At 64.3% G+C, this 56728-nt stretch carries 55 protein-coding genes and 1 pseudogene (1 of these 56 cut by a window edge); 39 read left to right on the top strand and 17 right to left on the bottom strand.

The window, feature by feature from the left end; genetic code table 11:
* From B3E91_RS04995 to B3E91_RS04970, 7 genes and pseudogenes are all read left to right on the top strand, one after another.
* Positions 1 to 372 (top strand): annotated as a pseudogene (locus tag B3E91_RS04995) (UxaA family hydrolase); it begins 1184 nt to the left of the window's first position.
* A 59-nt stretch (positions 373 to 431) separates the two neighbouring features.
* Positions 432 to 1709 (top strand): alpha-hydroxy acid oxidase, encoded by a 1278-nt coding sequence (locus B3E91_RS04990; RefSeq protein ID WP_287028588.1) that lies wholly within the window; start codon positions 432 to 434, stop codon positions 1707 to 1709.
* 184 nt (positions 1710 to 1893) lie between these two features.
* On the top strand, positions 1894 to 3474 hold the full coding sequence (locus B3E91_RS04985) for an aldehyde dehydrogenase (NADP(+)) (protein WP_287028587.1): 1581 nt from the start codon (positions 1894 to 1896) through the stop codon (positions 3472 to 3474).
* 172 nt (positions 3475 to 3646) lie between these two features.
* Positions 3647 to 3952: a hypothetical protein gene (locus B3E91_RS22115; RefSeq protein WP_349681591.1), complete on the top strand. Its 306-nt coding sequence runs from the start codon at positions 3647 to 3649 to the stop codon at positions 3950 to 3952.
* Between the two features lie 18 nt (positions 3953 to 3970).
* Positions 3971 to 4975: an MFS transporter gene (locus B3E91_RS04980; RefSeq protein WP_349681590.1), complete on the top strand. Its 1005-nt coding sequence runs from the start codon at positions 3971 to 3973 to the stop codon at positions 4973 to 4975.
* 44 nt (positions 4976 to 5019) lie between these two features.
* Positions 5020 to 5985, top strand: a complete 966-nt coding sequence (locus B3E91_RS04975; RefSeq protein ID WP_287028586.1) for a 2-hydroxyacid dehydrogenase — start codon at positions 5020 to 5022, stop codon at positions 5983 to 5985.
* A 108-nt stretch (positions 5986 to 6093) separates the two neighbouring features.
* Positions 6094 to 6615, top strand: a complete 522-nt coding sequence (locus B3E91_RS04970; RefSeq protein WP_287028585.1) for a hypothetical protein — start codon at positions 6094 to 6096, stop codon at positions 6613 to 6615.
* A 42-nt stretch (positions 6616 to 6657) separates the two neighbouring features.
* On the opposite strand, the gene B3E91_RS04965 is transcribed toward B3E91_RS04970, so the two are convergent.
* The 5 genes from B3E91_RS04965 to B3E91_RS04945 all read right to left on the bottom strand — a co-directional run bounded on the left by B3E91_RS04965 (position 6658) and on the right by B3E91_RS04945 (position 10715).
* Complete coding sequence (locus B3E91_RS04965) at positions 6658 to 7536, bottom strand: DMT family transporter (RefSeq protein ID WP_273233808.1); 879 nt, start codon at positions 7534 to 7536, stop codon at positions 6658 to 6660.
* Positions 7533 to 7868 (bottom strand): tRNA-binding protein, encoded by a 336-nt coding sequence (locus B3E91_RS04960; RefSeq protein ID WP_287028584.1) that lies wholly within the window; start codon positions 7866 to 7868, stop codon positions 7533 to 7535. Before B3E91_RS04960 ends, B3E91_RS04965 begins: the two co-directional genes overlap by 4 nt.
* Before the next feature lie 85 nt (positions 7869 to 7953).
* Positions 7954 to 8721 carry a helix-turn-helix domain-containing protein gene (locus tag B3E91_RS04955; protein ID WP_287028583.1) on the bottom strand — a complete coding sequence of 256 codons (768 nt, stop codon included), beginning with the start codon at positions 8719 to 8721 and terminating at the stop codon, positions 7954 to 7956.
* A gap of 68 nt (positions 8722 to 8789) precedes the next feature.
* The gene (locus B3E91_RS04950; RefSeq protein WP_287028582.1) at positions 8790 to 10178 is read right to left on the bottom strand and encodes an adenylate/guanylate cyclase domain-containing protein; all 1389 of its coding nucleotides are present in this window, start codon (positions 10176 to 10178) and stop codon (positions 8790 to 8792) included.
* A 219-nt stretch (positions 10179 to 10397) separates the two neighbouring features.
* Entirely contained in the window at positions 10398 to 10715 is a 318-nt protein-coding gene (locus tag B3E91_RS04945; RefSeq protein WP_287028581.1) for an Mpo1-like protein, read from the bottom strand.
* 129 nt (positions 10716 to 10844) lie between these two features.
* Here B3E91_RS04945 and B3E91_RS04940 point away from each other — a divergent pair, with 129 nt between their 5' ends.
* Complete coding sequence (locus B3E91_RS04940) at positions 10845 to 11858, top strand: AraC family transcriptional regulator (protein WP_090231757.1); 1014 nt, start codon at positions 10845 to 10847, stop codon at positions 11856 to 11858.
* A gap of 15 nt (positions 11859 to 11873) precedes the next feature.
* On the opposite strand, the gene B3E91_RS04935 is transcribed toward B3E91_RS04940, so the two are convergent.
* Entirely contained in the window at positions 11874 to 13328 is a 1455-nt protein-coding gene (locus B3E91_RS04935) for a TrkH family potassium uptake protein (protein ID WP_273233813.1), read from the bottom strand.
* A gap of 190 nt (positions 13329 to 13518) precedes the next feature.
* Here B3E91_RS04935 and B3E91_RS04930 point away from each other — a divergent pair, with 190 nt between their 5' ends.
* Complete coding sequence (locus B3E91_RS04930; RefSeq protein WP_273233814.1) at positions 13519 to 14091, top strand: nitroreductase family protein; 573 nt, start codon at positions 13519 to 13521, stop codon at positions 14089 to 14091.
* Positions 14092 to 14098: 7 nt separating this feature from the next.
* On the opposite strand, the gene B3E91_RS04925 is transcribed toward B3E91_RS04930, so the two are convergent.
* The 6 genes from B3E91_RS04925 to B3E91_RS04900 form a co-directional block, all read right to left on the bottom strand.
* Positions 14099 to 15439 (bottom strand): sensor histidine kinase, encoded by a 1341-nt coding sequence (locus tag B3E91_RS04925; RefSeq protein ID WP_287028580.1) that lies wholly within the window; start codon positions 15437 to 15439, stop codon positions 14099 to 14101.
* Positions 15440 to 15513: 74 nt separating this feature from the next.
* The gene (locus tag B3E91_RS04920; RefSeq protein ID WP_273233816.1) at positions 15514 to 15978 is read right to left on the bottom strand and encodes a Spy/CpxP family protein refolding chaperone; all 465 of its coding nucleotides are present in this window, start codon (positions 15976 to 15978) and stop codon (positions 15514 to 15516) included.
* Positions 15979 to 16095: 117 nt separating this feature from the next.
* A complete protein-coding gene (locus B3E91_RS04915; protein ID WP_287028579.1) occupies positions 16096 to 16773 on the bottom strand; it encodes a response regulator transcription factor in 678 nt (225 codons plus the stop codon).
* Between the two features lie 6 nt (positions 16774 to 16779).
* Complete coding sequence (locus B3E91_RS04910; RefSeq protein WP_273233818.1) at positions 16780 to 17157, bottom strand: translation initiation factor 2; 378 nt, start codon at positions 17155 to 17157, stop codon at positions 16780 to 16782.
* A 38-nt stretch (positions 17158 to 17195) separates the two neighbouring features.
* Positions 17196 to 17495, bottom strand: coding sequence for a YciI family protein (locus tag B3E91_RS04905; protein WP_090231750.1), 300 nt, complete (start codon positions 17493 to 17495; stop codon positions 17196 to 17198).
* 1 nt (position 17496) lies between these two features.
* Positions 17497 to 18087 carry a septation protein A gene (locus B3E91_RS04900; protein WP_282341084.1) on the bottom strand — a complete coding sequence of 197 codons (591 nt, stop codon included), beginning with the start codon at positions 18085 to 18087 and terminating at the stop codon, positions 17497 to 17499.
* Positions 18088 to 18165: 78 nt separating this feature from the next.
* On the opposite strand from B3E91_RS04900, the gene B3E91_RS04895 reads away from it, so the two are divergent.
* The 11 genes from B3E91_RS04895 to rluB all read left to right on the top strand — a co-directional run bounded on the left by B3E91_RS04895 (position 18166) and on the right by rluB (position 28763).
* Positions 18166 to 19041 carry a PHP domain-containing protein gene (locus B3E91_RS04895; RefSeq protein ID WP_287028578.1) on the top strand — a complete coding sequence of 292 codons (876 nt, stop codon included), beginning with the start codon at positions 18166 to 18168 and terminating at the stop codon, positions 19039 to 19041.
* A 13-nt stretch (positions 19042 to 19054) separates the two neighbouring features.
* A complete protein-coding gene (locus tag B3E91_RS04890; protein ID WP_090231747.1) occupies positions 19055 to 19684 on the top strand; it encodes an L-threonylcarbamoyladenylate synthase in 630 nt (209 codons plus the stop codon).
* Positions 19685 to 19826: 142 nt separating this feature from the next.
* Positions 19827 to 20549, top strand: a complete 723-nt coding sequence (locus tag B3E91_RS04885; protein ID WP_287028644.1) for a segregation and condensation protein A — start codon at positions 19827 to 19829, stop codon at positions 20547 to 20549.
* Positions 20546 to 21319: an SMC-Scp complex subunit ScpB gene (gene scpB / locus B3E91_RS04880; protein ID WP_287028577.1), complete on the top strand. Its 774-nt coding sequence runs from the start codon at positions 20546 to 20548 to the stop codon at positions 21317 to 21319. The genes B3E91_RS04885 and scpB overlap by 4 nt, the downstream gene beginning before the upstream one ends.
* 44 nt (positions 21320 to 21363) lie before the next feature.
* Positions 21364 to 21549 carry a DUF1289 domain-containing protein gene (locus B3E91_RS04875; RefSeq protein WP_282341091.1) on the top strand — a complete coding sequence of 62 codons (186 nt, stop codon included), beginning with the start codon at positions 21364 to 21366 and terminating at the stop codon, positions 21547 to 21549.
* A gap of 165 nt (positions 21550 to 21714) precedes the next feature.
* Positions 21715 to 23541, top strand: a complete 1827-nt coding sequence (gene edd, locus B3E91_RS04870) for a phosphogluconate dehydratase (RefSeq protein ID WP_287028576.1) — start codon at positions 21715 to 21717, stop codon at positions 23539 to 23541.
* A complete protein-coding gene (locus tag B3E91_RS04865; protein ID WP_287028575.1) occupies positions 23538 to 24533 on the top strand; it encodes a glucokinase in 996 nt (331 codons plus the stop codon). The genes edd and B3E91_RS04865 overlap by 4 nt, the downstream gene beginning before the upstream one ends.
* Positions 24534 to 24695: 162 nt before the next feature.
* Positions 24696 to 26159, top strand: coding sequence for a glucose-6-phosphate dehydrogenase (gene zwf / locus B3E91_RS04860; protein ID WP_273233825.1), 1464 nt, complete (start codon positions 24696 to 24698; stop codon positions 26157 to 26159).
* Positions 26146 to 26862, top strand: a complete 717-nt coding sequence (pgl, locus tag B3E91_RS04855; protein WP_273233826.1) for a 6-phosphogluconolactonase — start codon at positions 26146 to 26148, stop codon at positions 26860 to 26862. The genes zwf and pgl overlap by 14 nt, the downstream gene beginning before the upstream one ends.
* Positions 26863 to 26881: 19 nt before the next feature.
* Positions 26882 to 27523 (top strand): bifunctional 4-hydroxy-2-oxoglutarate aldolase/2-dehydro-3-deoxy-phosphogluconate aldolase, encoded by a 642-nt coding sequence (locus tag B3E91_RS04850; RefSeq protein ID WP_287028574.1) that lies wholly within the window; start codon positions 26882 to 26884, stop codon positions 27521 to 27523.
* Between the two features lie 100 nt (positions 27524 to 27623).
* Positions 27624 to 28763 carry a 23S rRNA pseudouridine(2605) synthase RluB gene (gene rluB, locus B3E91_RS04845; RefSeq protein WP_287028573.1) on the top strand — a complete coding sequence of 380 codons (1140 nt, stop codon included), beginning with the start codon at positions 27624 to 27626 and terminating at the stop codon, positions 28761 to 28763.
* A gap of 60 nt (positions 28764 to 28823) precedes the next feature.
* Here rluB and B3E91_RS04840 read toward each other — a convergent pair whose 3' ends face one another.
* The 5 genes from B3E91_RS04840 to B3E91_RS04820 form a co-directional block, all read right to left on the bottom strand.
* The gene (locus B3E91_RS04840; RefSeq protein ID WP_287028572.1) at positions 28824 to 29750 is read right to left on the bottom strand and encodes a GGDEF domain-containing protein; all 927 of its coding nucleotides are present in this window, start codon (positions 29748 to 29750) and stop codon (positions 28824 to 28826) included.
* A 219-nt stretch (positions 29751 to 29969) separates the two neighbouring features.
* Positions 29970 to 30710, bottom strand: a complete 741-nt coding sequence (locus B3E91_RS04835; RefSeq protein WP_273233830.1) for a YciK family oxidoreductase — start codon at positions 30708 to 30710, stop codon at positions 29970 to 29972.
* A gap of 73 nt (positions 30711 to 30783) precedes the next feature.
* A complete protein-coding gene (mupP, locus tag B3E91_RS04830; protein ID WP_287028571.1) occupies positions 30784 to 31455 on the bottom strand; it encodes an N-acetylmuramic acid 6-phosphate phosphatase MupP in 672 nt (223 codons plus the stop codon).
* Between the two features lie 5 nt (positions 31456 to 31460).
* Positions 31461 to 32159 carry a bifunctional 2-polyprenyl-6-hydroxyphenol methylase/3-demethylubiquinol 3-O-methyltransferase UbiG gene (gene ubiG / locus B3E91_RS04825; protein WP_287028570.1) on the bottom strand — a complete coding sequence of 233 codons (699 nt, stop codon included), beginning with the start codon at positions 32157 to 32159 and terminating at the stop codon, positions 31461 to 31463.
* 121 nt (positions 32160 to 32280) lie between these two features.
* Positions 32281 to 33600 carry a TRZ/ATZ family hydrolase gene (locus B3E91_RS04820; protein ID WP_287028569.1) on the bottom strand — a complete coding sequence of 440 codons (1320 nt, stop codon included), beginning with the start codon at positions 33598 to 33600 and terminating at the stop codon, positions 32281 to 32283.
* Between the two features lie 162 nt (positions 33601 to 33762).
* Between B3E91_RS04820 and mtnA the strand changes: the two genes are divergently transcribed.
* The 19 genes from mtnA to gmd all read left to right on the top strand — a co-directional run bounded on the left by mtnA (position 33763) and on the right by gmd (position 56688).
* On the top strand, positions 33763 to 34839 hold the full coding sequence (gene mtnA, locus B3E91_RS04815) for an S-methyl-5-thioribose-1-phosphate isomerase (RefSeq protein ID WP_287028568.1): 1077 nt from the start codon (positions 33763 to 33765) through the stop codon (positions 34837 to 34839).
* 114 nt (positions 34840 to 34953) lie between these two features.
* Positions 34954 to 37770 (top strand): DNA gyrase subunit A, encoded by a 2817-nt coding sequence (gene gyrA, locus B3E91_RS04810; RefSeq protein WP_287028567.1) that lies wholly within the window; start codon positions 34954 to 34956, stop codon positions 37768 to 37770.
* A 117-nt stretch (positions 37771 to 37887) separates the two neighbouring features.
* Entirely contained in the window at positions 37888 to 38973 is a 1086-nt protein-coding gene (serC, locus tag B3E91_RS04805) for a 3-phosphoserine/phosphohydroxythreonine transaminase (protein ID WP_273233835.1), read from the top strand.
* Positions 38973 to 40079 (top strand): prephenate dehydratase, encoded by a 1107-nt coding sequence (gene pheA / locus B3E91_RS04800; RefSeq protein ID WP_090231731.1) that lies wholly within the window; start codon positions 38973 to 38975, stop codon positions 40077 to 40079. The genes serC and pheA overlap by 1 nt, the downstream gene beginning before the upstream one ends.
* 40 nt (positions 40080 to 40119) lie before the next feature.
* The gene (locus B3E91_RS04795) at positions 40120 to 40737 is read left to right on the top strand and encodes a YitT family protein (protein WP_273233836.1); all 618 of its coding nucleotides are present in this window, start codon (positions 40120 to 40122) and stop codon (positions 40735 to 40737) included.
* A gap of 33 nt (positions 40738 to 40770) precedes the next feature.
* A complete protein-coding gene (gene hisC / locus B3E91_RS04790) occupies positions 40771 to 41883 on the top strand; it encodes a histidinol-phosphate transaminase (protein ID WP_287028566.1) in 1113 nt (370 codons plus the stop codon).
* A gap of 1 nt (position 41884) precedes the next feature.
* Positions 41885 to 44122 (top strand): bifunctional prephenate dehydrogenase/3-phosphoshikimate 1-carboxyvinyltransferase, encoded by a 2238-nt coding sequence (locus tag B3E91_RS04785; RefSeq protein ID WP_287028643.1) that lies wholly within the window; start codon positions 41885 to 41887, stop codon positions 44120 to 44122.
* The gene (gene cmk / locus B3E91_RS04780) at positions 44119 to 44808 is read left to right on the top strand and encodes a (d)CMP kinase (protein WP_287028565.1); all 690 of its coding nucleotides are present in this window, start codon (positions 44119 to 44121) and stop codon (positions 44806 to 44808) included. The genes B3E91_RS04785 and cmk overlap by 4 nt, the downstream gene beginning before the upstream one ends.
* 169 nt (positions 44809 to 44977) lie before the next feature.
* Positions 44978 to 46660, top strand: a complete 1683-nt coding sequence (rpsA, locus tag B3E91_RS04775) for a 30S ribosomal protein S1 (RefSeq protein WP_287028564.1) — start codon at positions 44978 to 44980, stop codon at positions 46658 to 46660.
* A gap of 555 nt (positions 46661 to 47215) precedes the next feature.
* On the top strand, positions 47216 to 47500 hold the full coding sequence (ihfB, locus tag B3E91_RS04770) for an integration host factor subunit beta (protein WP_090231724.1): 285 nt from the start codon (positions 47216 to 47218) through the stop codon (positions 47498 to 47500).
* 143 nt (positions 47501 to 47643) lie between these two features.
* Positions 47644 to 48900: a Wzz/FepE/Etk N-terminal domain-containing protein gene (locus tag B3E91_RS04765; RefSeq protein ID WP_287028563.1), complete on the top strand. Its 1257-nt coding sequence runs from the start codon at positions 47644 to 47646 to the stop codon at positions 48898 to 48900.
* 398 nt (positions 48901 to 49298) lie between these two features.
* Positions 49299 to 50579, top strand: coding sequence for a Wzz/FepE/Etk N-terminal domain-containing protein (locus B3E91_RS04760; RefSeq protein WP_287028642.1), 1281 nt, complete (start codon positions 49299 to 49301; stop codon positions 50577 to 50579).
* Positions 50580 to 50709: 130 nt separating this feature from the next.
* Positions 50710 to 50865: a hypothetical protein gene (locus B3E91_RS04755; RefSeq protein WP_287028562.1), complete on the top strand. Its 156-nt coding sequence runs from the start codon at positions 50710 to 50712 to the stop codon at positions 50863 to 50865.
* A gap of 51 nt (positions 50866 to 50916) precedes the next feature.
* On the top strand, positions 50917 to 51180 hold the full coding sequence (locus B3E91_RS22195; protein ID WP_414708196.1) for a GDP-mannose 4,6-dehydratase: 264 nt from the start codon (positions 50917 to 50919) through the stop codon (positions 51178 to 51180).
* Positions 51181 to 51334: 154 nt separating this feature from the next.
* Positions 51335 to 52585 carry an oligosaccharide flippase family protein gene (locus B3E91_RS04750; protein ID WP_287028641.1) on the top strand — a complete coding sequence of 417 codons (1251 nt, stop codon included), beginning with the start codon at positions 51335 to 51337 and terminating at the stop codon, positions 52583 to 52585.
* Positions 52572 to 53411 carry a glycosyltransferase family 2 protein gene (locus B3E91_RS04745; RefSeq protein WP_287028561.1) on the top strand — a complete coding sequence of 280 codons (840 nt, stop codon included), beginning with the start codon at positions 52572 to 52574 and terminating at the stop codon, positions 53409 to 53411. The genes B3E91_RS04750 and B3E91_RS04745 overlap by 14 nt, the downstream gene beginning before the upstream one ends.
* 33 nt (positions 53412 to 53444) lie before the next feature.
* Positions 53445 to 54599 (top strand): hypothetical protein, encoded by a 1155-nt coding sequence (locus B3E91_RS04740; protein ID WP_287028560.1) that lies wholly within the window; start codon positions 53445 to 53447, stop codon positions 54597 to 54599.
* Positions 54596 to 55573: a glycosyltransferase family 4 protein gene (locus B3E91_RS04735; RefSeq protein WP_287028559.1), complete on the top strand. Its 978-nt coding sequence runs from the start codon at positions 54596 to 54598 to the stop codon at positions 55571 to 55573. The genes B3E91_RS04740 and B3E91_RS04735 overlap by 4 nt, the downstream gene beginning before the upstream one ends.
* Positions 55570 to 56688, top strand: a complete 1119-nt coding sequence (gmd, locus tag B3E91_RS04730; protein WP_287028558.1) for a GDP-mannose 4,6-dehydratase — start codon at positions 55570 to 55572, stop codon at positions 56686 to 56688. Before B3E91_RS04735 ends, gmd begins: the two co-directional genes overlap by 4 nt.
* The last annotated feature ends 40 nt before the right edge of the window (positions 56689 to 56728 follow it).

Raw genomic sequence — 56728 nt, 5'->3', positions numbered from 1 at the left:
TACGCCGAGGCGGTCACCGCCCACGGCCTGGTGTTCATGGACACCCCCGGCTACGACCCGATCTCGGCCACCGGCCAGGTCGCCGGCGGCGCCAACCTGATCGCCTTCACCACCGGGCGCGGTTCGGCCTACGGCTGCGCACCGTCGCCGTCGATCAAGCTGGCCACCAACAGCCGGATGTTCGAGCACCAGGAAGAGGACATGGACGTGAACTGCGGCGGCATCGCCGACGGCTCGACCACCATCGAGGAGCGCGGCGCGCACATCTTCGAGCTGATGCTGCGCATCGCCTCCGGGGAGCGCAGCAAGTCCGAGCAGCACGGCTACGGGCAGAACGAGTTCGTGCCCTGGCAGATCGGCGCCATCACCTGACGCAACGGCGCGGGCGTTGCTTCGACGCCCGCGCGCTTTTCCCCGCTTTCGAGAACCCGATGAACAGACGCCTCTATCCCGGACGAGACTATCGCCGTGCGCAGAGCATCGACGAGCTGCGCGAACTGGCGCGTCGGCGGCTGCCGAATTTCTCCTTCGAATACGTCGAAGGCGGCTCCGACGACGAATTCACCCTGTCACGCAACCGCGCGATCTTCCAGAGCATCACCCTGCAGCCGCGCACGCTGCGCAACGTCGGCACGCGCGACCTGCGGCGGGACGTCTTCGGCAAACCGTCGGCGTTGCCGTTCATGGTCGGGCCGACCGGTTTCAACGGGCTGCTCACCGCCGGTGGCGACCTGCGGCTCGCCGAAGCGGCGGCCAGGGCCGGCATTCCTTTCGTGCTGAGCAACGCCTCGACGTCCTCGATCGAGAAGATCGCCGCCATCGACGGCATCCGCGCCTGGATGCAGATCTACCTCTACCGCACCCGCGACCATGTGGCGAAGCTGGTGGAGCGGGTGCGCCGGCTGGAGCTGGAGGCCATCGTCGTCACCGTCGACAGCGCGATCTTCGGCAACCGCGAATGGGACCGGCGCAACTACGTGCGGCCGTTGCAGCTGGACCTGCGCAACAAGCTGGATGTGGCGCTGCATACGGAGTGGGTGTGGGACGTGCTGGTGCCCAACGGCGTGCCGCGCTTCGCCAACCTCGGCGACCTGTTGCCGCCCGGCAAGGATTCGGTGAAGGGCGCTGCCAGCGCCTTGGCCGTCGAGCTCGACCCGAGCCTGAACTGGGACGACATCGCCTGGCTGCGGGATATCTGGAAGGGCAAGCTGATCGTCAAGGGCATGATCCATCCGGCGGATGCCGAGATCGCCCTGGGCTACGGCGTCGACGGCGTGGTGCTGTCCAACCACGGCGGGCGCCAGCTCGATGGCTCGGTTTCGGCGATGGAGACGCTGGCCGAGGTGGCGCGCCTGGCGCGCGGGCGGATGTCGGTCTTTCTCGATGGCGGATTTCGCCGGGGCAGCGACATCGTCAAGGCGCTGCTGCTTGGCGCGGACGCCGTGCTGCTCGGGCGCGCGGCGCTCTACGGCCTGGCGGCGGGGAAGGGGCCGGGGGCCAGCCACGCGATCGAGATCCTGCGCAGCGAAGTGGATCGTACCCTCGGCCTGCTCGGCTGCAGCTCGCTCGACGAGCTGAGCCCCGAGCTGATCCACGCGCCGGCCTGGCGCGCAGCGGCGCAAGCCGTGGCCGGTCATGCGCCGCACGGTGCCGGCGAAGCGGGGTCGAACTTCGACGGGCGAAGGATGCCCATCGAGGCGTTTTCCTAGGACGGCCTGCTTTCGGAGCGCCGGTGAATGATCTCCGGCGCGAGTTTCCCAAGAGCGCTGCGCGGCCGCGCAACGCTTCATCGGTCTGCGGACCACAGCCGCGAGGGCGCCGAGAACCGGCCCCTCGCGCTCCCCGGCCACGGCACGCGCCGCGGCTCCATCACTTCAAGAGCAGGAGGGCGCCATGCCTGACATCCTCGGACAGAACTACATCAACGGCGCGCGCAGCGCCCTGGGCGACGTCGTCGTGCACAGCCTCGACGCCAGCACCGGCGAGAAGCTGCCCTACGACTTCCACCAGGCCACGCTTGGCGAGGTCGATGCCGCCGCCAAGGCGGCTGCCGCTGCCTACCCAACGTACCGCACGCTGTCGGCGGCCAGGCGCGCCGACTTCCTCGACGCCATTGCCGCCGAGATCGATGCCCTGGGCGATGACTTCGTTGCCCTGGTCTGCCAGGAAACCGCACTGCCGGCCGGGCGTATCCAGGGCGAGCGCGGCCGCACCAGCGGGCAGATGCGCCTGTTCGCCCAGGTGCTGCGCCGCGGCGATTTCTACGGCGCACGCATCGACCGCGCGCTGCCGGATCGCCAGCCCATGCCGCGCCCGGACCTGCGCCAGTACCGCATCGGCCTCGGCCCGGTCGCGGTGTTCGGCGCGTCGAACTTCCCGCTGGCGTTTTCCACCGCCGGTGGCGACACCGCCGCCGCGCTGGCCGCCGGTTGCCCGGTGGTGTTCAAGGCCCACAGCGGGCACATGGCCACGGCCGAATTCGTCGCCGACGCCATCGTGCGCGCGGCCGAGAAGACCGGCATGCCCAGGGGCGTGTTCAACATGATCTACGGCGGCGGCGTGGGCGAGGCGCTGGTCAAGCACCCGGCGATCCAGGCGGTCGGCTTCACCGGCTCGCTGCGCGGCGGTCGTGCGCTGTGCGACATGGCGGCGGCGCGTCCGCAGCCGATCCCGGTGTTCGCCGAGATGAGCAGCATCAACCCGATGCTCCTGCTGCCCGAGGCGATCAAGGCCCGTGGCGAGAAAATTGCCGCCGAGCTGACCGGCTCCGTGGTCCTCGGCGCCGGGCAGTTCTGCACCAACCCCGGCCTGGTGATCGGCATCAGGTCGGCGGAGTTTTCCGCCTTCCTCGAACGCTTTGCCGCGCTGATGGGCGACCAGCCGGCGCAGACCATGCTCAACCCGGGCGGCCTGAAGAGCTACTGCCACGGCCTGGACAACCTGCACCGGCACCCCGGCATCACCCACCTGGCCGGCGCGAAACAGGAAGGCAACCAGGCCAAGCCGCAGCTGTTCAAGGCCGATGTCAGCCTGCTGCTCGACGGCGACGAACTGCTCCAGGAAGAGGTCTTCGGCCCCACCACCATCGTCGTCGAAGTGGCCGACAAGGCAGAGCTGATCCAGGCGCTGCACGGCTTGCACGGCCAGCTCACCGCGACCCTGATCGCCGAGCCGGCGGACCTGGACGCCTACGGTGATCTGTTGGCGCTGCTGGAACAGAAGGCCGGGCGCCTGCTGCTCAACGGCTACCCGACCGGCGTGGAAGTCTGCGATTCGATGGTGCACGGCGGGCCGTACCCGGCGACTTCGGACGCCCGCGGCACCTCGGTGGGCACCCTGGCCATCGACCGCTTCCTGCGCCCGGTGTGCTACCAGAACTACCCGGATGCCTTCCTGCCCGAGGCGCTACAAAACGCTAACCCGCTGGGCATCCAGCGCCTGGTGGACGGCACGCCGAGCCGCGAGGCGCTGTAAGCCAATCGACCCAGGGTGGGGCGGGCGGCGCTCCATCCTCGTTCGTCAATACACCGCCGTATCGGTGGGCTGAAGCCCACCCTACGGTTGATTTTCCGCCCTGCGACAGTGAACCAATAGCCTCCGACAGCCTCGCCGTAGGCCATTACAAGAACAACAACGAGGGTCAACCATGAATACCAGCACGCTGGCCGCGGACGCGGCTGCCCAGGAATCCCTGGAAAACCGCATCTACCGCAAGGTGAACTGGCGGATCGTTCCGCTGTTCATTCTCTGTTTCCTCTTCGCCTACCTGGATCGGGTCAACATCAGCTTCGCCAAGTTGCAGATGCAGAGCGACCTCGGCTTCAGCGACACCGTCTACGGTCTGGGCGCGAGCCTGTTCTTCGTCGGCTATTTCCTCTTCGAGGTGCCGAGCAACATGCTCTTGCACCGCATCGGCGTCCGCGTCTGGATCGCCCGGATCATGATCTCCTAGGGCCTGGCCTCGGCGGCGATGATGTTCGTCAGCAACGAGACCTGGTTCTACGTGCTGCGCTTCCTGATCGGCGTGATGGAGGCCGGCTTCGTGCCCGGGGTGCTGTATTTCTTCACCCAGTGGTATCCCGGCAACCGCCGTGCGCGGATCAACTCCTACTTCAAGAGCTCGATCTGCCTGTGCGGCATCATCGGCGGACCGCTGGCGGGGTTCATCCTCGGCCACTTCGACGGTGTCGGCGGCATGGCCGGCTGGAAGTGGCTGTTCCTTCTCGAAGGCCTGCCGTCGGTGCTGCTGGGCCTGGTGGTGCTCTGGCTGGTGGCCGACCGCATCGAGGATGCGCGCTGGCTGAGTCGCGAGGAGAAGGACTTCCTGGCCGGCTGCATGGCCCGTGACGTGCAGCCCGAAGGCTCGCAGTCGCTGCGTTCGATCCTCAAGGAACCGGCGACTCTGGCGCTGTCGGGCATCTACCTGTGCCTGGTGATGGCGCTGACCGGGCTGCTGTTCTGGATGCCGCAGCTGATCCGCAATGCCGGGGTCGACGACACCATGCGCATCGGCCTGCTGACCATGATCCCCTACATCGTCGCGGTGGTCGGCAACCTGCTCATCGGGCGCAGTTCCGACATGCGCGGCGAGCGCCGCTGGCACATGGCGTTCTGCGCGGCGATGACCGCCTGCGGTTACCTGGTCTGCGCGCTGTTCTACGGACAGATCGCCCTGCTGATGCTGGGCATGTGCCTGATCATGACCGGCATCATCGCCTGGATGCCGATCTTCTGGACCATTCCGCCGCGCTATCTCAGCGGTCTCGCCGCTGCGGCCGGCATCGCCCTGATCAACTCGCTGGGGCAACTCGGGGGTATCGTCGGTCCGTTCATGGTTGGTAAGGTCCGGGATCTGTCGGGCAGCTCGTCGCTGGCGTTGTTCATGCTGGCGGGCGCCTGCCTGTTGGCCACCGCGCTGATCATCTGGGCGGTGCCTTCGCGCTTCTATGCCAAGGAAGTACCGGCCGACAGCTGACTGAATCCGGCGGCGTTCGCGCCGCCGTCGAACGAGGAAATTCCGTGAAGAAGAAAGTACTGGTATTCAGCCGCGCCTCATCCGCCGAGGTGATGGCCGACCTGCGCGAGCGTTACGAGCTGAGCGTCTTCCTCGACCCGCTGGGCGCCGACCGGGAGGCGTTCGTCGCCGCCCTGGCCGACGCCGACGGGCTGATCGGCGCCGGCAGCAAGCTCGACGAGTCGGTGCTGCAACACGCGCCGAAGCTGCAGGTGATCTCGACCATTTCCGCCGGTTACGACAACTACGACGTGGCCTACCTGAAACGGCGCGGCATCCGCCTGACCAATACCCCGGACGCGGTGACCGAAACCACCGCCGACACCGGCTTCATGCTGCTGATGATGACCGCGCGACGTGCTGTCGAGCTGGCCACGCTGGTCCGGGAGGGCGAGTGGAAGGCGAGCATCGGCGAAGCGCATTTCGGCGTCGACGTGCACGGCAAGCGCCTCGGCATCATCGGTCTGGGGCGCATCGGTGCCGCCGTCGCGCGGCGCGCGCATTTCGGCTTCGGCATGTCGATCCTCTACAGCGGCCACAGCGACAAGCCGCAGTACGAGGAAGAGTTCGGCGCGCGGCGGCTGCCGATGGACGCGCTGCTCGGCGAGGCCGATTTCGTCTGCGTCTGCGTGCCGCTCTCCGCGGAAACCCATCACCTGATCGGCGAGCGCGAGTTCGGCCTGCTGCGCAAGGACGCGATCTTCATCAACATCGCCCGTGGGCCGGTGGTGGATGAAACCGCGCTGATCGCCGCGCTCAAGGCCGGAAAATTCCGTGGCGCCGGCCTCGACGTGTTCCAGAAGGAGCCGCTGCCGGGCGACTCGCCGCTGTTGGCACTGCCCAACCTGGTGGCGCTGCCGCACATCGGCTCGGCGACCCACGAAGCGCGCGAGCTGATGGCGCGCACCGCGGCGGACAACCTGATCGCCGTACTCGACGGCCGCGAACCGGCCTACCCGGTCGAGCTCTGACCGGCGCGGATTTACCCAGGCCTTACCTGGCACTGACAGCAGCGTACCTGCGCCCGCGAGATAATTCGCCGGCGCAAGGTGCGCTTGCGTTCGTTCAGGAGGTGCCAGATGTCTTCCACTCTGATGCGTGCCGGTCTTGTCGGCCTGCTGTCGTTGGTGCTCGCCGTGCCGGTGTTCGCCGGCCCACCCGGCCCACCGGGGCACGGCGGTCCTGGAGGTCCGGGCGGCCCAGGTGGGCCAGGCGGTGAACGCTATTACCCACCAGGGCCGCGTCACGGTCACGGCCTGCCTGGCGCGGCACGGGAAATCTGGATCGGCAGCACGCTGTACTTCCTCGCCGCCGGTGCCTACTACCTGTGGGATGCCCCGCGCGAGCAGTATGTGGTGGTCAACCCGCCACCGGTGGTCCAGGCGGTGCCGGTGGGCAACTACGAGGTCATCGCCTACCCGGCGCAGGGCCAGAGCGCCGACCAGCAGGCCCGTGATCGCTACGAGTGCCACGGCTGGGCGGTATCGCAGAGCGGTTTCGATCCGGCCGCCGCGCAGTCCGCGCCGCCGCCGGGCATGTCGGACATCTACCGGCGCGCCCTGGGCGCCTGCCTGGCCGGTCGCGGCTACAGCATCAACTGAGGCGGCGCCAGGCCCGCGTTCGGCCGGCCTGGCGTGGGTCTTCTAGAGGGTTTCCACGGCCTTCACGACGGGCGGATCGTTCTTCGCCCGGCTGGAAAGCACGATGGCGGCGATGATCAGCGCTCCGCCCAGCAGCATGCGCAAGGTCGGCTGCTCGCTGAACAGCCACCAGGCGAACGCGATGCCGTAGACCGGCTCGAGGGCGAACACCAGCGCCGCCGAGCGCGCATTCAGCACGTGCAGCGCGGAGACGAACAGGCTGTGCGCGACCCCGGTACAGAACGCCCCGAGCATGAACAGCCACAGCCAGTCCAGCGCGCGTACCTCGAGCAGGTCGCGCCAGGCGAACGGCAGCAGGCAGAGCAGGATCGCGGCGTTCTGGCAGAGCGCCGCCTGCATCGGGTTGAGGCCGCGGACGGTGGCGCGGTTGGCCAGCGTCAACAGGGCGAACAGCAGGCCCGAGGAAACGGCCCAGAGCAGCCCGCTGGTGGAGCCGCTGGCGAGATCGAAGTGCGGCGTGACCAGCACCAGGCCGAGGCTGACCAGGCCAACCAGGGTCCATTCGCGGCGCTGAATGCGCTCGCGAAACAGCAACCCTTCGAGCAGCACGGTGAAGGCCGGGAAGCTGGCGAACCCCAGGGTGGCGATGGCCACGCCGGAAATCTTCACGGCGTAGAAGAACGTCAGCCAGTGCCCGCCGAGCAGCAGTCCGCTGCCGGCGAGCATCGCCAGGCGGCGCCGGTCGATCGGTGATTCGCCGGCACGCAGACGGCTGAACGGAATCAGCGCGGCCACGGCGAACAGCGAGCGGCCGACGACGATGGCCAGCGGGGCGGCCAGCGCCAGCTTGCCGAAGATGCCGCTGAGACCGAAGGCCAGGGCACCGATATGCAGGCCGATGAGGGCGCGACGCGGCGTCATGCGAGGCGTGCGCCGTTGGCCAGCGGCTTGTCGAAGCCGGCCAGGACCACCTTGCCGTCGGCATCGTAGACGCCGGTGACCAGCACCTCGGAGCGCACGCCGGCGATCCGTTTCGCCTCGAAGTTGCACACGCAGAGCACCTGGCGACCCGGCAGGTCTTCGGCGGCGTAATGCGCGGTGATCTGTGCGCTGGAAGTCTTAACGCCCAGCTCGCCGAGGTCGACCTCCAGCACGTAGGCGGGTTTGTTGGCTTTTTCGTTGAGACGGGCGGAAAGCAGGGTGCCGACGCGCAGTTCCACGCGTTGGAAATCCTCCCAGGTGATGCTGGACATGCTGATCCTCGGGGGCATTCGGGGCCGGCTCGATTGGCCGGGGAGACTCGATTCTACGGGGCGGCTGGCGCGGCCGTCTGTCGCGCTACTCGCCGGTTTTGTCGCGCAGCTCGCGGCGCAGCGCCCGCGGCGAGTGGCCGAACTCGCGCACCATGGCGGCGGTGAAGGCGCTCTGCGAGGCATAGCCGACGCAGGTGGCGATCTCGCCGATGGCGCGGGCGCTGTTCAGCAGCAGCTCGCGGCCCAGGCTCAGGCGACGCTGGCGAACGAAATCCATCGGCGTCTGCCCGGTCTCTTCGAGAAAGCGCAGATGGAAGCGCGCCGCGGAAAGCCCCGCCAGGCGCGCCAGGTCGGCGACCTGCAGTGGCCGCGCGGCGTTACGCTCGACGTAGGCGCGCAGGGCGTCCAGCGGCAGGTGCTGGGCGCGTGCGTCGGCGGGAGCGGCGCTGGCGAGGCTGGCGAGCAGCAGCGCAGCGCCCTGTTCGGCGATCACCGCATCGTTGATCGGACTCGCCGCCAGCCAGCCGACCAGCTGGCTCTGCGGTGCATTCAGTTGCAGCGCGCCGGGGCGTTCGAGAATCCGCTCGCAGGTGTCGGCATGCGCGCCCAGCCGGCTGCGCAGCCAGTCGCGAGGCGGCACGTCGAGCACCAGGCAACGGCTGCCGTACGGGCTGCCGCAGGCGTGGTGTTCGTCCTCGGGTACCACCGCGAGGGTCTGCTGGATCACCTGGCTGCCGCGCCCGGCAACCTCGAAATCCAGGCGCCCGGACAGGCCGAACACCAGCTGTGCGTGGGCATGGCTGTGGGCGACCAGTTCGTGGCTGTAGTGGCGCAGGGTCAGGATCGACGGCATCGCGGTTTCCTCGGCGGATCGCCGCAGTCTACCCAGAACGGCCGTCGAGATGGAAAAGGAAAGGAGGGTTAGAGAATCACCTTGTCCTTGAGCTTCTCGGCCGCCTGTTGCAGCGCCTCCACCACGCGATCCTTGTCGAAGTTCTGGATGCCGTTGGTGTCGAGGTACATGGAGAAGCCGGGCAATTCGTGCTCGACGTAGCTGGAGCTGGCGCCGAGGTCGCGGCGGAAATCCACCACCTGGTAGATCTGCACGGGACGGCTGAAACCCTTCACGGTGATCTGGCCCTTGTCGCGGCACATGATCACGTCCTTCACCAGCGAATAGGTCTCGTGGGAAATCAGGATCTCGCCGGCTTCGCTGGCGCTTTCCAGGCGGCTGGCGAGGTTCACTTCGCGGCCGATGATGGTGTAGTCCATGCGCGTGTCGGCGCCGAAGTTGCCCACCGTGCAGTAGCCGGTGTTCAGGCCCATGCGGATTTCCAGCGGCTTGGTGATGCCCTGGGCGCGCCACTGCTGGCGCAGCACCTTCATGTGCTTGCGCATGGCGATGGCCATCGACACGGCGGCCAGCGCATCCTTTTTCGCGCCCTGGGTCGCCGGGTCGCCGAAGAACACCATCACGCTGTCGCCGACGAACTTGTCGATGGTGCCGCCGTGTTTCAGGGCGATCTTCGACATCTCGTTGAGGTAGGTGTTGAGCAGGTCGGTCAGCGACTCGGCCTCCAGCTCCTCGGACAGCTCGGTGAAGCCCTTGATGTCGGAGAAGAACACCGAGAGGCGCTTGCGCTGGGTTTCCAGGCGCACGCTCTTCTTGCCCTTGAAGATCGACTCCCAGACTTGCGGGGACAGGTACTTGGCCAGCCCGTGGGCCAGGCGCGCGGCTTTTTCCTGCTCGCGGCGGATCTCGTTGCGCACCTGGGCCAGGCGCAGGCCCTGCTGGTGGGCGAAGTAGGCGCTGATGCAGATGAACAGCGAGCTGAAGAGGATGCTCACCAGGGCCACCAGCGGCGGCGTGGCGAAGGCCAGCCGCGGGCCTACCAGGGCGCTGCAGAGCAGCACGCCGCCGAGCGCCATCAGCAGGCCGAGGCCCAGGTAGAGCAGGCCGCCGACCACCAGCGCGCTGAAGCCGATCATCAGCAGGTTCATCAGGCTCGGCACCACCGAGAAGCTCATCAGCGCGACCGCCACGCCCGCATGCAGGGCATCGATGGCGAGCAGCGCAAGGTCGACGCTCCGCGCGTGACCGGTCTTGAAGCGCCGTCCGATCTGGTAGGCCAGGTGCGGATAGAGCAGGGCATAGGGCACCAGCCAGAGGATGTGGTGGCCGAAGTGGTTGACGTAGGTGCCCGCCGCAATGGCCGCGGCGGTGGCGATGTACGCCAGCACGCGCAGGTAGTAGTCGCGGATCGGCGGCGTCGGCAGCCCGTCTAGCGGGGTCGCGGGGAAAGACTTCATCTGATTGGAACGATCCCTGGTGAGGCGAGGGGCACCGTGGCCACGTACGTCTGTTCAGTCCATGAGGCCGACCAGCGCCCCGACGGCGGGATCATAGCGAAGCACCGTCCGGCAGCCAATCACGGCCGCCGGATGACGCGGGAATCAGGCAGAAAGCGGGTGGGATGTACGGCTCGTCGACGTTCCGCCGTCGTTGCGGCGGAAAACGTCAGGAAACCGTTAGAAGGGAATGCGTCCGGTGAAGGCGTCCCTGAGCATCACCCAGTCGCCCATGAAGCTGTAGAGCGGATACTGGAAGGTCGCCGGGCGGTTCTTCTCGAAGATGAAATGGCCTACCCAGGCGAACCCGTAGCCCGCCACCGGCAGCGCCAGCAGCCAGATCCACTGCTGGCTGACCAGTGCGTAGGCCAGGATGCCGAGCACCAGCAGGCTGCCGGCGTAATGCAGCCGGCGGCACACCGGATTGCTGTGTTCCGCCAGGTAATAGGGGTAGAAATCGGCGAAGCGGCTGAAGCGTTCGGCGGTTTGCGTACTCATCTCGCACCTCCTGTCATTGTGTTCCCAAAGTCTAGATCGGACGGCCGCGCAGGCCAGTGACAATGGGGGCCAGTCTAGTATCCTTGCGACACGGCGCCGCAGGCCCTGATCCGACAACAAGAAGACGCCATGAGCGAACCACGGACAACTTCATCGAGCTGGGCGCAGAGCATCGTCCAGGGCCTGGAAATGGGCGGCGTCGACTGTCGCGCGCTGTTCCTCGAGCTGGGCATGGACTACGCCGCGCTGGGCGATGCCGAGGCGCGCTTCCCGCAGGACGGCATGACCCGGCTCTGGCACCGCGCCGTGGAGCTGTCCGGCAACCCGGCGATCGGCCTGAACATGGCCCGCGTGGTGCGGCCCGCGTCGCTGCACGTGGTTGGTTACGCGCTGATGTCCAGCCGCACCCTGCGGGAGGGCCTGACCCGTCTGGTGCGTTACCAGCGAATCATCGCCGAGGGCGCTGACCTGAACCTGCGCATGCTGCCCGAGGGCGGCGCGCTGACGCTGGCGATCCATGGCGACCGTCTGCCGCCCGCCCGGCAGAGCGCCGAAGCCTCCCTGGCGTGCACCCTGGCCTTCTGCCGCTGGATCAGCGGAACGCCGCTCAAACCCTTGCAAGTGTGGCTGCAGGGCCCGCCGCCGGCCGATCCGGAGCCTTACCGCCAGGTGTTCCAGGCGCCGCTGCAGTTCGATGCCGAACACTACGGGCTGCTGTTCGAACTCGCCGATCTCGAGGCGCCGCTGCCGTCGGCCAACGAGTCGCTGGCGCAGTTGCACGACCGCTTCGCCGGCGAGTACCTGGCGCGTTTCTCCGGCAGCCGGGTCGCCCACCAGGCCCGCCAGGTGCTCTGCCGCCTGCTGCCGCAGGGCGAGCCGCGTCGCGATACGGTGGCGCAGGCGCTGCACCTGTCCGAGCGCACCCTGCAGCGGCGCCTGCAGGACGAACGCACCAGCTTCCAGCAACTGCTCGACGACACCCGTCGAGAACTCGCTGAGCAGTACCTGGCGCAACCCAATCTGACCCTGCTGGAAATCGCCTACCTGCTGGGCTTCGCCGACCCGAGCAACTTCTTCCGCGCCTTCCGCCGCTGGTTCGGCAGCACGCCGGGCGAGTACCGCGCCGCGCTGGACAGCCGCTGATCGGGCCGGGCGCGGTCAGTGCCGCCAGAACGCCGGGGTCAGCAGCACCAGCACGGTGATGATCTCCAGGCGGCCGAGCAGCATGCCGAAGGAGAGCATCCATTTCGCCGCGTCCGGCAGGCTGGAGAAGTTGCCGGCCGGGCCGATGATGTGGCCCATTCCCGGCCCCACGCCGCAGACGGTGCTGGCGGCGCCGGTCAGCGCGGTGATCCAGTCCAGCCCGGTGAGGGTCAGGCCGAGGGCGATCACCGCGATGGTGATGGTGAAGAAGAACGAGAAGGTGATGATCGAACGGACGATCTCGTCGTCCAGGTTGTGCCCGTTGTACTGCTGGCGGATCACCGCGCGCGGGTGCACCAGTTGCTGCAGGTTGGCGCGCAGCAGCACCCAGGCGACCTGGAAGCGGAAGATCTTCAGCCCGCCGGCGGTGGAGCCGGAGCAGCCGCCGATGAAGCCGAGGTAGAAGAACAGCATGATCGAGAAGCTGCCCCACAGCGTGTAGTCGCCGAGGGCGAAGCCGGTGGTGGTGACCACCGAGGTGACGTTCAGCGCGACGATGCGGAAGGTGTCCATCCAGCCCAGCCCGGAGCGCATCTGGTACCAGAGGCTGAAGCCGATCCAGGTGAACACCAGCAGGCCGATCAGCCCGCGCACCTGATGGTCTTTCCACAATGCCCGGCGGTTGCCGCGCAGGGTCGACACGTAGAGCGTGAAGGGCAGGCTGCCGAGGATCATCAGCACCACCGCGACCCAGTGCACGGCCGGTTGCTGCCATTTCGCCAGGGACAGATCGGAGGTCGAGAAGCCGCCGGTGGAGATCGCCGACATGGCGTGGTTCACCGCATCGAACAGGCTCATTCCGGCCAGCCAGAACGCCAGGCTGCCGACCAGGGTGAAGCCCAGGTAGATCACCAGGATGTACTTGGCGACCATGTGCGAGCGCGGCATGACCTTCTCCGACCAGTCCGAGGACTCGGTCTGGAACAGCCGCATGCCGCCGACGCGCAGCAGCGGGAGGATCGCCACCGCCATGCCGATGAAGCCGATGCCGCCCAGCCAGTGCAGCAGCGAACGCCAGATCAGGATGCCCGGCGACATGCTGTCCAGCCCGCTGAGCACCGTGGAGCCGGTGGCGGTGACGCCGGACATGCTCTCGAAGAAGGCGTCGGTGTAGCTGATGTGCTGGATGAAGAACAGCGGCAGGGCGGCGAAGCAGCACACCGTCAGCCAGCTGCAGGTGGTCAGGAAATACATGTCCCGCGGGCGCAGCTGGACGTTCTCCGGACGCCCCGGCAACACCAGCATCAGGCCGGTGGCGAAGGTGATCAGGCTGGCCCAGAGGAACGAATGCAGGTCGTCGCTACGGTCGTAGACCAGCAGCGTGAGCATCGGTACGACCATGCCGATCGCCAGGGTGACGAGAAAGATGCCGAGAATGAAACCGATCATGCGCAAGGTCGGCAGGGCCATGGAAACAACTCGGATCTGGGAGGCAAGGGGCGCCATTCTACCCGCGCCCCCGGCGCTGTAAACCGCCGTCGGGAGGCGCCGGCGGGGCGATTGTGGAGCGGTTCTGAGCGCGCCCTGGCGAGGCATTTCCCCGCGGCCGGCCGCTGCCCTCTAGAATGGCCGCTCATTTCAGTATTCAGGAGGTGGGCCGATGGAGGCTCTGGACGCTCTGCTCAAGCGTGTTTCGGTGACCCGGCTGGAAGAACCCGCGCCGGACGCGGCGCAGCGCGAGGCGATTTTCCGTGCGGCCCTGCGCGCGCCGGATCACGGCCAGCTGCGCCCGTGGCGTTTCCTCACCGTGGAAGGCGAAGCGCGCGAGGCGCTTGGCGAGCTGTTCGCCCGCGCGGTCGCCGAGAAACAGGCGGACGCCGAGCCGGCGGTGCTGGACAAGGCGCTGGCCAAGGCCCGCGCGATGCCGTTGCGCGCGCCGCTGCTGGTGGTGGTGATCGCCTGCGTGCAGGCGCATCCGAAGGTCCCGGCGCAGGAGCAGCGGCTGGCGGCCGGCTGTGCGGCGCACGGCATGCTGCTGGCCGCCCACGCGCAGGGCGTCGGCGCGGTCTGGCGCAGCGGCGAGCTGTCCTACGATGCCCGCGTCGAGGCTGGCCTGGGCCTGGCGGAAAACGAGGAAATCGTCGGTTTCCTCTATATGGGCACGCCCAGCGGAGAGCTGCGCACACCGCCGGCGCTCGATCCCGCGGACTTCGTGAGCGCCTGGCAGGGCTAGGTCCCGCTCAACGCTTGAGCGGGAACTCCAGGCTGGCGACGAAGCCACCTTGCGGATGGTTGGCCAGCTGCAGGGTGCCGCCGTGGCGCTCGGCGGCGCGTCGCGCGATGGCGAGGCCGAGGCCATGTCCTGCCGCCGCCTGGCCCGGCGCGCGGAAGAATGGCTCGCCCAACTGGTTCAGGTGTTGCGCCTCCACGCCGGGACCGTGATCGCGCACGCTGATCAGCAGCGTCTCGCCCTGGCGCGCTGCGCGAATCTCGATCGGCTGATCGGCCGGGTTGAAGCGCAGCGCGTTGCGCAGCAGGTTGTCCAGCGCGCGGTCGATCATGTCCGGCCAGCCGAACAGGGCGATGCTCGGCTCGATGTCGATCTCGATGCGCTGCTCGGGGTTGCCGACGCTGGCGTTCTCGCGGATGCCCTCGAGGAGGGCGGCGAGGTCGACCTGCTGCACCGGGCCCGGATCGGCATCCAGCCGCGCCAGTGCGAGGATCTCGGCGATCAGCGCTTCGAGGCGGTCGCAGTCCTTGGCCAGCCGCGGCCACAGCGCCTCGCGCTCCTCCGGCGTCGCCCGTTCGGCCAGCGCCAGGGCGATGCGCAGGCGCGCCAGCGGCGAGCGCAGCTCGTGGGAGACGTCGCGCAGCAACTGCCGCTGGCTGCCGATCATGCCCTGCAGGCGCGAGCCCATGCGGTTGAAGTCGCTCGCCAGCACGCCGAGCTCGTCGCGCCGCGCGGCCAGTTGCGCGAGGCTGTTCTGCTGGTAGGCGGTCTGCCCGAGGTCGTGCACGGCGCCGCGCAGGCGCGTCAGCGGACGGGTGATCGAGAGGGTCAGCAGCAGGCTGAACAGGGTCAGCACCACCAGCGCGATGCCCAGTGCGCTGAGCGGCCAGAGCAGGCTGTCGCGGTGCCAGGCATCCAGCTCGGGGCGCGGGATGCGGTAGATGAACAGGTAGGTTTCGTCGCTGGTCGGGCTGGTGTAGTCGGTGGTCAGACGCCGCCAGGGCAGGCCGCGATCATCGCCGCGCGGGTCGCCGGCGCCGTGCTGGCGGGCCTCGAAGGCCGCAGCCCGCGGCGGGAAGGTGCCCTTGATGACGGCCAGGCCGTTGTCGCCGAGCACCTGCACATCGATGTGATAGCGCTGGCGATGACGCTCCAGAAAGCTCTGCGCGGCTTCTTCCCCGTCCGTTTCGTAGACCTGCGTCCAGCGTTCGGCGAGATCCTTGACCCCCGGATGCCGGTTGAGAATCCAGGAGTCCTGGTTCAGTGCATGGCCCAGCAACAGGGAAAGGCCCGCCACCAGGGCAATGGCCAGCCAGAAGCTGGCGAGGATGCGCCAGAACAGTGAACGCACGGCAATTCCTTGATCATCAATGGCAAAAAAGCCCGCCAGGTCCAGCCTGACGGGCGCGTGCTACGCAGTTTTGCTCAGTTCTTGGCCTTCGCCGCCTTCTCGGCTTTCCAGGCTTCGAACTCGGCGTGTTCGGCGCGGCGTTCTTCCATCTCTTTCTGCTTCTCGTCGAAGCGCTTCTGCTGCTCCGGGGTCAGCAGGGCGCGGATCGCGCTGTCGTTCTTCGCACGGGCGGCCTCGAGTTCGTCTTCCATGGCCTTCTTGTCGGCGGCCGGAAGCTTGTCGAGGTACTTGCGGGTGAGTTCGCGACGGTTCTCCATCTGATCGCCCATCAGCCTGCCGACCTGCTGGCGCTGTTCCCTGGTCAGGTCCAGGTCGCCGAACGGCCCGTGTTCGCCACGCGGTCCGTCCTTGGGGCCGCAACCGTGTTCGCCCTGCATGTGCGGCGGCGGTACGTCGGGGCCGCCTTTTTCCGGCGCGGCGAACACCGCGGTGGCGGGCAGGGCAGCGGCGAGCGTGAGAGCGATGAGTGTCTTGCGCATGTGTTTTCTCCTTGTCTGAACCGGCCGATTGCCGATGTGCCCAGTCTAAGGACGGCAAGGTCAAGGGCGGTCAGGCGAGGGTAAAGGCTTGGTAAACGCTGTGTATCGTCGCCGCAGTCAGGTGCTGTAGTAATAGCCGCGGCTGCGCAGCGCGAGAATGCGCGGGCGTCCGTCGGGGTGCGGGCCGATCTTCTTGCGCAGGTTGCTGACGTGCATGTCCAGGCTGCGGTCGTAGAGGGTCAGCTTGCGGCCGAGGGCCAGTTGCGCCAGTTCCTGCTTGTCCAGCGGTTCACCCGGCTGGCGCAGCAGCGCTTCGAGCAGGCGGCTTTCGGAAACGGTCAGGCTGATCTCGTGGTCGCCGATGCTGACCACGCCACGCGCCGGACTGAAGCTCAGGTCGTCCAGTTGCAGGTGGCTGCCGCCGCTGACCGGCTGGCTGCGGCGCAGCACGGCGCGCAGGCGTGCGGTGAGTTCGCGTGGGTCGCAGGGCTTGGCCAGGTAGTCGTCGGCGCCCAGTTCCAGGCCGAGGATGCGGTCCAGCGGTTCGCCGCGGGCGGAGAGCATCAGTACCGGCAGGTCCGGGTGGTTGCCACGCAACTGGCGCAGCAGTTCCAGGCCGCTGCCGTCGGGCAGCATCACATCCAGCACCACCGCCGAGGGTGCTTGCTGGGCGAGCGCCGCGCGGGCGCTGTTGCCGTCGTGGCAGGCGCGCACCTGGAAGCCTTCCTGGCTCAGCCAACTGACCAGCAACTCGCAGAGTTCCTCGTCGTCGTCGATCAGCAGCAGTTCACTCATGGCGCTTCAGTTGGTCCATTGCCGACGCGCGCTGCGGTTGCCGCGCAGCAGCGAGCCGAAGAAGAACGCGATCAGGGCAACCCCGCCACCGATGACGAACCACAGCTGCTGCTCGCTGAGCAGCGGCTGGGGCTTGGCGCTGCGGGCCTGTTCCAGATCCTGCAGCAGGCGGCGGTTTTCCTCGCGCAGCCGTTGCATCTGGCGCCCGGCTTCGGGTTGCGTGGCGCGCTGCAATTGCTCGGTCAGCTCGCTGCGCTGTGCCTCGCTCACCGCCAGACGTTGTTCCAGCTCATCGAGCCGCGCCGCCGCTTCGTCGTTCTGCTGGGCGTGCACCGGAAGGGCGACGAGCGCCGCGGCGAAGAACAGGTAGGTGAGTGGGCGCATCGGATTTCCTTTTCCAGGCAGGCGGGCGACGGAGCGGATCAGGGCAGGACGCGTTTGAACGGCTTGACGATCACCCCGCCGTAAACGCCGGCGGCGCGGTACGGATCGGCCTCGGCCCAGCTCAGCGCGGCTTCGAGGGAGTCGAACTCGGCGACGATCAGGCTGCCGCTGAAACCGGCCGGGCCTGGATCGTTGCTGTCGACGGCCGGGTGCGGGCCGGCGAGGACCAGGCGTCCTTCGGTTTTCAGCTGCTCCAGGCGGGCGATGTGCTCCGGGCGGGCGGCCAGGCGTTTTTCCAGGGAGTCGGCGACGTCTGTGGCGATGATGGCGTAGAGCATGTCAGTCCTTGGTTTTTTCAGGGGAGGTGTCGTGCAGGTGGCGCGCCAGATAGAGACCCTGGCCGATCAGGAAAAGTACCGTCATGGCGAGGCTGCCGAATACCTTGAAGTCGACCCAGATGCTCTGGAAGGTGAAGGCGACGAACAGGTTGGCGCAGCCGCAGAACAGGAAGAACACCACCCAGGCGACGTTCAGGCGGTTCCAGATCGTCTGCGGCAGCTCCATGGCATGCCCCATGACGCGCTGGATCAGCGGCTTGTCGCCGATGAAGTGGCTACCGGCGAAGGCCACGGCGAACAGCCAGTTGACCACCGGGGCTTTCCACTTGAGGAAGGTTTCGCTGTGGAAGGCCAGGGTCAGACTGCCGAACACCAGGCAGGCGATCAGGGTCAGCCACTGGCCCTTTTCCAGCTTGCGCTGCAGCGCGAAGAGCGTCCCATAGACCACGACCGAGGCGACGATCAGCACCGCGGTGGCGCTGAAGATTCCACCGACGCTGAGGCTGTGTCCGGCCAGTTCGACTACGCGGGGTTCCATTTTGTAGACGATGAAGAACAGCAGCAGCGGGATGAAGTCGATGAATTGTTTCACGGGCGCAGCCAGAGAGCGGGATGTGGCGGCATAATAGCAAACATCAATGACGGCGAAACTTCGCCCAGAGCCTTAAATATGAAGGTCGACCTGCACTGCCACAGCACCGCATCGGATGGCGTCCTGGCGCCCTCCGTGGTGGTCGAGCGCGCCCACGCGCGCGGTATCGGCATGCTCGCGCTGACCGACCACGACACCCTCGAAGGGCTGCCGGAGGCGCGCCTGGCGGCGGCCGGGCTGGGCATCCAGCTGATCAACGGCATCGAGCTGTCCTGCACCTGGAGCGGCGCGACCATCCATGTCCTGGGCTACGCCTTCGCCGCCGACGCGCCGCAGTTGCAGCAGGCCATCGCCGAGCTGCATGCCGGGCGCTGGCTGCGCGCCGAGGAAATCGGCCGGCGCCTCGAGGCCAAGGGCATGCCCGGCGTGTTCGAGGGCGCGCGGGCGATCCAGCAGGAGCTGGGGGACAGCGGCAACGCGCCGGCGCGGCCGCACTTCGCCGAATTCCTCACCCGCGGCAAGTACGTTCGCGACCATGCCGAGGCCTTCCGCAAGTGGCTTGGCTCCGGCAAGCTCGGCGACGTCAAGCAGCATTGGCCGACCCTGGAACAGACGGTGGCGACGCTGCGCTCGGCCGGCGCCTGGATCAGCCTGGCGCACCCGATGCAATACAGCCTGACGCGCAGCAAGCGGCGTCGGCTGATCATCGATTTCGTCCAGGCTGGCGGGCACGGCCTGGAAGTGGTCAACGGCATGCAGCCGGCCGAGCAGGTCGGTTCGCTGGCGATCCTGGTCCGCGAGTTCGGGCTGATGGCCAGCATCGGCAGCGATTTCCACGCGCCGGGCGACTGGTCCGAACTGGGCATGTACCGCCCGTTGCCGGACGACCTGTCGCCCTTGTGGGCGCGATTCCAGCAAGCGCCAGCGAGCACGCCCCATGTCGTCGCTCAATGAGCAGGGAGCAATCATGAGTCAGTTCTTCCAGATCCATCCGGAAAATCCGCAGCCGCGCCTGATCAAGCAGGCGGTGGAGATCGTCCGCGGCGGTGGGGTGATCGTCTATCCGACCGACTCCTCCTACGCGCTGGGTTGCCACATCGGCGACAAGAACGCGGTGGAGCGCATCCGCCGCCTGCGCCAGCTGGACGACAAGCACAACTTCACCCTGGTCTGCCGCGATCTCTCGCAGCTCGGCCTGTTCGCCAAGGTCGATACCGGCGCCTTCCGCCTGCTGAAGATGCATACGCCAGGGCCTTACACCTTCATCCTCAGCGCCACCCGCGAGGTGCCGCGCATGCTGCTGCATCCCAAGCGGCGCACCATCGGCCTGCGCGTGCCCAGCCACCCGATCGCCCAGGCGCTGCTCGAGGAACTCGGCGAGCCGCTGATGAGCGTGAGCCTGATCCTGCCCGGGCAGAGCGAGGCGATGGAGGACCCGTACGAGATGCGCCAGGCCCTGGAGCATCACGTCGACCTGATCATCGACGGGGGCTACGGCGGCACAGCGGTGTCCACCGTGGTCAACCTCTCCGAGGGCGAACCGCAGGTGATCCGCGTCGGTTGCGGCGACCCCGCGCCGTTCATGGACGGCCAGTGAGGCGTACCCGGCGGAGATGAGCATGCAGGACGAACCCGTGCTCGAGGCCAGCGCACTGGAGCTCGAGCAGCTTCGCCTGGCGCTGGTCTACGGCGAGGCCGTCACCGAGCTGCCGCAGGACCTGTACATCCCGCCGGACGCGCTGGAGGTCTTCCTCGAAGCCTTCGAGGGACCGCTCGACCTGCTGCTCTACCTGATCCGCAAGCAGAACATCGACATCCTCGACATTCCCGTGGCCGAAATCACCCGCCAGTACATGGGCTACGTCGAGTTGATGAAGAGCGTGCGCTTGGAGTTGGCCGCGGAATATCTGGTGATGGCCGCGATGCTCGCCGAGATCAAGTCGCGCATGCTGTTGCCGCGTTCGGCGATCGCCGAGGACGAGGAAGACGATCCGCGCGCCGAGCTGATCCGCCGCCTGCAGGAATACGAGCGCTTCAAGGCCGCGGCGGAAAACGTCGACCGCCTGCCGCGCCTGGGGCGCGATATCAGCGTGCCGCGCCTGGACGCCCCGGAGGCCAGGGCGCGCAAGCTGCTGCCCGAGGTCTCGCTGGAGGAGCTGCTGCTGTCGATGGCCGAGGTGCTGCGCCGCGCCGACATGTTCGAGAGCCACCAGGTGACCCGTGAGGCGCTGTCCACCCGCGAGCGCATGAGCGAGGTGCTGGAGCGCCTGAAGGGCGGCGGCTTCGTGGCCTTCATCGCGCTGTTCAGCGCCGAGGAGGGCCGTCTCGGCGTGGTGGTGACCTTCATGGCGGTGCTCGAGCTGATCAAGGAATCGCTGGTCGAGCTGGTGCAGAACGAGCCTTTCGCGCCCATCCACGTACGCCTGCGCGGCGAAGAACCGACCCAGGTGGTCCTGCAGTGAACTTCTCCGATCCGAAAGACCTCGCTTCGCTGCTCGAAGCCTACCTGCTCGCCTCGGGCAAGCCGCTGTCGCTGGAGCGCCTCGGCGAGCTCTTCGAGGAAATCGAGCGGCCCACGCCCGCGCAGCTCAAGGCCGCGCTCAAGGTGCTGGAGAAGTCCTGCAGCGGCCGCGCCTTCGAGCTGAAGGAAGTCGCTAGCGGCTATCGCCTACAGGTGCGCGAACGCTTCGCGCCCTGGGTCGGGCGGCTCTGGGAAGAGCGCCCGCAGCGCTATTCGCGGGCGCTGCTGGAGACCCTGGCGCTGATCGCCTATCGCCAGCCCATCACCCGTGGCGAGATCGAGGACATCCGGGGCGTCGCCGTCAACAGCCAGATCGTCAAGACCCTGCTGGAGCGCGAATGGGTGAGGGTGGTCGGCCATCGCGACGTACCCGGTCGGCCGGCGATGTTCGCCACCACGCGCGGCTTCCTCGACCATTTCAACCTGAAGAGCCTCGACGAACTGCCGCCGCTGGCCGTGCTGCGCGAGCTGGAGCCCGCGCCTCTGGTGGATGAGGAAGACGCGCCGGTGCCCGACGGCCTGCAGGCGCGCGCCGACGCCAGCGAGCTCGGCGAGGACGCGCCGGCCCGCGAGGAAACCAGTTTCCGCAGCCTGCTGGCGGAACTCGACACCCTGGAACAGGGCCTGAAAACAGACTTCGACGATCTGCCGCTCGCCGAAGAGGCCGATGACGTCGATGACGTCGGGGCCGATCCGAATACCCGGCACTGACGCCGCGCGCCGCGAAACCGGCCGTCGCCGTCGAGGACGCGTGCATGAAGAATCCCTGCATCAAGGTCTGCGAGTTCGACGCCGACGTCTGCCGTGGTTGCGGTCGCACGCGCGACGAGATCAAGGCCTGGAAGCGCCTGGACAAGCCCGAGCAGCGCAGCGTGCTGGCGCTCTCCGAGATGCGTCTGCTGGCACTGGCGGCGACGGGCCGGCGCAAGCAGAAGCGCTGACCCCGCGCCGGCGGGCGAGGCGTCTACCGTCGAGGTTCGCCCGCTGCGGCGGCCATTCCACGCCCGTCGCGGCGCATTGAACATCCCGTCACGACACCCGGTCTGTACGAAGAGGCCTCGCGTGGCATAAGTTCGCAGGAACCGTTGATAAGCCAGGAGCCAGACATGCATCCCCGAGTCCAAGCGGTAACCGATCGGCTGATCGAGCGCAGCCGTCCCACCCGCGAGCGTTACCTGGCACAGATGGGCGCCGCCGCCAGTCAGGGCCCGCAGCGCGGCCAGCTGCAGTGCGCCAACTTCGCCCACGGCGTGGCCGGCTGCGGCAGCGATGACAAGCAGAGCCTGCGCCTGATGAACGCGGCCAACGTCGCCATCGTTTCCGCTTACAACGACATGCTCTCGGCGCATCAGCCCTACGAGCACTTCCCGGCGATCATCAAGCAGGCGCTGCGCGAGATCGGCTCGGTGGGCCAGTTCGCCGGCGGCGTGCCGGCGATGTGCGACGGCGTCACCCAGGGCGAGGCGGGGATGGAGCTGAGCCTGGCCAGCCGCGAGGTGATCGCCATGTCCACCGCGGTGGCGCTGTCGCACAACATGTTCGACGCGGCGCTGTGCCTGGGCATCTGCGACAAGATCATTCCGGGGCTGATGATCGGCGCGCTGCGCTTCGGCTACCTGCCGTTCGTCTTCGTGCCGGGTGGGCCGATGCCGTCGGGGATTTCCAACAAGGAAAAAGCCGAGGTCCGCCAGCTGTTCGCCGAAGGCAAGGCGACCCGCGAGCAGCTGCTGGAATCGGAGATGAAGTCCTACCACAGCCCCGGCACCTGCACCTTCTACGGCACCGCCAACACCAACCAGGTGGTGATGGAGGTGATGGGCCTGCAACTGCCCGGTTCCTCGTTCGTCAACCCGTACACGCCGCTGCGCGACGAGCTGACCCGCGAGGCGGCGCGCCAGGTCACCCGGATGACCCGCCAGGGCGGACAGTTCATGCCGCTGTGCGAGATCGTCGACGAGAAGTCCATCGTCAACTCGGTGGTCGCGCTGAACGCCACCGGCGGCTCGACCAACCACACCCTGCACATCCCGGCCTTCGCCCGCGCCGCCGGCATCCTGCTGACCTGGCAGGACATGGCCGAGCTGTCCGAGGTGGTGCCGACGCTGGCCCACGTCTATCCCAACGGCAAGGCCGACGTGAACCACTTCCACGCCGCCGGCGGGGTCAATTTCATCGTCCGCAGCCTGCTCGATGCCGGCCTGCTGCACGAGGACGTCAACACCGTAGTCGGCCACGGTCTGCGCCGTTACCTGCAGGAACCCTTCCTCGACGGCGAGCGCCTTTCCTGGCGCGAGGGCCCACAGCAGAGCCTGGACGAGAACATCCTGCGCCCGGTCGAACGCCCCTTCGATGCCGAAGGCGGCCTGCGCCTGATGGAAGGCAACCTCGGCCGCGGGGTGATGAAGGTCTCAGCGGTGGCGCCCGAACATCAGGTGATCGAGGCGCCGGCGCTGGTGTTCGCCGATCAGCTGGAACTGGCCGCCGCCTTCAAGGCCGGCGAGCTGGAGCGCGATTTCGTCGCCGTGGTGCGTTTCCAGGGGCCGAAGGCCAACGGCATGCCCGAGTTGCACAAGCTCACGCCGTTCCTCGGCGTGCTGCAGGATCGCGGCTTCAAGGTGGCGCTGGTCACCGACGGGCGCATGTCCGGCGCGTCGGGCAAGGTGCCGGCGGCGATCCACGTCTGCCCCGAGGCGAAGGACGGCGGGCCGCTGGCCTACGTGCTCAACGGTGACGTGATCCGGGTCGACGGAACGCGCGGCGAGCTGCTGGTGCGCGTCGATGCCGCCGAGCTGGAAGCCCGTGAGCGCGCCGAGCAGCCGGCGGATACCGGCGTCGGCTGCGGTCGCGAGCTGTTCGGCTTCATGCGCGCCGCCTTCAGCCCGGCGGAACAGGGCGCCAGCGCCTTCACCGCCGAACTGGAAGCGCTCCGGTGAGTGTGTCGCTGGTCGGCGACATCGGCGGCACCAATGCCCGGCTAGCGCTGTGGCGCGACGGGCGACTCGATCATGTGCGGGTGCTCTCCACCGCCGCGTTCGCCGGCCCGGAACAGGCCATCCGCAGCTACCTGGATACCCTCGGCCGGCACGCCGACGAGCTGGACCGCGTCTGCCTGGCCTGCGCCGGGCCGGTCAGCGGCGACGAGTTCCGTTTCACCAACAACCACTGGGTGATCAGCCGCACCGCGTTCTGCCGCGACCTCGGGCTGAGCGACCTGCTGCTGATCAACGACTTCAGCGCCATGGCGCTGGGCGTCACCTGCCTGCGCAAGGACGAATTGCTCGATGTGCGCCCCGGCGTGGTGGTGGCGGACTGTCCGCGGCTGGTGCTCGGGCCCGGCACCGGCCTAGGCGTCGGCACGCTGCTGCCGGACACGCGCGGCGGCTGGCATGCGCTCGCGGGCGAGGGCGGGCATGTCGACCTGCCGATCGGCAGCGAGCGCGAGGCCGACCTGTGGAGTTATCTGCACCGCCAGCACGGCCACGTCAGCGCGGAAAACCTGCTCAGTGGCTCCGGGCTGGTCAGCCTGTACCGCGCCAGTTGCGCGCTGGACGGCAAGACCCTGCGCTTCGACAGCGCCGCCGAGGTGACCCGGGCGGCGCTGGAGGGCGACGCCCAGGCGATCGCCGTGCTGGAGCAGTTCTGCACCTGGCTGGGGCGCGTCGCCGGTAATGCGGCGCTGACCCTCGGCGCGCGCGGTGGTGTCTACTTGGCCGGAGGCATGCTGCCGCGCTTCGCCGACTTCCTCGTCGCCAGCGGATTTCTCGCCGCCTTCCAGGCAAAGGGCGAGATGAGCGGCTACCTGATGCACATCCCGGTGTGGCTGGTTACCGCCGAACAGCCGGGCCTGCTGGGCGCCGGACTGGCCCTGCAGCGCAGCCTCGCGGGTGAGTCGCCGATGATCAGCGGGCTCGCCGACGATGTCTGAGGCCGGCATGAATTCCTTGCTCGTGGCGGGTTTCTCGCTTGGCGCAAAGGCGGCTGGCTGGCCTATCCTGCCGTTAACCGTGGAAATCGCCGGCGGACGGTCCGCTCTGTGCATTGGCCGTGTGGCATTTTCCAACCGTTTCGCTGACTGAAGAATCGACCCATGCCCGGAATCAACGTCACTCCCTGCACGTTCGCATTGTTCGGTGCGCTCGGCGACCTTGCCCTGCGCAAGCTCTTCCCCGCGCTTTATCACCTGGATCACGCCGGCCTGCTGCATGAGGACACGGTGATCTTCGCCCTGGCCCGCGAGCCGCGCGATCCGCAGGAACACCTGGATTTCATCGAGCAGACGCTGCGCCGCTACGTGGGCGAGTCGGGCATCGAGGAAGACTGCATGCGCCGCTTCATGGCGCGCATGAGCTACTTGACGATGGACTTCAAGAAAACCGACGACTACGCCGCGCTCGGCGCCCGGGCCAGCACCCGGCAGCCCGTGGTGGCCTATTTCGCCACGCCGGCCTCGGTGTACGGCGCGATCTGCGAGAACCTCGCCGCCCACGGCCTCGCCGAGCGCACCCGCGTGGTGCTGGAAAAACCCATCGGCCACGACCTGGCGTCCTCGCGGCTGGTCAACGATGCGGTGGCCCGGTATTTCCCGGAAACCAGCATCTACCGGATCGATCACTACCTGGGCAAGGAGACGGTGCAGAACCTCATCGCCCTGCGCTTCGCCAACAGCCTGTTCGAGACCCAGTGGGACCACAACCACATCTCCCACGTCGAGATCACCGTGGCCGAAACGGTCGGCATCGAGGGCCGCTGGGGCTACTTCGACCAGGCTGGCCAGCTGCGCGACATGATCCAGAACCACCTGCTGCAACTGCTCTGCCTGATCGCCATGGACCCGCCGGCGGACCTCTCCGCCGACAGCATCCGCGACGAGAAGGTCAAGGTACTCAAGGCCCTGGCGCCGTTCAGCGTCGACGAGCTGAGCCGTCATCTGGTGCGCGGCCAGTACAGCGCCGGCAACATCAACGGCAAGACGGTGCCCGGCTACCTGGACGAGGAGGGCGCCAATGTCGAGAGCAACACCGAGACCTTCGTCGCCCTGCGCGCGGACATCCGCAACTGGCGCTGGTCCGGCGTGCCGTTCTACCTGCGAACCGGCAAGCGAATGGCGCAGAAGATGTCGCAGATCGTCATTCACTTCAAAGAGCCGCCGTTCTACATCTTCGCCCCGGAGCAGCGCTCGCAGGTCAGCAACCGGCTGATCCTGCGCCTGCAACCGGATGAGGGCATCTCGCTGCAGGTGATGACCAAGGAACCAGGGCTGGGCATGCACCTGCGCAGCGGCCCGTTGCAGCTGAATTTCTCCGATGCCTACAAGAACGCCCGCGTCCCCGATGCGTACGAGCGCCTGCTCCTGGAGGTCATGCAGGGCAATCAGTCGCTGTTCGTGCGCAAGGACGAGGTGGAGGCGGCCTGGCTCTGGTGCGACCGGCTGATGGCCGGCTGGAACGCCCTGGGCGAAACGCCGAAGCGCTACTCGGCGGGCTCCTGGGGACCGGCCGCCTCGATTGCACTGATAACCCGCGACGGGAGGTCCTGGTATGGCGATCTATGAACTGGAACTGCCGGTCGGGCTGATGGCGCACAGTTGCACCGACGCCGAACGCCAGGCCGACGCGCTGGCCCAGGCGGTGTCCGGCGCGCTGCGTTCGGCGCTGGAAACCTATGGCAAGGCCAGCCTGGTGGTGTCGGGCGGGCGCAGCCCGATCGCCTTCTTCGAGCGGCTCTCCCGTGAGCCGCTGGACTGGGCGAATATCCAGATCGGCCTGGCCGACGAGCGCTGGGTATCCGTCGAACACGCCGCCAGCAACGAAGGCCTGGTGCGCCGGCACCTGCTGCAGGGCCCGGCCGCCGCGGCGAGCTTCCTTGGCCTCTATCACCCGGCGCCGACCCTCGAGGACGCGGCGTTGCTCGCCGACCGCGCGCTGGCCGAGCTGCACCAGCCGATCGACGTGCTGGTGCTGGGCATGGGCGACGATGGCCACACCGCCTCGCTGTTCCCCGCCAGCCCGCGCCTGAGCGATGCGCTGGAGGCGGACGGCCATCGCCGCTGCCTGCCGATGCAGGCCCCGGTCGAACCCCACGAACGCCTGACCCTGACCCTGCCGGTGCTGGCTTCGGCGCGCCTGCCGCTGCTGGCGATCCAGGGCGAGGCGAAGCTGGAAACCCTGCGCCTGGCCCTGGCCGGAGAGAACGTCGCGGCGATGCCGATCCGCGCGTTCCTGCATTCCCCCCTGGAAATCTATTGGTGCCCCTGAGGCCGAGGACGAGTTGCCCATGAACATGGCCGCGAAGATCGAGCTGATCGACGATATCTGCCGCAAGGCGCGCATCCTCCCGGTGATCACCATCGCCCGCGAAGAGGACATCCTGCCGATGGCCGACGCGCTGGCCGCTGGTGGCCTATGCACGCTGGAAATCACCCTGCGCTCGGTCCACGGGCTGACCGCGATCCGCCAGTTGCGCCGCGAACGCCCCGAGCTGTGCGTCGGCGCCGGGACCATCCTCGACAAGGCGATGCTGGCCGAGGCGATCGATGCCGGCGCGCAGTTCATCGTTACCCCGGGCTGCACCGCCGAGCTGCTGGAGGCCGGTTGCGACCTCGACGTGCCGCTGCTGCCGGGCACCTCCTGCGCCTCCGACATCATGCTCGGCTATGCCCTGGGCTACCGTCGCTTCAAGCTGTTCCCGGCGGAGGTCGCCGGTGGCGTGGCGGCGCTCAAGGCGTTCGCCGGCCCGTTCGGCAACGTGCGCTTCTGCCCGACCGGCGGCGTCAGCCCGGACAACCTGAAGAGCTACCTGGCGCTGCCCAACGTGATGTGCGTCGGCGGCACCTGGATGCTCGACAGCGCCTGGATCAGGTCCGGCGACTGGGCGGCGGTGGAGCAGGCGAGCCGCGAGGCGATGGCGCTGACCTAGGCCCTGGCCGATACTTTCATCGGCCGCGCATATCGCCGCGGTCGTCCAGCGCGTATGATTCGCGCCCCATTCGGAACAGCCCACACCGGGAGGTGCACAGATGACCGAACATGAGCAACCCGCCGAGCACGTCGCTCACGGCGAAAAACTGCAGAAAGTCCTCGCGCGCATGGGCCTCGGCTCGCGTCGCGACATCGAGACCTGGATCAGCCAGGGACGGGTCAAGGTGAACGCCAGCGTGGCGACCCTCGGCCAGCGCGTCGACCTGCACGACGCCATCGCCCTCGACGGCCGCCTGATCAAGCGCGAAGAGGCCGTCGAAGCGGTCCGCCGCGTGCTCATCTACAACAAGCCGGACGGCGAAGTCTGCACCCGCGACGACCCGGAAGGCCGTCCGACCGTGTTCGCCCGCCTGCCGCGCCTGCAGGCCGGGCGCTGGATCAACATCGGTCGCCTGGACATCAACACCACCGGTCTGCTGATGTTCACCACCGACGGCGAGCTGGCCAACCGCCTGATGCACCCGTCCTACGAGATGGACCGCGAGTACGCGGTGCGCGTGCGCGGCGAAGTCACCGAGGAAATGATCGAGAACCTGAAGACCGGCGTGATGCTCGAAGACGGTCCGGCGAAGTTCACCGACATCCAGGAAGCGCCCGGCGGCGAAGGTTTCAACCACTGGTATCACTGCGTGGTGATGGAAGGCCGCAACCGCGAAGTGCGGCGCCTGTGGGAGTCGCAGGGGCTGGTGGTCAGCCGCCTGAAGCGCGTGCGCTTCGGCCCGGTGTTCCTCACCTCCGAGCTGACCATGGGGCGCTGGCGCGAGATGGGCCAGGCCGAGCTGGACATCCTCAGCGCCGAAGTCGGCCTGAAGCCGGTTTCGCTGCCCGACATGAAGGGCAAGGTGCGTGAGAAGCTCGACCGCGCGCAGCGCAAGTCGGCCAAGCCGCTGGCGCCGAGCGAGCGTCCGGGCCGTGCGCCGCGCGGTGGCAAGCCCGCCGCCGGTGCCGGCAAGCCGACCAACCGCCGGCTGCGTCCGGATTCGGAGCGCAGCACGCCGTGGGGCGCCGGCAGCAGCGTCGCCGAGCGGCCGCAGGATGTGAACAAGAAGCGCCGCCCTGCCGAAGACGCCGGAGGCGAACGTGGCGCACCCCGCAAGCCGTCGGCGGGCGCTCCGGCCAAACGCCGTGGCCCGGTGGCCGATGGCCAGCGTCCAGGCTTCGGTCGTAAGCGTCCGTAAACGGATGGCGTAACGAAAAACCCCGCTCTCGCGGGGTTTTTCGTTTCTGCCTGGCGGCGCTCAGCCTGCCAGCGTCATCCGGTTGCGGCCTTCGCGTTTGGCGGCGTAGAGCGCGTCGTCGGCGCGGCGGGTGAGGCTTTCCGCGGATTCGAAGGGTCGCAGCAGGGCGCAGCCCAGGCTGACCGACAGCCTGATGGCCTGGCCCTGACTCAGGTATTGCAGCGTCTCGATGGTGCTGCGCAGGCGCTCGCCCACCAGGCTGGCGGCCTCGAGGGCCGTGTTGGAGAGCAGCACCATGAATTCCTCACCGCCGAAACGGAAGATCATGTCGATGTTGCGCAGCTGGTTCTTCAGCGCGACGGAAACCGCGCGCAGCACGTCGTCGCCGACGCCGTGGCCGTAGCCGTCGTTGATCAGCTTGAAGTGGTCGAGGTCGAGCATCAGCACGCACAGCGGCTGCGAATGACGGTGGGCCATGTCCACTTCGCGAGCCAGCGACTGGTTCATGGCGAAGCGGTTGCCGGTGCCGGTCAGCGGGTCATGCAGGGCATTCTGCAGGGCGCAGCGGTAGAGCAGCGCATTGCGCAGCGGGAACACCAGGCAGGACAGCAGCGATTCCACCTGGCCGAGCTCGAAGTCGTCGAAACGCTGGTTGCGGCGGAACACCAGTTCGCCCATGTATTCGCCGGCCTGGTTGAGGTTGTAGCTGGCGCTGTGGGTGCCGCGTGCGCCGAACTGCAGGGACAGCTCGCTGCGCGGATGGGAGAAGGTCATGGCGTCCAGCGGTACCAGCCGCTGAACCTCGCGGAAGAACACCTCAAGGATGCGCTCCACCTCCAGACTGGTCTGCAGCTGCAGGGTCAGTTGGCGGTGCAGCTCGCTCAGCGTTACCGGTAGCAGGGCAACGGGGCGAGATTCCGAGTAGCCCATGCGCTGCAGGCGGGCGGCGTCGAAATCGATCGTGTTCTTCTTGCTGGGAGGGACCATGAGCGCTCTTCCTTCAACGCTGGTGTGCGTTTCGTGGAAGGACAAGAGCGAAATGTGTGCCAGGATATTTTTATCGTTATTTAACAGTGACTTGAGCGTTTATTGCGGGGGCGGTGGCAAGATTTCGCCGGTTATCCGGCGGGCAATGGCCGCTATTTGGAAGGTAGGTTGCCGCTTTCGACGTAAAACTGGCGGTGGCCCGGCCACCGCCCGCGCGCCTCACTGGGCGTCGAACTGCTGGCCATTGACGCCCTTGCTGTCCGGGCCCATCAGGTACAGATAGACCGGCATGATCGCCTCCGGCTCCGGGTTGTTCGCCGGATTCTCGCCCGGGTAGGCATGGGCACGCATCGCGGTGCGGGTGGCGCCGGGATTGATGCTGTTGGAGCGCACGGCGCAGGTGCCGTCGACTTCGTCGGCGAGGACCTGCATCAGCCCCTCGGTGGCGAACTTGGAAACCGCGTAGGCGCCCCAGTAGGCGCGGCCCTTGCGGCCGACGCTGCTGGAGGTGAACACCACCGAGGCGTCCTCCGACAGCTTGAGCAACGGCAGCAGGGCGCTGGTGAGCATGAACATGGCGTTGACGTTGATCTGCATGACGCGCATGAAGTTCTCGCCCGAGAGCTGCTCGAGCGGCGTGCGCGGGCCGACGATGGACGCATTGTGCAGCAGCCCGTCGAGGCGGCCGAATTCGCTTTCGATCATCGCCGCCAGTTCGCCGAACTGGTGCGGCTGGGCGGTTTCCAGGTTCAGCGGAATCACCGCGGCCCGCGGATGGCCGGCCGCTTCGATCTCGTCGTAGATCAGGTTCAGGTTGTCTTCGTTGCTGCCCAGCAGCAGCAGCGTCGCACCAAGGGCTGCATAGGCCTTGGCGGCGGCCGCACCGATGCCGCGGCCGGCGCCGGTGACCAGGATGATGCGGCCCTGCAGCAGATCGGGGCGGGCGGTGTAGTCGAACATGGAAGGCTCCTTCGGGCGCGGCACGCCTTGGCCGCGCGGATGGCTAGCGGGTCGGTGGATGGAACGGCGCCTGTCAGCAGCCGCAGAGGGCGCGGTCGAGCAGGGTACGCAGTTCCAGCGGGTGGTCGATTACGGCATCGGCACCCCAGCTGCGCGGGTTGTCCTGCGGATGGATGTAGCCGTAGCTGACGCCCACCGTGCGCGTGCCGGCGTCGCGGCCGGATTCGATGTCGCGCAGGTCGTCGCCAACGAACAGCACGCTGGCCGGCTCCAGCTCCAGGCGCTGGCAGGCCAGGGCGAGCATTTCCGGGTCCGGCTTGCTGTGGGTGACGTGGTCCGGGCAGATCAGCAGCGCCGAGCGCTCGGCCAGGCCGAGTCGCTGCATGATCGGTTCGGCGTAGCGCAGCGGCTTGTTGGTCACCACGCCCCAGATCAGCCCGGCCTTTTCGATATCGGCCAGCACGTCGGCCATGCCGTCGTAGAGGTGGCTGAAGGTGGCGCAATGGCTCTGGTAGCGCTCGAGGAATTCAAGGCGCAGGGTCTCGAACGCGTCGGACATCGGGTCGACGTCGAAGGCGCTGATCACCATCGCCCGCGCACCGCCGGACACCACGTCGCGCACGGTCTTGTCCTCGATCGGCGGCAGCGCGCGCGCGGCGCGCATCGCCTGGATCACCGCGATGAAGTCGGGCGCGGTGTCCAGCAGGGTGCCGTCCATGTCGAATAGCACTGCTCGAATGCGCATGCCGCTCACGCCTCCCTCAGGGTCTGGACCATGTAGTTGACGTCCACGTCCGGCGCCAGCTTGTAGCGCTTGCTCAGCGGGTTGTAGGTCAGGCCGATGATGTCGCGGACCTGCAGCCCGGCGTCGCGGCTCCAGGTGCCCAGCTCGGAAGGACGGATGAACTTGGCGAAGTCATGGGTGCCGCGCGGCAGCAGGCGCATCAGGTACTCGGCGCCGACGATGGCGAACAGCCAGGCCTTGGGGTTGCGGTTGATGGTGGAGAAGAACACCTGGCCGCCGGGCTTGACCAGCGTGTGGCAGGCGCGGATCACCGACGCGGGGTCGGGTACGTGCTCGAGCATTTCCAGGCAGGTGACCACGTCGAACTGGCCGGGCATTTCCGCCGCCATCGCTTCGGCGGTGATCTGCCGGTATTCCACCGGCACGCCGGATTCGAGCTGGTGCAGGCGCGCCACCGACAGCGGTGCCTCGCCCATGTCGATGCCGATCACCTCAGCGCCGCGCTGGGCCATGGCTTCGCTGAGGATGCCGCCGCCGCAGCCGATGTCGATGACCTTCTTGCCGGCCAGGCCGACGCGTTCGTCGATCCAGTTGACCCGCAGCGGGTTGATGTCGTGCAGGGGTTTGAACTCGCTTTCGCGGTCCCACCAGCGGTGGGCCAGGGCTTCGAATTTGGCGATTTCGGCGTGATCGACATTGCTCATGAGTAGTTCCATCGAAACGAGAAAGAGGAGGGCGCGGCCGGGCGGACATGTTGCCAGCTTGACGGCGCCGATAGGTTCATCGACGTCGGCCCAATGTATGCCAGTTTGTCGCAGGTCGGCGTCAGCCGCCGCGGATGCGCGAGCCCCACTGCCGTGCAGTGGCGATGATGCGTTGTTCGTCCATGCAGGTCAGGCGTCCGTCGTCGAGCAGTGGCTTGCCGCCGACCCAGACGTGCTTCACGCAGTCGCGCCCGCAGGCGTAGATCAGTTGCGATACCGGATCGTAAACCGGCTGCTGGGCCAGGCCGTTCAGGTCGAAGGCGGCCAGGTCGGCGAACTTGCCGACCTCCAGCGAACCGCAGCAGGCGTCCAGCCCGAGGGCGCGCGCGCCGTTGAGCGTGGCCATGCGCAGCGCGCGGTGCGCGTCCAGGGCGGTGGCCGAGCCGGCGACGGCCTTGGCCAGCAGCGCGGCGGTGCGGGTTTCGCCCAGCAGGTCGAGGTCGTTGTTGCTGGCCGCGCCGTCGGTGCCGAGGGCGACGTTGACGCCGGCCTGCCAGAGTTTCTCGACGGGGCAGAAACCGCTGGCCAGCTTGAGGTTGGACTCCGGGCAGTGGATCACGCTGCTGTTGCTTTCCACCAGCAGCGCCAGATCCTCGTCGTTCACCTGGGTCATGTGCACGGCCTGGAAGCGCGGGCCGAGCAGGCCGAGGCGGGCGATGCGCGCCAGCGGCCGCTCGCCGGTCCGCTCGACGGCCTGCTGCACCTCGCCGGCGGTTTCGTGGACGTGCATATGAATGCCGACGTCCAGCTGGTCGGCCAGCATCAGGATGTTCGCCAGCTTGTCGTCGCTCACCGTGTAGGGCGCGTGCGGGCCGAAGGCGACCTTCAGGCGAGGGTGGTGGCGCAGGTCGTCGAACAGCTCCAGGCCGCGGCGAATGGCGTCGGCCGGGTCCGCCGCGCCGGGGATCGGGAAGTCGAGGATCGGCAGGCTGATCTGCGCGCGCACGCCGGCGTTGTGCATCACTTCGCTGGCGATCTTCGGGTAGAAGTACTGGTCGCAGAAGCAGGTGACGCCGCCCTTGAGCTGTTCGGCGATCGCCAGCTCGGTGCCCGCGCGGACGAAGTCCTCGTCGACCCAGCGGCCCTCGGCCGGCCAGATGTGCTGTTCCAGCCAGCTCTGCAGCGGCAGGTCGTCGGCGAAGCCACGGAACAGGCTCATGGCCGCGTGGCCGTGGGCGTTGATCAGCCCCGGCGCGAGCAGCATGCCGGGCAGTTCGCGGATTTCCGTCGCCGGCTGGCGCAGGACCTCGGCGCGTGGCGCGATGAGCACGATGCGTCCGTCGCGGATGCCCAGGCCGTGGTCGCTGAGGACCACGCCCGCCGGCTCCACCGGAACCAGCCAGGACGGCAGCAGCAACAGGTCGAGGGGCGCGTCGGGCATGGGCTGGCGTTCCAGGTCAGAAGGCCGGACAGTGTATTGAAGCCGCACGGGGCTGGAAAGGCGAAGCCAGCGGTCGGTCGGCTCGCCCGCCGCAGCGTCGCCCGCCACCGCCGCGGGCTTGTGCGTATAATTCGCCGCTTTTGTTCCGGTACGAGGTTGAGCATGCGCGAGCAGTTGCTGGCGGCGGAGAAGGTGACGTCCATCGAATGGCGCGCGGGCGAGCTGCATCTGCTCGACCAGCGCCGGCTGCCGCTGGAGGAAACCTGGCTCACCTTCGACTCGGCCGCCGGTGTCGCCGAGGCGATTCGCAGCATGCTCGTGCGGGGGGCGCCGGTGATCGGTATCGCCGCGGCCTACGGGCTGGTGCTCGGCGCGCGGGCGCGCCTGGCGCAGGGCGGCGACTGGCGCGCCGGGCTGGAGGCGGACTTCGCCGTGCTGGAGGGCGCCAGACCGACCGCGGTCAACCTGTCCTGGGCGCTGAACCGCCTGCGCGAACGGCTCGACAAGCTCAAGCACGGCGAAGACCCGCTGAAGGCGCTGGAAACCGAAGCCATGGCCATTCACCTCAGCGACCGCGAGGCCAACCTGACCATGGCCCAGCTGGGCATGGAGCTGATTCGCAGGCAGCAGGGCAACCTGCAGACGCTGCTGACTCACTGCAACACCGGCGCGCTCGCCACCGGTGGCTTCGGTACCGCGCTCGGGGTGATTCGCGCGGCCTTCCTCGAGGGGCTGGTGGAGCGCGTCTACGTCGACGAAACCCGGCCTTGGCTGCAGGGTTCGCGCCTGACCGCCTGGGAGCTGGCCAGCGAAGGCATCCCGCTGAGCCTCGGCGTCGACTCCGCCGCTGCGCACCTGATGAAGACCAAGGGCATCACCTGGGTCATCGTCGGCGCCGACCGGATCACCGCAAACGGCGACGTGGCGAGCAAGATCGGCACCTATCAACTGGCCGTTTGCGCCATGCACCACGGCGTGCGCTTCATGGTCGTGGCGCCCAGCTCGAGCATCGACATGGCGTTGGAGAGCGGCGACGACATTCCCCTCGAGGAGCGCGACGGCGCGGAGCTGCTGGACGTCGGCGGCGTGCGCGTCGCCGCCGGCGTCGAGGCGCTGAATCCGGTGTTCGATGTCACCCCGGCCGACCTGATCGACGCCATCGTCACCGAGAAGGGCGTGGTCGAACGCCCCGACGCGACGAAGATGGCCGCCCTGATGAGTCGCAAGCGCCTGCACTGAAGGGGCGCCTGCTCATCCATTCGACGCGTCTCTAGGCGGCTTTCGAACGCCGCCTTGTGATAATATCCCGCGCTTATTCGCAGCACCTCGCAGACAAAAGGAACCAGGCTTCTCATGGGTGAACTGGCCAAAGAAATCCTCCCGGTCAATATCGAAGACGAGCTGAAACAGTCCTATCTCGACTACGCGATGAGTGTGATCGTCGGGCGTGCCCTGCCGGATGCGCGCGACGGCCTGAAGCCCGTGCATCGGCGCGTGCTGTTCGCCATGAGCGAACTGGGTAACGACTGGAACAAGCCGTACAAGAAATCCGCCCGTGTGGTCGGTGACGTGATCGGTAAGTATCACCCGCACGGCGACACCGCCGTGTACGACACCATCGTGCGCATGGCCCAGCCGTTCTCGCTGCGCTACCTGCTGGTCGACGGTCAGGGCAACTTCGGTTCGGTGGACGGCGACAACGCCGCGGCCATGCGATACACCGAAGTGCGCATGACCAAGCTGGCCCACGAGCTGCTGGCCGACCTGCAGAAGGAAACCGTCGACTGGGTGCCGAACTACGACGGCACCGAGATGATTCCGGCGGTGATGCCGACCAAGATCCCCAACCTGCTGGTCAACGGCTCGTCGGGTATCGCCGTGGGCATGGCCACCAACATCCCGCCGCACAACCTCGGCGAGGTGATCGATGGCTGCCTGGCGCTGATGGACAACGCCGAGCTGACCGTCGACGAACTGATGCACTACATCCCTGGCCCGGACTTCCCCACCGCGGGGATCATCAACGGCCGTGCCGGCATCATCGAGGCCTACCGTACCGGTCGCGGGCGCATCTATATCCGCGCGCGCGCCGAGATCGAGGACATCGACAAGGCCGGTGGCCGCCAGCAGATCGTCATCCGCGAACTGCCGTACCAGCTGAACAAGGCGCGTCTGATCGAGAAGATCGCCGAGCTGGTCAAAGAGAAGAAGATCGAAGGCATCACCGAGCTGCGCGACGAGTCCGACAAGGACGGCATGCGCGTGGTCATCGAGCTGCGTCGCGGCGAAGTGCCGGAGGTGATCCTCAACAACCTCTACGCCCAGACCCAGCTGCAGAGCGTGTTCGGCATCAACGTGGTGGCGCTGGTCGACGGCCAGCCGCGCACGATGAACCTCAAGGACATGCTTGAGGTATTCATCCGCCACCGCCGCGAAGTGGTGACCCGGCGTACCGTGTTCGAGCTGCGCAAGGCGCGCGAGCGCGGCCACATCCTCGAAGGCCAGGCGGTCGCGCTGTCCAACATCGACCCGGTGATCGAGCTGATCAAGGCATCGCCAACGCCGGGCGAAGCCAAGGAACGCCTGATCGCCCGTGCCTGGGAATCCAGCGCCGTCGAGGCGATGGTCGAGCGCGCCGGTGCAGATTCCTGCCGTCCGGACGATCTCGATCCGCAGTACGGCCTGCGCGACGGCAAGTACTACCTGTCGCCCGACCAGGCCCAGGCGATTCTCGATCTGCGCCTGCACCGCCTGACCGGCCTGGAGCACGAGAAGCTGCTGGCCGAGTACCAGGAAATCCTCACCCTGATCGGCGAGCTGATCCGTATCCTGACCAACCCCGTGCGCCTGATGGAAGTCATCCGCGAGGAGCTGGAAGGCGTCAAGGCCGAGTTCGGCGACAAGCGTCGCACCGAAATCGTCGCCTCGCAGGTCGACCTGACCATCGCCGACCTGATCACCGAAGAAGACCGCGTGGTGACCATCTCCCACGGCGGCTACGCCAAGTCCCAGCCGCTGCACGCCTACCAGGCGCAGCGCCGCGGTGGCCGCGGCAAGGCGGCAACCGGGGTCAAGGAAGAGGACTACGTCGAACACCTGCTGGTCGCCAATAGCCACGCCACGCTGTTGCTGTTCTCCAGCAAGGGCAAGGTCTACTGGATGAAGACCTACGAAATTCCCGAAGCCTCGCGCACCGCGCGTGGCCGGCCGCTGGTCAACCTGTTGCCGCTGAGCGAAGGCGAGCGCATCACCGCGATGCTGCAGGTCGACCTCGAGGCGGTGCGTCAGCAACTGCCGGAAGGCGAAGACGCCGATGACGTCATCGAAGGCGTGCTGGCCGAGCCGGAAGAGATCGAGGAAGTCGGTGAAGACGAAGACGGCGACGACGAAACCGCCGACGAGCCCACTGGCAGCTACATCTTCATGGCCACCGCCAACGGCACCGTGAAGAAGACCCCGCTGGTGCAGTTCAGCAAGCCGCGCAGCGTCGGCCTGATCGCCCTGAAGCTGGAGGAGGGCGACACCCTGATCGCCGCCGCCGTCACCGACGGTGCGCAGGACGTGATGATGTTCTCCGACGGCGGCAAGGTGATCCGCTTCAAGGAAAGCAAGGTGCGCATCATGGGCCGTAACGCCCGTGGCGTGCGCGGCATGCGCCTGCCGGAAGGCCAGCACATCATCTCCATGCTGATCCCCGAGCCCAACGCGCAGATTCTCACCGCGTCGGCGCGTGGCTACGGCAAACGCACCGCGATCGCCGAGTTCCCGCGCCGTGGACGTGGCGGGCAGGGCGTGATCGCCATGGTCAGCAACGAGCGCAACGGTATTCTGGTGGGCGCCATCCAGGTTCAGGAAGGCGAGGAGATCATGCTGATCTCCGACCAGGGCACGCTGGTGCGTACCCGCGTCTCCGAAGTGTCCTCGCTGGGCCGCAACACCCAGGGCGTGACCCTGATCAAGCTGGCCAAGGACGAAACCCTGGTCGGTCTGGAGCGGGTGCAGGAGCCTTCGGTCGAGGAAGACCTCGAGGAAAACGAAGCGGCTCTGGCCGAGGACGTGCTCGACAAGGAGCTGCCCGTGGTCAGTGCCGAGCCGGACGAGGACGAACTGCTCGGTGGCGGCGGCGACGTATCGCCGGACGTGGTCCCCGGTGACGGCGAAGACGAGTAACGTCGGCGGCGTTCCCACGCAGGCAGGGGCCGGGCGGCAACGCTCGGGCTTCTGCCGGCAACGCGGGGTTCGAACGAGTGAAAGGGCCAAGCCCTGCCTTTTTGAGAGACATCAACGATGAGCAATCGCGCTTTCAACTTCTGCGCCGGCCCGGCCGCGCTTCCCGAGGCGGTACTGCAACGTGCCCAGGCCGAACTCCTCGACTGGAACGGCAAGGGCCTTTCGGTGATGGAGATGAGCCATCGCAGCGACGACTACACGGCAATCGCGGTCAAGGCCGAGCAGGACCTGCGCGACCTGCTGTCGGTGCCGGCCAACTACAAGGTGCTATTCCTCCAGGGCGGCGCCAGCCAGCAGTTCGCTGAGATCCCGCTGAACCTGTTGCCCGAAGGCGCTTCGGCCGACTACATCGACACCGGCATCTGGTCGCGCAAGGCCGTCGAAGAGGCGCGCCGCTACGGCAAGGTCAACATCGCCGCCAGCGCCAAGCCCTACGACTACTTCGCCATCCCGCCGCAGAGCGAATGGCAGCTGGATGCGAATGCCGCCTACGTGCATTACGCCTCCAACGAGACCATCGGCGGTCTGGAATTCAACTGGATTCCCGAGACCGGCGACGTGCCGCTGGTGGTGGACATGTCCTCGGACATCCTCTCGCGCCCCCTCGACGTGTCGAAGTTCGGCCTGATCTACGCCGGCGCGCAGAAGAACATCGGTCCCAGCGGCCTGGTGGTGGTGATCGTTCGCGAAGACCTGCTCGGTCACGCGCGCAGCGTCTGCCCGACGATGCTCGACTACAAGATCGCGGCCGACAACGGCTCGATGTACAACACCCCGGCGACTTTCTCCTGGTATCTCTCCGGGCTGGTCTTCGAGTGGCTCAAGGAGCAGGGCGGGGTCGCCGCCATGGAACAGCGCAACCGCGCGAAGAAGGAACGTCTGTACGGTTTCATCGACGCCAGCGGCCTGTACAGCAACCCGATCACCGGTGAAGCGCGTTCGTGGATGAACGTGCCGTTCCGCCTCGCCGACGAGCGCCTGGACAAGGATTTCCTTGCCGGCGCCGACGCCCGCGGGCTGCTCAACCTGAAGGGGCACCGCTCGGTGGGCGGCATGCGCGCGTCCATCTACAACGCCCTCGGCCTGGACGCCATCGAGGCGCTGGTCGGCTACATGGCGGAGTTCGAGAAGGAGCGTGGCTGATGTCCGATGCCAACTCCGAGCTTGAACTGAAGGCGCTGCGGGTACGCATCGACAAGCTCGACGAGAAGATCCTCGAGTTGATCAGCGACCGCGCGCGCTGCGCCGAAGAGGTCGCCCGGGTCAAGATGGCCGCGCTGGCCGAAGGCGAAGTGCCGGTGTTCTACCGGCCCGAGCGCGAGGCGCAGGTGCTCAAGCGCGTGATGGAACGCAACAAGGGCCCGCTCAGCAACGAGGAGATGGCGCGGCTGTTCCGTGAGGTCATGTCGTCTTGCCTGGCCCTGGAGAATCCGTTGAAGGTCGCCTACCTCGGCCCCGAGGGCACCTTCACCCAGGCCGCGGCGATCAAGCATTTCGGCAACGCGGTGATCAGCACGCCAATGGCGGCCATCGACGAGGTGTTCCGCGAGGTCGCCGCGGGTGCGGTCAATTTCGGCGTGGTGCCGGTGGAAAACTCCACCGAGGGCGCGGTCAACCACACGCTGGACAGCTTCCTCGAGCACGACATGGTGATCTGCGGCGAAGTCGAGCTGCGCATCCACCATCACCTGCTGGTCGGCGACAACACCAAGACCGACAACATCAGCCGCATCTATTCGCACGCCCAGTCCCTGGCGCAGTGCCGCAAGTGGCTCGATGCGCACTACCCGAACGTCGAGCGCGTGGCGGTTTCCAGCAACGCCGACGCCGCCAAGCGGGTCAAGGGCGAGTGGAGCTCGGCGGCCATCGCCGGCGACATGGCGGCCAGCCTCTACGGCCTGACCAAGCTGCAGGAGAAGATCGAGGACCGCCCGGACAACTCCACGCGCTTCCTCATCATCGGCAACCAGGAAGTCCCGCCGACCGGCGACGACAAGACCTCGGTGATCGTCTCCATGCGCAACAAGCCCGGCGCGCTGCACGAGCTGCTGGTGCCGTTCCACAGCAACGGCATCGACCTGACGCGCATCGAGACGCGCCCGTCGCGCAGCGGCAAGTGGACCTATGTGTTCTTCATCGACTTCGTCGGCCATCACAAGGACCCGCTGATCAAGGACCTGCTCGAGCGTCTCAGCCAGGAAGCGGTCGCGGTGAAAGTGCTGGGTTCCTACCCCAAGGCCGTGCTCTGAACGGCGCGCGGCACCTGGCGCGCCCGTGCGGAGTGACGGCATGACGCTGGAAAGCACGCCGGCCGACCGCCACAGCCTGTTCGAGGATGCCCAGGCGCTGGTCAGCGGCACCCTGATGATCGCCCTGGCGATCAATCTCTATCGTGCCGCCGGCCTGCTCACCGGCGGCACGGCGGGGCTGGCGTTTCTCACCCAGTACACCGGCGTGGTCAGCTTCGGCGTGGCCTTCTTCGTGATCAACCTGCCGTTCTACTGGCTGGCGATCCGGCGCATGGGCTGGCCGTTCACGCTGCGTACCCTGACGTCGGTGACACTGGTTTCGCTGTTCGCCGACCTGACCCCGCGACTGATCGGTTTCCAGGCGCTCAACCCGCTGTATGCCAGTATTCTGGGCGGCATCCTGATGGGCATCGGCCTGCTGATCCTGTTCCGCCACCGCGCCAGCCTCGGCGGCGTGAACATCGCGGTGCTCTATCTCCAGGATCATTTCGGCTGGCGCGCCGGCAAGGTGCAGATGGTCATCGATTGCCTGATCCTGCTGGTGGCGCTGTTCGTCGTCGATCTGCACGCCATCGCGCTGTCGATCGTCGGCGCGGTGGTACTGAACATGGTGCTGGCGGTCAATCACCGGCCAGGCCGCTATTCGGCAATCAGTTGACCGGCGCACGGCGCCGCTTGAACAGAGGTTCGCATGAGTTGTGATTTCCTTCGTCTGGCCCAGCCCGGCGTGCAGAAGCTGTCCCCCTACGTGCCGGGCAAACCGGTCGACGAGCTGGCGCGCGAGCTTGGCCTGGAGCCGGCGAGCATCGTCAAGCTGGCCAGCAACGAGAATCCGCTGGGTCCGGGCGACAAGGCGCTGGCGGCGATCCGCGCCGAACTGGCCGAACTGACCCGCTACCCCGACGGCAACGGCTTCGAGCTGAAGAGCAAGCTCGCCGAACGCTGCCGGGTGACGGCCGCGCAGGTGACCCTGGGCAACGGCTCCAACGACATCCTCGAACTGGTCGCGCGTGCCTACCTGGCGCCGGGCCTGAACGCGGTGTTCAGCCAGCACGCGTTCGCCGTCTACCCGATCGTCACCCAGGCCGTCGGCGCCGAAGGGCGCTCGGTGGCGGCGAAGCACTGGGGCCACGATCTGCCGGCGATGCTCGCGGCGATCGACGAGAACACCCGCGTGGTGTTCATCGCCAACCCGAACAACCCGACCGGCACCTGGTTCGGCCCGGCGGCGCTGGCCGACTTCCTCGCCAAGGTCCCGGAGCGCGTGCTGGTGGTGCTGGACGAGGCCTACATCGAGTACGCCGAGGGCGACGAGTTGCCTGATGGCCTCGATTACCTGGCGCATTATCCCAACCTGCTGGTCTCGCGGACCTTCTCCAAGGCTTACGGCCTGGCCGCGTTGCGCGTCGGTTACGGGTTGTCGTCGACGCAGATCGCCGACGTGCTGAATCGCGTGCGCCAGCCATTCAACGTCAATAGCCTGGCCCTGAGTGCCGCCTGCGCCGCGCTCGACGACGCCGAATACCTGCAGCGCAGCCGCGAGCTGAACGATGCCGGCATGCAGCAGCTCGAGCAGGGCTTCCGCGCGCTGGACCTGCAGTGGATCGCGTCGAAGGCCAACTTCATCGCCGTCGATCTCGGCCGCGATGCGGCGCCGGTCTACCAGGCGCTGCTGCGTGAAGGCGTGATCGTGCGGCCGGTCGGCGCCTACGGCATGCCCAATCACCTGCGCATCTCCATCGGCCTGGCCGAAGAGAACGCCCGTTGCCTGGATGCGCTGGGACGGATTCTCGCCCGTGGCTGATATGACGCCGCTGCCGCAGGCCGGGCGCGCGCTCGGCCGCCTGGTGGTGGTCGGTCTCGGCCTGATCGGCGGCTCGTTCGCCAAGGGCCTGCGCGAGAAAGGCCTGTTCGGCGAAGTGGTGGGCTTCGACCTCGATCCGCAATCGCGCCGCCTGGCGGTGGAGCAGGGCGTGGTCGATCGCTGCGAGACCGACCTGGCCGCCGCCTGCCGCGCCGCCGATGTGATCCAGTTGGCCGTGCCGATCCTGGCGATGGAAAAAGTCCTCGGTGAACTGGCCCGGCTCGACCTCGGCAACGCCGTGCTCACCGATGTCGGCAGCGCCAAGGGCAACGTGGTGCGTGCCGCCGGCGAGGCCTTCGGCGACATGCCGGCGCGCTTCGTCCCCGGTCATCCGATCGCCGGCTCCGAGCGCAGCGGCGTCGAAGCGGCCGACGGCGGGCTGTTCCGTCGCCACAAGGTGATCCTCACGCCGCTGGCCTCGACCGACGGCGAAGCCCTGGCGCTGGTCGACCGGCTCTGGCGCGAACTGGGCGCGGACGTCGAGCACATGGACGTCGAACACCACGATCAGGTGCTCGCCGCCACCAGCCACCTGCCGCATCTGCTGGCCTTCGGCCTGGTGGACTCGCTGGCCAAACGCAGCGAGAATCTGGAAATCTTCCGCTACGCCGCCGGTGGTTTTCGCGATTTCACCCGCATCGCCGGCAGCGATCCGGTGATGTGGCACGACATCTTCCTCGCCAACCGCGATGCCGTGCTGCGCACGCTCGACGCCTTCCGCGGCGATCTCGACGCCTTGCGCGAGGCGATCGACAGTGGCGACGGCCATCAGTTGCTCGGCGTGTTCACCCGCGCCCGCGTCGCCCGCGAGCATTTCGGCAAGATTCTCGCCCGGCGCGCCTACGTCGATTCGGTGCAGGCCAACGGCGACCTCGTGTTCCTCGCCCAACCCGGCGGGCGCGTCAGCGGCAGCATCCGGGTACCGGGCGACAAGTCGATTTCCCATCGTTCGATCGTGCTCGGCTCGCTGGCCGAAGGCACCACCGAGATCGACGGTTTCCTCGAAGGCGAGGACGCCCTGGCGACGTTGCAGGCGTTCCGCGACATGGGCGTGGTGATCGAGGGGCCGCACCACGGCCGCGTGACCATCCATGGCGTCGGGCTGCACGGCCTGAAGGCGCCGCCGTGGCCGCTGTATCTGGGCAATTCCGGCACGTCGATGCGCCTGCTCAGCGGGCTGCTGGCGGCGCAGTCGTTCGACAGCGTGCTGACCGGCGACGAGTCGCTGTCGAAGCGTCCGATGGGGCGCATCGCCGATCCGCTGCGCCAGATGGGCGCGCAGATCGAGACCGCCGCCGACGGCCGTCCGCCGCTGAGCATCCGCGGCGGGCAACGTCTGACGGGGTTGAACTACGCGATGCCGATGGCCAGCGCCCAGGTCAAATCCTGCCTGCTGCTCGCCGGCCTGTACGCCACGGGAAGCACTTCGGTAACGGAGCCGGCCCCGACCCGCGACCACACCGAGCGCATGTTGCGCGGCTTCGGTTATCCGCTGACGGTGGATGGCGCCACGGTGACCATCGCGCCTGGCCATAGGCTGCAGGCCTGCGCCATCGAAGTGCCGGCGGACATTTCCTCGGCGGCGTTCTTCCTGGTCGCCGCCAGCATCGCCGAAGGCTCGGAATTGCTGCTGCGGCACGTCGGTGTCAATCCGACCCGCACCGGCGTGATCGACATCCTGCGGCTGATGGGCGCGGATATCACTCTGGAAAACCCGCGTGACGTCGGCGGCGAGCCGGTGGCGGACATCCGCGTGCGCGCCGCGCAGCTGCACGGCGTCGAGATTCCCGAACACCTGGTGCCGCTGGCCATCGACGAGTTCCCGGTGCTGTTCATCGCCGCCGCCGTGGCCTCCGGGCGCACCCTGCTGCGCGGCGCCGAGGAACTGCGGGTCAAGGAATCCGATCGCATTCAGGTCATGGCCGATGGTCTGCTCACCCTCGGCGTGAAGACCGAAGTGACCGCCGATGGCATCATCATCGACGGCGGGGCGCTGGGCGGCGGCGATCTCTATAGTCATGGCGATCACCGCATCGCGATGGCCTTCAGCGTGGCCGCGCTGCGCGCCAGTGCGCCGGTCCGCATCCACGACTGCGCCAATGTGGCGACATCTTTCCCCAACTTCCTCGCCCTGGCGGCGGAAGTCGGCATCCGAGTAAGTAAAGAGGGCGCATCATGAACACCCAGGCACCAGTCATAGCCATCGACGGACCGGGCGGTTCGGGCAAGGGCACCATCGCCGGCCTGCTGGCCCGGCAACTGGGCTGGAATCTGCTGGATTCCGGCGCGCTCTATCGCCTGCTGGCCTTCGCCGCGCGCAACCACGGCGTCGACCTGACCAACGAGGAGGCGCTCAAGGTGCTGGCCGCGCACCTCGACGTGCAGTTCGTCGCCGCCGCGCCCGGGCAGGAGCAGCACATCATTCTCGAGGGCGAGGAAGTCACCCAGGCGATCCGCAACGAGCAGATCGGCTCCGGCGCTTCCCAGGTCGCCGCGTTGCCCGCGGTACGCGATGCGCTGCTGCAGCGCCAGCGCGCGTTCCAGGAAAATCCGGGCCTGGTGGCGGACGGCCGGGACATGGGAACGGTGGTGTTTCCAGACGCACCGCTGAAGATCTTCCTCACCGCCAGCGTCGAGGAACGTGCCCGCCGCCGGTACATGCAGTTGAAGGCCAGGGGTGATGATGTTAGTCTTGCGAGTCTTCTTGATGAGATCCGTGAGCGCGACGAACGCGATACCCAACGCGCGGTAGCGCCTTTGAAGCCGGCGCATGATGCGCTCATGCTGGATTCCACGGTGCTTTCCATCGAGCAGGTGCTTGAAAAGATTCTCGGCGAAGTCGCCAACCGCGATCTCGCCGAGTGACCAGGCCGCAGCAGCCGCCCGCGAAAGCGCCGGCACTGCAGGCCCGCCAAGGAGGCGTGCGGGAGACCAGTCCTAGTCCCGCAGGCCTCTTTTTACATGAACGTATCCCACATTGTCTGGAATGTGGCAGATGGGCGTTTTCTCCGCCCTTGAACCAACAGGAATCAACATGAGCGAAAGCTTTGCAGAACTTTTTGAAGAAAGCCTGAAGTCCCTCGACATGCAGCCGGGCGCCATCATCACCGGCATCGTGGTCGACATCGATGGTGACTGGGTCACCGTCCATGCCGGTCTGAAATCCGAGGGCGTCATCCCGGTCGAGCAGTTCTACAACGAACAGGGCGAGCTGACCATCAGCGTGGGTGACGAAGTTCACGTTGCGCTGGACGCGGTTGAAGATGGCTTCGGTGAAACCAAGCTGTCCCGCGAAAAAGCCAAGCGTGCAGAGTGCTGGATCGTTCTGGAAGCGGCTTTCGCAGCGGAAGAAGTTGTCAAGGGCGTCATCAACGGCAAGGTCAAAGGCGGTTTCACCGTCGACGTCAACGGTATCCGTGCGTTCCTGCCAGGCTCCCTGGTGGATGTCCGCCCGGTGCGCGACACCACTCACCTGGAAGGCAAGGAACTCGAGTTCAAGGTCATCAAACTCGACCAGAAGCGCAACAACGTTGTCGTTTCCCGTCGCAGTGTCCTGGAAGCCGAGAACAGCGCCGAGCGTGAAGCGCTGCTGGAATCCCTGCAGGAAGGTCAGCAAGTCAAAGGTATCGTCAAGAACCTCACCGACTACGGCGCATTCGTCGACCTCGGTGGCGTGGACGGCCTGCTGCACATCACCGACATGGCTTGGAAGCGCATCAAGCACCCGTCGGAGATCGTCAACGTTGGCGACGAGATCGACGTCAAGGTGCTCAAGTTCGACCGCGAGCGCAATCGCGTATCGCTGGGTCTGAAGCAACTGGGCGAAGACCCATGGGTTGCCATCAAGGCCCGTTACCCGGAAGGCACCCGCGTCACCGCACGCGTCACCAATCTCACCGACTACGGCTGCTTCGCCGAGCTGGAAGAGGGCGTGGAGGGCCTGGTGCACGTCTCCGAGATGGATTGGACCAACAAGAACATCCACCCGTCCAAGGTCGTTCAGGTTGGCGACGAAGTGGAAGTTCAGGTTCTCGACATCGACGAAGAGCGTCGTCGTATCTCCCTGGGTATCAAGCAGTGCAAATCCAACCCATGGGAAGATTTCTCGAGCCGCTTCAACAAGGGCGACAAGATCTCCGGCACCATCAAGTCGATCACCGATTTCGGTATCTTCATCGGCCTGGACGGCGGCATCGACGGTCTGGTTCACCTGTCCGACATCTCCTGGAACGAAGTCGGTGAAGAAGCCGTCCGTCGTTTCAAGAAGGGCGACGAGCTCGACACCGTCATCCTCTCGGTCGATCCGGAGCGCGAGCGCATCTCCCTGGGCATCAAGCAGCTGGAAGACGATCCGTTCTCCAACTACGCGTCGCTCAACGAGAAGGGCACCATCGTTCGTGGCACCGTGAAGGAAGTTGACGCCAAAGGCGCCATCATCGACCTGGGCAACGATATCGAAGCGACCCTGAAAGCGTCCGAAATCAGCCGCGACCGCATCGAAGATGCGCGCAACGTGCTGAAAGAAGGCGACGAAGTCGAAGCCAAGATCATCAGCATCGACCGCAAGAGCCGCGTAATCAGCCTCTCCATCAAGTCCAAAGACGTCGAAGACGAAAAGGACGCGATGAAGGAGCTGCGTACCAAGCAGGAAACTGAAAGCACCGGTCCGACCACCATTGGTGATCTGATCCGCGCTCAGATGGAAAGCCAGAACTAAGTTCCAGCGATCCATAGAAAAAGGGCGACTTCGGTCGCCCTTTTTCATATGCGCGTTTCGGCTTTGCATGAAAGCGTGCTCGCTTCGTTAAGGTCGCTGGAGGCTGGACGAAAAAGCGGCTGCTTGGCTGACGGTGGCGGGTGAGGACGCCGAAAAAGCGGACCGTCACTGTTCAATCCTAGGGTGGATGACGCTCTTTCATCCACCGACCCACCGCACGGTGGATGGGTGAAGCGTCATCCACCCTACGCCGGTATATACACCCACTTTATTCCGCCACGCCCTCTGGGCACCGCGCAAAACTTCCCGTGCCCATTCACCACAATGGGCCGGCATACTCTGTTGCCTCGGGTCGAGTGACGATCCGGATTTGCGCGGCTTCGCCTTGGCTGCATATCGTCGGTGGTCTGCTCTTCAGATCAATGTGGTTCCGTCAATGGCGGTTCTTTCCCGAATCGTCTCCATAACCCTTCGCAAGGCTGTTCAAACGCTGCCCAGCATGCTAAAACCGATTCACCCGAAATGATCTAGCCGCTTGAAAAAGAAGGGAAAAACATGACCAAGTCGGAGTTGATCGAGCGAATCGTCACTCACCAAGGTCAGCTTTCATCCAAGGATGTCGAGCTGGCGATCAAGACCATGCTGGAACAAATGTCCCAGGCCCTGGCCACGGGTGATCGTATCGAGATTCGCGGCTTCGGCAGCTTCTCCCTCCATTACCGCGCGCCCCGCGTCGGCCGTAATCCCAAGACCGGGCAGTCGGTCACTCTGGACGGCAAATTCGTCCCACATTTCAAGCCGGGCAAGGAACTGCGCGACAGGGTCAACGAGGACGAGTAATGGCAGTCGTATCCGCGTAGCAGCAGCGGCATGTCTACATAGAAAGTCTTTGAAATCATCAGCTCACGGAACTTTTTCGGCCCGTCGTGTACAAAATCCGGTTCGCTTGCTTGCGCTGACGTGCATCAATAACAAGGATTCGGATGATAGTGCAGCACCAAGTCTCCCCTACTGACGAGATTGATCTGGTCGAACTGTTTCGTGCGCTTTGGCGACAGAAGCATTTGATCGTTGGCGTGACCCTCATCGTCACGCTCATGGCTGCCGGGTACGCTTTCCTGGCGACGCCTTACTATCAAACCAGAACCTATCTTCGGCCCATCCCGCAGAGCAGCCTCGATCAGCTTAACGAGACCGGAATCTACAAGCTCACACCGGAAGAAGCGATCAACCGAATGGCTGCCGGGCTTTCGTCCTATGACAACCGCCGCGATTTCTTCCTGAATAACCAGGAGCTTTTTCAGCGCATCGCCAAGAATGGCGATTCGCCTGAGCGGACCTTTGCCGAATTCAGTGAACAGGCATTCGAGATGCTCTTTCCGGATCCGAAACGGACGGATAACCGCAGTGCATTCGTCGGCCTCCGACTCACCTACCCGAAAGGAATGGATGGCGCGTCAGTCGTGAATGGCTTTGTCGCCTATGTGCTGGAGCTTGAGCGTCGCGAGATCGCCGAAGATATCGAAAGCCTGATCAAAAACCGTCTGGCCAGCCTGGATATGAAGATGGAGGCGCAGCGAGCGAACTATAACGCCTCCAAGGAAGCGAAAATTGCTGCCCTGCGGGAGGAGAGCGCCCTCAGGCGTGCCCAGCTGCAGGATGAGCTCACCGCTCTGCGCGAGGAACTGAAAACGCGCCGAACCAACCGCATCCAGCAGCTCAGCGAGGCTATTTCGATTGCCCAGTCGTTGGGTATCCGCACGCCGACAAGCCCATTGGCCATGACGGCGTCCCGTGGAGGCACGCAGGTCATTCGCACTGAAGTGACCAATCAGGAAACGCCGTTGTATTTCCTGGGAACCGAGGCCCTGACAGCCGAACGCGATGCACTTGCCAATCGGAAATCCGACGATTTCATCGAGCCCCGCATAGCCGAGATACAATCCGAGCTCGCGATGCTCGAAAACAATCGTGAAGTCGAGATCCTGGAGGGGCGGGAGGGTGAGGATCGTTACCTGACCAACCTAGCCGAGCTGCGTGAAGAAGCAGCCCGCTTGAAGGGGATCAAGCTCGACACCGAGCGCCTGAGGTTGGTCCGGGTGGACCAGCTTGCATTGGCCCCGTCAGAGCCGATTAAGCCGAAAAGAGCCATGATCCTTGCTTTAGGCCTTGTCCTCGGTGGCATGCTTGGAGTGTTCGTAGCGCTGGTGCGTAGCCTGATGGCGCGCAGCAGGCACTAACCTTTTCTCTTTCGGGATTTCCCCATGGGCGGCAAGCAGCCCGAGCGGCGTCGCTGCAATAAAGCCTGGGTGGTAGAGCTGCGGCGATAGCAGATACGTCCCCAAAGCACCCTTCAGCCCCAGCCGGCCCACGAACCCGCCAGGCATACCGAGCCCTGTGGGCGCGCGACGAACGCAGGCCGCAGCCCTGTCTTAAAAATCCAACGCATTTGCCACCAAAGGTGGGCCTCCTATCGAACGACAGGTGCACGCCGCGCCAAGTGATCCGTATCGCTTGTTTTTTGTGGATCAGGTGGCAAAATGGCGGCCCGCAAAATATGAAGGAACGTTTCGGTTATTTTGTGGTCGCGACCCGGACGCTGCTATTTGCTCCTTACACCGACGAGATGGAATTCGACGTGAACGCTGTGACCTCCCCGCAAACCCTACGCCCCGTTGCCAATGATGAGATCGATCTGGTTCAGCTCGTCAGTGCGCTTTGGAAGCAAAAAAAGCTGATCATCGCCGTTACAGCCCTGGCAGGACTCATCGGGCTTGTCTATGCGTTGCTCGCGCCCCGCTACTACAGTGTCCAGAGCGTATTGCGGCCAGCGGCTATCAAGGACCTCGACGAGCTGAATCATCTGGGCATCTACGAGCTGTCGCCGAAGCAAGCGCTGGCCCAGGTCGGAGCGGCGCTTGATTCCTATGAGAACCGGCTTGGCTTCTTTCGTGATAATCAGCCACTGTTCGCTGTTCTGGCGCAGCCCGGCCGCAGCCTCGAACAAACGTTCGAAGCCTTCAACGACGAGGCATTCAAACTGCTGCAGCCCGACCCCAAGAGGCCCGAGGGGACGACGGCTTTTGTCGGCCTGCAGCTGACCTATCCGCAAGACCTCGATGGCGTGGAGCTAGTCAATGGCTTCGTGCAGTACTCACTGGATAAAGTGCGTAACGAGGTCGCGGCCGACCTCGATACGCTTATCGGCAACAGGCTCAGCCAGCTGGAAAAGAACATGGCAGCGGCTCGCGCCAATTACGAGGCCAGCAAAGAGATCAAGATTGCCAAGCTGAGCGAGGCGGACGCGCTCAAGCGCGCCCAGTTGAACGACGAGCTCGCTGCGCTGCGCCAGCAGTTGAAGACCCGCCGCGACGATCGCATCAACCAGCTCGATGAAGCGATTCGGATCGCGACATCGCTGGGTATCAGCAAGCCCACCACGCCGTCTTCGCTTGGCGCCGCCGAGATCACCGGCCAGGGCAACGTGATCCGCACCGAGGTGAACAATCAGCAGATACCGCTCTACTTCATGGGCAGTAATGCGCTGGAGGCCGAGCGCAAGGCGCTATCGGCACGCCGCTCCGATGATTTCACCGAGCCACGCATCGCGCAGATCGCCCGGGAACTCAAGTTGCTGGAGCACAACCGCCAGATCGAAGTGCTCAACAGCCGCGAAAACGAAGACCTGTTCCTGAAGGACCTCGCCGGCTGGCGCGAGGAGGCGGCGCGACTGCGTGCCCTGCATTTCGATACGGAATCACTCAAGCTGGTCTCCATTGACCAGAGCGCGGTGGAACCCCGCCAGCCTATCAAGCCGAAGAAGGCGCTGATCGTTGCGCTCGCACTGGTGCTCGGAGGCATGCTCGGACTCTTCATCGCGCTGGTGCGAAACCTGCGCCGTCCCACGCCTGTGATCTGACCGTTCACCCACCGATATGCCGCTGACGACTCAGCGGCTCCGAAACTCCGATAGAATCCCGCTTCATGTTTTCAGTGGGCTCGTGACTAGCTTGTCGCGAGTGCGTTGAGTGATTGTTAAAGGACTAACCATGCGCTATCCGATCATCGAGCAACATGGCGCCAAAGAGGGCATGACCGGCTCGTGCCGGCAGCTGCACATGAGTGACGCCAGCAGCCTGCTGGTTGACTGTAGGTTGTTCCAGAGTAATGGAGCCTATAAAGCTGTAACGGCTCGCGCGGATTAATTGGCCCTCGGATTCTCGCTGAATATAATCAAGGCACTGATCGCAACTCATATGCACATCGACACGTCGGGTGTATCTCTTATCTGCTCACGACGAAGGGCCAATGCTCTCAGCGAGCCTTCGGCGAAAAAACCGTCTATCTGGTGGCGGTCCGATCACATTTCTACAAATGAGATGTACGGTAATCTAGAACGCACCGTTGAGCTTTTTACCGAGTCCACTTACTGTGCGCCTGGCTCACCTTACTCGGCAAGCAAGGCAATGCTGACCCTCTCGTGCATGCTTGCTACCGCAAGTATAGGCTGTCTGTCCTAATACCACACAGGTTGAGATGACAGCCAGTTTCAAATTTCATGACCTTCGAAGGCGGTCAAGAAGTAATTTTTTCGGTAAAGGGATTGGGTCCGAAAAGAACTACATGAAGCTCTTTTGAAAGCTACCATCTAAATGGAAAAATTATACAGTGCGTATGAAGGTTTTTGCTAATATAACTTGGCTTCTACTTGAGAGGGGGGCGATTATATTGGTTGGTTTGGTTGCAAATGTAATTTTGGCGCGCTCGCTTGGTGTTAAGGGTTTTGGAGAATTTCAATACGCCATTTCCGTATTTAATATTTTTCTGGCGGTTACTTACATCTGTGGCGCTGAAGTACTGGTGCCGGCTTTATGCGCATCCAGTGACATACAATACAAGAAAAAATTGCTGGTAAATTCCTTTTTGCTTCGCTTAGCAGCATCATTTTTTTCCTTTATTATGTTGTGCAGTCTTGCTTGGTTTTATCTGGCTGAGTCGCAGAAATCATTGATCGTCATATTGGGTTTGATGCTCTTTTTTAAAGAGCCTTTTGGAGTTATGATCGCCTGGCTGCAGGCGAATACAAATAACAGGCCGTCTTCTATAGCGCAGGTGCTAGTAAGTGGGCTTAAGCTGGTTGCTATCGCAATTTTGTTTTTTTTAGGCTTCTCTTCAGTTTTATTGTATGGGAGCATATGGGTACTTGAGGCCCTCGCTCTTGCGATAATTTTCATTATCTACTATCGAATTTACCTACGCGGGACTGAAGTTCAATCTTTTGACTGGCCGGAGTTCAGGCGGCTTTTCCGCGCTGGAGTCCCGTTCTGGGGGGGGCTCGTGGCGATGTACCTGGTGCAGAAAGTTGACCGGCTCTTGCTAAACGAATTAGCCTCTCCGGCGGAGCTTGGCATCTACGCTGCAGCGGTACAGGTGACTGAAAATTTAAACCTGATTGGAGCTGTAGTGGTTGCATCTATAGCGCCTCATTTTATTTATTCTAATATTAGTTTGGGATTGGTTAAACGTCGTATAGTCGGATTATTCATGTTTATGATTGCTCTTGGGTTTGCTATTTCTTTTGGTTTGATGATTTTCGCCAATTTGATAGTGTTCGTTCTGTATGGGCCAAGCTTCGCTGAGTCGGCAAGCTTGCTAAAGTTACTTGCCGTGGTGAATATCCTTTATTTTGGGGATTTGGCCTTAAGCGCTTATGTGAATAAATATGCGCTTGGGCAATGGCAGTTAGTTAAATGGTTGATTGTGCTCGCTATTGTTGTGGGCGCTGCCTATGGTCTTATCCCAAGGTATGGTGTGGATGGTGCGGTTTATAGCCTTGTTTTAGGCTATTTATCTGCTTTAGCGTTAGGTTTTTTGGTGTTGGTATCGAATTCGGATGGACGTTGGGGGGATCGTGGAAAATATTAAATATAGTGTTATAGTTCCAACATTGGGGCGGGCGGCTGAAGTCGAGGCTTTATTGAATTCAATCGCAGCTGAACGTTATTCATCTCTCGAAGTTATTGTTGTGGATCAGAATGCGGATGACCGTCTTGTTGAAGTCATCAATAAGTTTACCAGCGTGCTAGATATTACCCACCTTAAAGTCAGCTTCAGGGGCGCCTCTAGAGCTCGGAATTACGGAGCTCGCAGAGCCCGAGGAGAATTCTTTTTTTTTCCTGATGATGATGCGGAGATTCTTCCAGGATTTTTTCAATTAAGTGATTCCATTTTCGATGGGCAGTCGGATTTGTCTGTGCTTTTTGGACGGTGTGTAGACAGGGATGGAAAAAACAGTGTGGTGGATTTCTGTACTCAACCTGGCTACCTGACATTGAAAAAGCATGCAGGTATGTTCGTTGAGGCAACGATGGTAATTAAAAGAAAAATATTTTCCTTATATGAATTCGATGAGTTCCTCGGTGTTGGTACTTTTCATGGGGCTGAGGAAGCGTATGACTTGGTGCTTCGGTTGCTTTACGATTCGCTAAAGCTCTATTACACGCCAGAGCTAAAAATATATCATCCTAACAAAATTGCCGGTTATCAAGATCCGGCGGAAATTAGACGGGTTTTTAGTTATAGGTGTGGCTTTGCTCGATTGTGTGTCAAGCATCGTATGTTTTTTCGCTTGGCCAAAAGGGTTTTTCTGGTTTCTCTTTATTTGTTTTATTTATTGATTTTTAATCGTGGCAAATTAAGATATTATTTGTCCGAAATGCTTGGGATTTTTACTGGAATTATAGTTAGGTAGGTGATCCAGTTGGGATTTATTAGGTGTCATTTGTTGTTGTTATTATTTTTACTTTTTAATGGCCTACCTTTGGTTGGCCTTTTTTTTGATTTTAGCCAGCTAAGCTTTGTAGATGCCCGGGATGCGATATTTCTGCAGTGCCTCGGTATGTTTTTTGCCATGTTTGGTTATGTTGTGTTTTTCTTGTGTGTAAGGGTCGCAAACAAACCGGCTTGGTTGTCTGAGGCGCAGTGTGATCTATCGATATGGTTCTTTATTCTTTCTTGTCTTTTAGTTCTGGCTGGAGCTATGTCGGTTTTGCTCCAGATCCAAACAGCTGTGGGTTTAGAATATTATGTTGGGAAATTCTTGGCTGGAGAAGCATCGTCAGAACTCAGGGAGTACTATCTTACCCCGTCGAGTCAGGGCGGCTTACCCGGTTATGTGAAAATGTTCCATATTTTCCCCGTGGCGGTTTTCTTAGCTGCCTTTTCTCTACGGGTTCATGGCTCCTTTGTGGCTCGGTGTAGGCATCGTTTGAGCTTTTTAACCGCGTTAGCGTTTATTGTATCGGTTTTTTGTTCGGTGCTTGTAATGAATCGAATAGTTTTTTTGGCCATTGCTATAGCTGTAAGTATCGCTTTTTTGGTTCGGCTGAATTTTACTTGGCTTCGGCTCGCAACAATTTCAACGCTTTTCGCGGGTCTCTTTTTGATGCTTGATTTCCTTTCAGGTTCAAGGCTCAAAGGGTTTGGCGTTGCGGATTTTGTTTTTTTGTACAGTAAACTGGGTATTTATAATTTCCAAAAGGTATTGGAGACGCTAGGTTGTAATTCATTTGGCTTTTCGCTTGTGCTGTCTCCGGCAAATTTTGTACTCAGTACTTTGGTGGGGACAGATTTCGAGTGCAAAAACTATGAGTGGATCTGGAATCCTGCCCAAAATCTATTTTCTTATTTGTATGTAGATTTTGGTTTGTTTTTCTTATGTTTTTTGGCGGGGTTTGGATTTTTTCTTGCATATATTCAAAAAAGATTTTCTATGCAAAAATTAATATTTATTCCGGCTTACTATATGATTGCTTGGGGTTTATCTACATCGTTTACGGTCCCTGTTTTTAGGTCTTTCGAGTTTTTGTTTTCATTAGTTAGTATGTTAACTTTGTTTTGTATTTTCATTAGGTATCCTTTAAGTAAGGGGAGATTATGATATTTTATGATGGTATAATATACTCTCTGCAAGGTGGTGGTGGTATATCTGTTTTATTTAACGAGTTGGTTTCTAGGCTGCCTCAACATCTGTATTATTTGAAGCGTTATGGTAAGGTGCGATATTTAGAGAGATATCGTCGTGTTCCTTTGAGATTTCCTGTAGATATTTTTCACTCTACATATTATCGCTTGCCATATAATGGTCGGTGTGCGGTTGTAACTACAGTGCATGATTTTACTTACGAAAAGTTTTCCTCGGGGATCAAAAAATATGCCCATTCACTACAGAAAAAAAACGCTGTCATGCAGTCAGATTTGTTGTTGTGTGTATCGAATAGTACCAAGGCTGATCTTCTTGAATTCTATGGTAAAGATTTAGACTCGAAAATAAGAGTTGTCCATAACGGCGTGTCTCATGATTATTGTTTTCTTGGGAGAGGGTTTAATCATGAGGTCTTGTTTGTAGGTACAAGGCAGGGTTATAAAAATTTCATATCCGTTGTGAAAGCGCTTTCTTTTATTAAAGATTTAACTCTCGTTTGTGTGGGAGGGGGGGGGTTTAGTTCTCAAGAGTTGGATTTTTTGGAAAAGAATCTCCCGGGGCGATACCGGCATGCTGGCTACATTTCGAATGACGAGTTGAATGTTTTGTATAATACTGCATTGTGCCTAGTATATCCTTCATTGTATGAAGGGTTTGGTATACCCATACTAGAGGCGATGAGGGCGGGTTGCCCTGTCATTGCGGTTAACGCCTCGTCTATTCCTGAGGTGGCTGGTAACGCAGCGCTTTTGTTAGAAAAAGGTTCGCCTGAGGAAATTGCTTGCGCGTTGGAGGCTGTTTCCGACCTTGATACCCGTCGAGTGTTGGTCGATCTAGGTTTGGCTCGTGGCCAGATGTTTAGCTGGGATATGACGTACAAAAAAACCATTGAAGCTTATGAAGAGTTGCTGGGGAGAAATTTACTTTGAAGCGGGCGCTCATCACTGGGATCACCGGACAGGATGGTTCCTACCTGGCCGAGTTCCTTCTCGAGAAGGGCTATGAAGTACACGGCATCAAGCGCCGCGCTTCGTTGTTCAACACGCAGCGGGTGGATCACATCTACCAGGACCCGCATGTCGAGAACAAAAACTTCGTGCTCCACTACGGCGACCTCAACGACTCGTCCAACCTCACCCGCATCATCCAGGAAGTGCAGCCGGACGAGGTCTACAACCTCGGCGCGCAATCCCACGTGGCGGTGAGCTTCGAAGCGCCGGAATACACCGCCGACGTCGACGGCATGGGCACCCTGCGCATCCTCGAAGCCATCCGCCTGCTCGGGCTGGAGAAGAAAACCCGTTTCTATCAGGCCTCGACGTCCGAGCTCTACGGCCTGGTGCAGGAAATCCCGCAGAAGGAAACCACGCCCTTCTACCCGCGCTCGCCCTACGCGGTGGCCAAGCTCTACGCCTACTGGATCACGGTGAACTACCGCGAGGCCTACGGCATGTACGCCTGCAACGGCATTCTCTTCAACCACGAGTCGCCGCGCCGTGGCGAAACCTTCGTGACCCGCAAGATCACCCGTGGCCTGGCCAACATCGCCCAGGGTCTGGAGTCCTGCCTGTTCATGGGCAACATGGATTCGCTGCGCGACTGGGGCCACGCCAAGGACTACGTACGCATGCAGTGGATGATGCTGCAGCAGGAAACCCCCGACGACTTCGTCATCGCCACCGGCGTGCAGTACTCGGTGCGCGAGTTCATCAGCTGGTCGGCCGCCGAGCTGGGCATCACCCTGCGCTTCGAAGGCCAGGGCGTCGACGAGCAGGCCATCGTCGAGCGCATCGAGGGCGATCTGGCTCCGGCGCTGAAGGTCGGTGACACCATCGTGCGCGTCGATCCGCGCTATTTCCGTCCGGCCGAAGTGGAAACCCTCCTCGGCGATCCGAGCAAGGCCAAGCAGAAGCTCGGCTGGACCCCGGAAATCACCGTGCAGGAAATGTGCGCCGAGATGGTCCGCGAAGACCTCAAGGTCGCCCAGCGCCACGCCCTGCTGAAGCGGCACGGCCATGACGTTCCGGTCTCCGTGGAGAACTGAGCATGCAGCAGCCTCAACGCATCTTCGTCGCCGGCCATCG

The organism is Pseudomonas sp. UBA6310 (genome assembly GCF_002438225.1).
In the GTDB taxonomy this organism is placed as follows: domain Bacteria; phylum Pseudomonadota; class Gammaproteobacteria; order Pseudomonadales; family Pseudomonadaceae; genus Pseudomonas_O; species Pseudomonas_O kuykendallii.
This window is presented reverse-complemented; position numbering and strand designations above follow the sequence as displayed.

Coding starts and splice junctions, on each gene's coding strand:
- B3E91_RS04920 (WP_273233816.1), bottom strand. CDS start 15,978: ATGCGCAAGACACTCATCGCTCTCACGCTCGCCGCTGCCCTGCCCGCC.
- B3E91_RS04795 (WP_273233836.1), top strand. CDS start 40,120: ATGACGCTGGAAAGCACGCCGGCCGACCGCCACAGCCTGTTCGAGGAT.
- hisC (WP_287028566.1), top strand. CDS start 40,771: ATGAGTTGTGATTTCCTTCGTCTGGCCCAGCCCGGCGTGCAGAAGCTG.
- B3E91_RS04890 (WP_090231747.1), top strand. CDS start 19,055: ATGAGTCAGTTCTTCCAGATCCATCCGGAAAATCCGCAGCCGCGCCTG.
- B3E91_RS04935 (WP_273233813.1), bottom strand. CDS start 13,328: ATGGCCCTGCCGACCTTGCGCATGATCGGTTTCATTCTCGGCATCTTT.
- B3E91_RS04835 (WP_273233830.1), bottom strand. CDS start 30,710: ATGTTCGACTACACCGCCCGCCCCGATCTGCTGCAGGGCCGCATCATC.
- rpsA (WP_287028564.1), top strand. CDS start 44,978: ATGAGCGAAAGCTTTGCAGAACTTTTTGAAGAAAGCCTGAAGTCCCTC.
- ihfB (WP_090231724.1), top strand. CDS start 47,216: ATGACCAAGTCGGAGTTGATCGAGCGAATCGTCACTCACCAAGGTCAG.
- B3E91_RS04895 (WP_287028578.1), top strand. CDS start 18,166: ATGAAGGTCGACCTGCACTGCCACAGCACCGCATCGGATGGCGTCCTG.
- ubiG (WP_287028570.1), bottom strand. CDS start 32,159: ATGAGCAATGTCGATCACGCCGAAATCGCCAAATTCGAAGCCCTGGCC.
- B3E91_RS04955 (WP_287028583.1), bottom strand. CDS start 8,721: ATGCCGTCGATCCTGACCCTGCGCCACTACAGCCACGAACTGGTCGCC.
- B3E91_RS04970 (WP_287028585.1), top strand. CDS start 6,094: ATGTCTTCCACTCTGATGCGTGCCGGTCTTGTCGGCCTGCTGTCGTTG.
- B3E91_RS04950 (WP_287028582.1), bottom strand. CDS start 10,178: ATGAAGTCTTTCCCCGCGACCCCGCTAGACGGGCTGCCGACGCCGCCG.
- B3E91_RS04820 (WP_287028569.1), bottom strand. CDS start 33,600: ATGCCCGACGCGCCCCTCGACCTGTTGCTGCTGCCGTCCTGGCTGGTT.
- rluB (WP_287028573.1), top strand. CDS start 27,624: ATGACCGAACATGAGCAACCCGCCGAGCACGTCGCTCACGGCGAAAAA.
- B3E91_RS04915 (WP_287028579.1), bottom strand. CDS start 16,773: ATGAGTGAACTGCTGCTGATCGACGACGACGAGGAACTCTGCGAGTTG.
- zwf (WP_273233825.1), top strand. CDS start 24,696: ATGCCCGGAATCAACGTCACTCCCTGCACGTTCGCATTGTTCGGTGCG.
- B3E91_RS04785 (WP_287028643.1), top strand. CDS start 41,885: ATGACGCCGCTGCCGCAGGCCGGGCGCGCGCTCGGCCGCCTGGTGGTG.
- mupP (WP_287028571.1), bottom strand. CDS start 31,455: ATGCGCATTCGAGCAGTGCTATTCGACATGGACGGCACCCTGCTGGAC.
- B3E91_RS04735 (WP_287028559.1), top strand. CDS start 54,596: ATGATATTTTATGATGGTATAATATACTCTCTGCAAGGTGGTGGTGGT.
- B3E91_RS04930 (WP_273233814.1), top strand. CDS start 13,519: ATGGAGGCTCTGGACGCTCTGCTCAAGCGTGTTTCGGTGACCCGGCTG.
- B3E91_RS04850 (WP_287028574.1), top strand. CDS start 26,882: ATGAACATGGCCGCGAAGATCGAGCTGATCGACGATATCTGCCGCAAG.
- mtnA (WP_287028568.1), top strand. CDS start 33,763: ATGCGCGAGCAGTTGCTGGCGGCGGAGAAGGTGACGTCCATCGAATGG.
- B3E91_RS04910 (WP_273233818.1), bottom strand. CDS start 17,157: ATGCGCCCACTCACCTACCTGTTCTTCGCCGCGGCGCTCGTCGCCCTT.
- B3E91_RS04750 (WP_287028641.1), top strand. CDS start 51,335: ATGAAGGTTTTTGCTAATATAACTTGGCTTCTACTTGAGAGGGGGGCG.
- B3E91_RS04765 (WP_287028563.1), top strand. CDS start 47,644: ATGATAGTGCAGCACCAAGTCTCCCCTACTGACGAGATTGATCTGGTC.
- B3E91_RS04945 (WP_287028581.1), bottom strand. CDS start 10,715: ATGAGTACGCAAACCGCCGAACGCTTCAGCCGCTTCGCCGATTTCTAC.
- B3E91_RS22195 (WP_414708196.1), top strand. CDS start 50,917: ATGCACATCGACACGTCGGGTGTATCTCTTATCTGCTCACGACGAAGG.
- B3E91_RS04840 (WP_287028572.1), bottom strand. CDS start 29,750: ATGGTCCCTCCCAGCAAGAAGAACACGATCGATTTCGACGCCGCCCGC.
- B3E91_RS04980 (WP_349681590.1), top strand. CDS start 3,971: ATGATGTTCGTCAGCAACGAGACCTGGTTCTACGTGCTGCGCTTCCTG.
- pheA (WP_090231731.1), top strand. CDS start 38,973: ATGTCCGATGCCAACTCCGAGCTTGAACTGAAGGCGCTGCGGGTACGC.
- B3E91_RS04985 (WP_287028587.1), top strand. CDS start 1,894: ATGCCTGACATCCTCGGACAGAACTACATCAACGGCGCGCGCAGCGCC.
- B3E91_RS04990 (WP_287028588.1), top strand. CDS start 432: ATGAACAGACGCCTCTATCCCGGACGAGACTATCGCCGTGCGCAGAGC.
- B3E91_RS04940 (WP_090231757.1), top strand. CDS start 10,845: ATGAGCGAACCACGGACAACTTCATCGAGCTGGGCGCAGAGCATCGTC.
- B3E91_RS04875 (WP_282341091.1), top strand. CDS start 21,364: ATGAAGAATCCCTGCATCAAGGTCTGCGAGTTCGACGCCGACGTCTGC.
- serC (WP_273233835.1), top strand. CDS start 37,888: ATGAGCAATCGCGCTTTCAACTTCTGCGCCGGCCCGGCCGCGCTTCCC.
- edd (WP_287028576.1), top strand. CDS start 21,715: ATGCATCCCCGAGTCCAAGCGGTAACCGATCGGCTGATCGAGCGCAGC.
- gyrA (WP_287028567.1), top strand. CDS start 34,954: ATGGGTGAACTGGCCAAAGAAATCCTCCCGGTCAATATCGAAGACGAG.
- cmk (WP_287028565.1), top strand. CDS start 44,119: ATGAACACCCAGGCACCAGTCATAGCCATCGACGGACCGGGCGGTTCG.
- B3E91_RS04755 (WP_287028562.1), top strand. CDS start 50,710: ATGCGCTATCCGATCATCGAGCAACATGGCGCCAAAGAGGGCATGACC.
- B3E91_RS04965 (WP_273233808.1), bottom strand. CDS start 7,536: ATGACGCCGCGTCGCGCCCTCATCGGCCTGCATATCGGTGCCCTGGCC.
- B3E91_RS22115 (WP_349681591.1), top strand. CDS start 3,647: ATGAATACCAGCACGCTGGCCGCGGACGCGGCTGCCCAGGAATCCCTG.
- B3E91_RS04905 (WP_090231750.1), bottom strand. CDS start 17,495: ATGCTCTACGCCATCATCGCCACAGACGTCGCCGACTCCCTGGAAAAA.
- B3E91_RS04960 (WP_287028584.1), bottom strand. CDS start 7,868: ATGTCCAGCATCACCTGGGAGGATTTCCAACGCGTGGAACTGCGCGTC.
- pgl (WP_273233826.1), top strand. CDS start 26,146: ATGGCGATCTATGAACTGGAACTGCCGGTCGGGCTGATGGCGCACAGT.